General features: G+C 54.4%; 53 protein-coding genes and 2 tRNA genes (2 of these 55 cut by a window edge). 46 read left to right on the top strand and 9 right to left on the bottom strand.

The features are described from left to right. From EZM41_RS12575 to EZM41_RS12590, 4 genes are all read right to left on the bottom strand, one after another. On the bottom strand, nt 1–243 hold the beginning of the coding sequence (locus tag EZM41_RS12575; protein ID WP_198471487.1) for an Ldh family oxidoreductase. The gene continues 822 nt to the left of window position 1, outside the view; 243 of the gene's 1065 nt are visible here — the first part of the coding sequence; it begins with the start codon at nt 241–243; its stop codon lies off the left edge, out of view. A gap of 87 nt (nt 244–330) precedes the next feature. Beyond that, nucleotides 331–1545, bottom strand: a complete 1215-nt coding sequence (locus EZM41_RS12580) for an ABC transporter substrate-binding protein (RefSeq protein ID WP_198471489.1) — start codon at nt 1543–1545, stop codon at nt 331–333. 310 nt (nt 1546–1855) lie between these two features. Next, complete coding sequence (gene rbsK / locus EZM41_RS12585) at nt 1856–2767, bottom strand: ribokinase (RefSeq protein WP_198471491.1); 912 nt, start codon at nt 2765–2767, stop codon at nt 1856–1858. Then, nucleotides 2755–3576 (bottom strand): phosphotransferase, encoded by an 822-nt coding sequence (locus tag EZM41_RS12590; RefSeq protein WP_198471493.1) that lies wholly within the window; start codon nt 3574–3576, stop codon nt 2755–2757. Before EZM41_RS12590 ends, rbsK begins: the two co-directional genes overlap by 13 nt. A 643-nt stretch (nt 3577–4219) precedes the next feature. Here EZM41_RS12590 and EZM41_RS12595 point away from each other — a divergent pair. After that, nucleotides 4220–5239, top strand: a complete 1020-nt coding sequence (locus EZM41_RS12595; protein ID WP_342449336.1) for a glycosyltransferase family 2 protein — start codon at nt 4220–4222, stop codon at nt 5237–5239. Nucleotides 5240–5535: 296 nt separating this feature from the next. Here EZM41_RS12595 and EZM41_RS12600 read toward each other — a convergent pair whose 3' ends face one another. Further along, nucleotides 5536–7626 (bottom strand): YjbH domain-containing protein, encoded by a 2091-nt coding sequence (locus EZM41_RS12600; protein WP_198471497.1) that lies wholly within the window; start codon nt 7624–7626, stop codon nt 5536–5538. Nucleotides 7627–7921: 295 nt separating this feature from the next. Between EZM41_RS12600 and EZM41_RS12605 the strand changes: the two genes are divergently transcribed. Then, entirely contained in the window at nt 7922–9079 is a 1158-nt protein-coding gene (locus tag EZM41_RS12605) for a glycosyltransferase family 4 protein (protein ID WP_232619398.1), read from the top strand. 1 nt (nt 9080) lies between these two features. On the opposite strand, the gene EZM41_RS12610 is transcribed toward EZM41_RS12605, so the two are convergent. Then, nucleotides 9081–10199, bottom strand: coding sequence for an FkbM family methyltransferase (locus EZM41_RS12610; RefSeq protein WP_198471501.1), 1119 nt, complete (start codon nt 10197–10199; stop codon nt 9081–9083). 154 nt (nt 10200–10353) lie between these two features. Here EZM41_RS12610 and murJ point away from each other — a divergent pair, with 154 nt between their 5' ends. From murJ to EZM41_RS12630, 4 genes are all read left to right on the top strand, one after another. Continuing rightward, on the top strand, nt 10354–11868 hold the full coding sequence (murJ, locus tag EZM41_RS12615) for a murein biosynthesis integral membrane protein MurJ (protein ID WP_198471503.1): 1515 nt from the start codon (nt 10354–10356) through the stop codon (nt 11866–11868). Nucleotides 11869–12282: 414 nt separating this feature from the next. Further along, nucleotides 12283–13320, top strand: a complete 1038-nt coding sequence (locus EZM41_RS12620) for a glycosyltransferase family 4 protein (protein WP_198471505.1) — start codon at nt 12283–12285, stop codon at nt 13318–13320. 21 nt (nt 13321–13341) lie between these two features. After that, complete coding sequence (gene gmd, locus EZM41_RS12625; protein WP_198471506.1) at nt 13342–14376, top strand: GDP-mannose 4,6-dehydratase; 1035 nt, start codon at nt 13342–13344, stop codon at nt 14374–14376. A 2-nt stretch (nt 14377–14378) separates the two neighbouring features. Beyond that, on the top strand, nt 14379–15500 hold the full coding sequence (locus EZM41_RS12630; protein ID WP_198471507.1) for a glycosyltransferase family 4 protein: 1122 nt from the start codon (nt 14379–14381) through the stop codon (nt 15498–15500). Here the strand turns inward: EZM41_RS12630 and EZM41_RS12635 are convergent. Together EZM41_RS12635 and wbaP are read right to left on the bottom strand one after the other, a co-directional pair. After that, nucleotides 15481–16887, bottom strand: a complete 1407-nt coding sequence (locus EZM41_RS12635; protein ID WP_198471508.1) for a mannose-1-phosphate guanylyltransferase/mannose-6-phosphate isomerase — start codon at nt 16885–16887, stop codon at nt 15481–15483. The two genes, EZM41_RS12630 and EZM41_RS12635, sit on opposite strands and share 20 nt — an antisense overlap. Nucleotides 16888–16905: 18 nt before the next feature. Further along, complete coding sequence (gene wbaP / locus EZM41_RS12640) at nt 16906–18387, bottom strand: undecaprenyl-phosphate galactose phosphotransferase WbaP (protein WP_342449329.1); 1482 nt, start codon at nt 18385–18387, stop codon at nt 16906–16908. A gap of 416 nt (nt 18388–18803) precedes the next feature. On the opposite strand from wbaP, the gene EZM41_RS14415 reads away from it, so the two are divergent. From EZM41_RS14415 to EZM41_RS14245, 38 genes are all read left to right on the top strand, one after another. Beyond that, nucleotides 18804–20024, top strand: a complete 1221-nt coding sequence (locus EZM41_RS14415) for an O-antigen ligase family protein (RefSeq protein WP_198471509.1) — start codon at nt 18804–18806, stop codon at nt 20022–20024. Between the two features lie 282 nt (nt 20025–20306). Next, nucleotides 20307–20382: transfer RNA gene (locus tag EZM41_RS12650), tRNA-Glu, on the top strand. 4 nt (nt 20383–20386) lie between these two features. Continuing rightward, nucleotides 20387–20462: transfer RNA gene (locus tag EZM41_RS12655), tRNA-Thr, on the top strand. A gap of 97 nt (nt 20463–20559) precedes the next feature. Continuing rightward, nucleotides 20560–21216 carry a histidine phosphatase family protein gene (locus EZM41_RS12660; protein ID WP_198471510.1) on the top strand — a complete coding sequence of 219 codons (657 nt, stop codon included), beginning with the start codon at nt 20560–20562 and terminating at the stop codon, nt 21214–21216. An 88-nt stretch (nt 21217–21304) separates the two neighbouring features. Then, nucleotides 21305–21892 (top strand): sigma-70 family RNA polymerase sigma factor, encoded by a 588-nt coding sequence (locus EZM41_RS12665; RefSeq protein WP_198471511.1) that lies wholly within the window; start codon nt 21305–21307, stop codon nt 21890–21892. Between the two features lie 44 nt (nt 21893–21936). Next, nucleotides 21937–22566 (top strand): hypothetical protein, encoded by a 630-nt coding sequence (locus EZM41_RS12670; RefSeq protein ID WP_198471513.1) that lies wholly within the window; start codon nt 21937–21939, stop codon nt 22564–22566. Between the two features lie 23 nt (nt 22567–22589). Continuing rightward, entirely contained in the window at nt 22590–24401 is a 1812-nt protein-coding gene (locus EZM41_RS12675; RefSeq protein ID WP_342449330.1) for a BamA/OMP85 family outer membrane protein, read from the top strand. A gap of 32 nt (nt 24402–24433) precedes the next feature. Beyond that, nucleotides 24434–25639 (top strand): hypothetical protein, encoded by a 1206-nt coding sequence (locus EZM41_RS12680; protein WP_198471515.1) that lies wholly within the window; start codon nt 24434–24436, stop codon nt 25637–25639. A gap of 11 nt (nt 25640–25650) precedes the next feature. Continuing rightward, nucleotides 25651–26709: a UDP-3-O-(3-hydroxymyristoyl)glucosamine N-acyltransferase gene (lpxD, locus tag EZM41_RS12685; RefSeq protein ID WP_198471517.1), complete on the top strand. Its 1059-nt coding sequence runs from the start codon at nt 25651–25653 to the stop codon at nt 26707–26709. Then, complete coding sequence (lpxC, locus tag EZM41_RS12690) at nt 26699–27538, top strand: UDP-3-O-acyl-N-acetylglucosamine deacetylase (RefSeq protein WP_198471519.1); 840 nt, start codon at nt 26699–26701, stop codon at nt 27536–27538. Before lpxD ends, lpxC begins: the two co-directional genes overlap by 11 nt. After that, complete coding sequence (fabZ, locus tag EZM41_RS12695; protein ID WP_198471521.1) at nt 27535–27975, top strand: 3-hydroxyacyl-ACP dehydratase FabZ; 441 nt, start codon at nt 27535–27537, stop codon at nt 27973–27975. Before lpxC ends, fabZ begins: the two co-directional genes overlap by 4 nt. Nucleotides 27976–27980: 5 nt before the next feature. Then, nucleotides 27981–28784: an acyl-ACP--UDP-N-acetylglucosamine O-acyltransferase gene (gene lpxA / locus EZM41_RS12700; RefSeq protein ID WP_232619377.1), complete on the top strand. Its 804-nt coding sequence runs from the start codon at nt 27981–27983 to the stop codon at nt 28782–28784. After that, nucleotides 28777–29268: a KdsC family phosphatase gene (locus EZM41_RS12705; RefSeq protein WP_198471524.1), complete on the top strand. Its 492-nt coding sequence runs from the start codon at nt 28777–28779 to the stop codon at nt 29266–29268. Before lpxA ends, EZM41_RS12705 begins: the two co-directional genes overlap by 8 nt. 19 nt (nt 29269–29287) lie before the next feature. Next, complete coding sequence (locus EZM41_RS12710) at nt 29288–30355, top strand: LptF/LptG family permease (protein WP_342449337.1); 1068 nt, start codon at nt 29288–29290, stop codon at nt 30353–30355. A gap of 12 nt (nt 30356–30367) precedes the next feature. Continuing rightward, nucleotides 30368–31186 (top strand): LpxI family protein, encoded by an 819-nt coding sequence (locus EZM41_RS12715; protein WP_198471526.1) that lies wholly within the window; start codon nt 30368–30370, stop codon nt 31184–31186. Next, the gene (locus EZM41_RS12720) at nt 31171–32280 is read left to right on the top strand and encodes a lipid-A-disaccharide synthase (RefSeq protein WP_198471528.1); all 1110 of its coding nucleotides are present in this window, start codon (nt 31171–31173) and stop codon (nt 32278–32280) included. Before EZM41_RS12715 ends, EZM41_RS12720 begins: the two co-directional genes overlap by 16 nt. Continuing rightward, nucleotides 32244–33389 (top strand): cdisaccharide synthetase, encoded by a 1146-nt coding sequence (locus EZM41_RS12725; protein WP_198471530.1) that lies wholly within the window; start codon nt 32244–32246, stop codon nt 33387–33389. Before EZM41_RS12720 ends, EZM41_RS12725 begins: the two co-directional genes overlap by 37 nt. Further along, nucleotides 33284–35146: an ABC transporter ATP-binding protein gene (locus tag EZM41_RS12730; RefSeq protein WP_198471532.1), complete on the top strand. Its 1863-nt coding sequence runs from the start codon at nt 33284–33286 to the stop codon at nt 35144–35146. The genes EZM41_RS12725 and EZM41_RS12730 overlap by 106 nt, the downstream gene beginning before the upstream one ends. Further along, the gene (gene lpxK / locus EZM41_RS12735) at nt 35094–37424 is read left to right on the top strand and encodes a tetraacyldisaccharide 4'-kinase (protein ID WP_198471534.1); all 2331 of its coding nucleotides are present in this window, start codon (nt 35094–35096) and stop codon (nt 37422–37424) included. The genes EZM41_RS12730 and lpxK overlap by 53 nt, the downstream gene beginning before the upstream one ends. Continuing rightward, nucleotides 37369–38109: a 3-deoxy-manno-octulosonate cytidylyltransferase gene (gene kdsB / locus EZM41_RS12740; RefSeq protein WP_198471536.1), complete on the top strand. Its 741-nt coding sequence runs from the start codon at nt 37369–37371 to the stop codon at nt 38107–38109. Before lpxK ends, kdsB begins: the two co-directional genes overlap by 56 nt. 29 nt (nt 38110–38138) lie before the next feature. Then, the gene (kdsA, locus tag EZM41_RS12745) at nt 38139–38972 is read left to right on the top strand and encodes a 3-deoxy-8-phosphooctulonate synthase (RefSeq protein ID WP_198471663.1); all 834 of its coding nucleotides are present in this window, start codon (nt 38139–38141) and stop codon (nt 38970–38972) included. Beyond that, entirely contained in the window at nt 38956–39963 is a 1008-nt protein-coding gene (locus tag EZM41_RS12750) for a KpsF/GutQ family sugar-phosphate isomerase (RefSeq protein WP_269778909.1), read from the top strand. The genes kdsA and EZM41_RS12750 overlap by 17 nt, the downstream gene beginning before the upstream one ends. Then, entirely contained in the window at nt 39960–41204 is a 1245-nt protein-coding gene (locus EZM41_RS12755; RefSeq protein ID WP_198471537.1) for a 3-deoxy-D-manno-octulosonic acid transferase, read from the top strand. Before EZM41_RS12750 ends, EZM41_RS12755 begins: the two co-directional genes overlap by 4 nt. 17 nt (nt 41205–41221) lie before the next feature. Beyond that, entirely contained in the window at nt 41222–42382 is a 1161-nt protein-coding gene (locus EZM41_RS12760; protein WP_342449331.1) for an iron-containing alcohol dehydrogenase, read from the top strand. Next, on the top strand, nt 42382–43587 hold the full coding sequence (locus EZM41_RS12765; protein WP_198471538.1) for a DegT/DnrJ/EryC1/StrS family aminotransferase: 1206 nt from the start codon (nt 42382–42384) through the stop codon (nt 43585–43587). Before EZM41_RS12760 ends, EZM41_RS12765 begins: the two co-directional genes overlap by 1 nt. Nucleotides 43588–43589: 2 nt before the next feature. Then, the gene (locus EZM41_RS12770; RefSeq protein ID WP_342449332.1) at nt 43590–44792 is read left to right on the top strand and encodes a mitochondrial fission ELM1 family protein; all 1203 of its coding nucleotides are present in this window, start codon (nt 43590–43592) and stop codon (nt 44790–44792) included. After that, nucleotides 44761–45822, top strand: coding sequence for a glycosyltransferase (locus EZM41_RS12775; RefSeq protein ID WP_232619378.1), 1062 nt, complete (start codon nt 44761–44763; stop codon nt 45820–45822). The genes EZM41_RS12770 and EZM41_RS12775 overlap by 32 nt, the downstream gene beginning before the upstream one ends. A gap of 40 nt (nt 45823–45862) precedes the next feature. Further along, nucleotides 45863–46819, top strand: a complete 957-nt coding sequence (locus tag EZM41_RS12780; protein WP_198471539.1) for a glycosyltransferase family 9 protein — start codon at nt 45863–45865, stop codon at nt 46817–46819. Beyond that, complete coding sequence (locus EZM41_RS12785; RefSeq protein ID WP_198471540.1) at nt 46816–47868, top strand: glycosyltransferase; 1053 nt, start codon at nt 46816–46818, stop codon at nt 47866–47868. Before EZM41_RS12780 ends, EZM41_RS12785 begins: the two co-directional genes overlap by 4 nt. Further along, nucleotides 47862–49040: a glycosyltransferase family 9 protein gene (locus EZM41_RS12790; protein WP_198471541.1), complete on the top strand. Its 1179-nt coding sequence runs from the start codon at nt 47862–47864 to the stop codon at nt 49038–49040. Before EZM41_RS12785 ends, EZM41_RS12790 begins: the two co-directional genes overlap by 7 nt. A gap of 75 nt (nt 49041–49115) precedes the next feature. Further along, the gene (locus tag EZM41_RS12795; RefSeq protein ID WP_198471542.1) at nt 49116–50171 is read left to right on the top strand and encodes a glycosyltransferase family 9 protein; all 1056 of its coding nucleotides are present in this window, start codon (nt 49116–49118) and stop codon (nt 50169–50171) included. Between the two features lie 298 nt (nt 50172–50469). After that, nucleotides 50470–52299: an S-layer homology domain-containing protein gene (locus EZM41_RS12800; RefSeq protein ID WP_198471544.1), complete on the top strand. Its 1830-nt coding sequence runs from the start codon at nt 50470–50472 to the stop codon at nt 52297–52299. A 145-nt stretch (nt 52300–52444) separates the two neighbouring features. After that, nucleotides 52445–52696 (top strand): toxin-antitoxin system protein, encoded by a 252-nt coding sequence (locus EZM41_RS12805; protein ID WP_232619379.1) that lies wholly within the window; start codon nt 52445–52447, stop codon nt 52694–52696. Between the two features lies 1 nt (nt 52697). Beyond that, nucleotides 52698–52889, top strand: coding sequence for a type II toxin-antitoxin system PemK/MazF family toxin (locus EZM41_RS14840; protein ID WP_198471546.1), 192 nt, complete (start codon nt 52698–52700; stop codon nt 52887–52889). After that, nucleotides 52831–53043, top strand: a complete 213-nt coding sequence (locus EZM41_RS14240) for a type II toxin-antitoxin system PemK/MazF family toxin (RefSeq protein ID WP_198471548.1) — start codon at nt 52831–52833, stop codon at nt 53041–53043. The genes EZM41_RS14840 and EZM41_RS14240 overlap by 59 nt, the downstream gene beginning before the upstream one ends. Before the next feature lie 197 nt (nt 53044–53240). Beyond that, nucleotides 53241–54005 (top strand): Rpn family recombination-promoting nuclease/putative transposase, encoded by a 765-nt coding sequence (locus EZM41_RS12820; protein WP_232619380.1) that lies wholly within the window; start codon nt 53241–53243, stop codon nt 54003–54005. Beyond that, on the top strand, nt 53951–54196 hold the full coding sequence (locus tag EZM41_RS14070; RefSeq protein WP_232619381.1) for a DUF4351 domain-containing protein: 246 nt from the start codon (nt 53951–53953) through the stop codon (nt 54194–54196). Before EZM41_RS12820 ends, EZM41_RS14070 begins: the two co-directional genes overlap by 55 nt. 426 nt (nt 54197–54622) lie before the next feature. Beyond that, entirely contained in the window at nt 54623–54745 is a 123-nt protein-coding gene (locus tag EZM41_RS14245) for a hypothetical protein (RefSeq protein ID WP_269778910.1), read from the top strand. A gap of 164 nt (nt 54746–54909) precedes the next feature. On the opposite strand, the gene EZM41_RS12825 is transcribed toward EZM41_RS14245, so the two are convergent. Beyond that, complete coding sequence (locus tag EZM41_RS12825) at nt 54910–55587, bottom strand: sugar transferase (protein WP_198471550.1); 678 nt, start codon at nt 55585–55587, stop codon at nt 54910–54912. 702 nt (nt 55588–56289) lie between these two features. On the opposite strand from EZM41_RS12825, the gene EZM41_RS12830 reads away from it, so the two are divergent. Both EZM41_RS12830 and EZM41_RS12835 read left to right on the top strand, forming a co-directional pair. After that, a complete protein-coding gene (locus tag EZM41_RS12830; RefSeq protein WP_232619382.1) occupies nt 56290–57444 on the top strand; it encodes an ABC transporter substrate-binding protein in 1155 nt (384 codons plus the stop codon). A 40-nt stretch (nt 57445–57484) separates the two neighbouring features. Next, nucleotides 57485–57671 carry the 5' portion of an ABC transporter permease subunit gene (locus EZM41_RS12835; protein ID WP_198471552.1) on the top strand. 686 nt of this gene lie beyond the right edge of the window, so 187 of the gene's 873 nt are visible here — the first part of the coding sequence; its start codon is at nt 57485–57487; its stop codon lies off the right edge, out of view.

The raw sequence follows: 57671 nt of genomic DNA on the forward strand, positions 1-57671 counted from the left end.
ATCTGCATCGCACACGACCTTCACGTCGGGTTGCGCCTTGGCTCCGCCCATGACTATCTGCTTCACATACGGAGAAAGCCTGATTACTCCGTGGGAATCCACGCCTCGTAGGTTGGCCGAAACCAGCGATTCGCTCACCACCGACGCGTCTTTCGGCCTTAATCCTACCTTTACTAAAACTTCCTCGCAAAAAGATTTTAGAGCTGCTGCCTTTACGGTGACAGCCTTTGCACCTTCGGTCAACGCCTTCGCCTCCTATGGTCTATAGGAGGGCTGGCTGCGATAAGCCAGCCCTCTGCTTTGCTATAAGTTTTGATTTGGTCTGTGCGGTTATTCCAGCTCCGGCTCCACGCTCACGACCTTTATGAGTTTGTCCTTCCTGTCGACTATTTGGATGATCGGCATCTCGTGAAGCATGTTGTTCCACTTGTCGCAGGTGTAAGAACCCATGGGGGTTTTGAAATCGCGGACGCCTTTGAGTGCCTGGCGAATCGCCTCTCGCGCCTCTTTTATCGGGAGCATCATAGGCTTGCCGTCGACTACCCGGATGACATTCGCTTTCCTCAAGGCATCCGCCAGCATCAACGTGGAAGAATACGTCCAGGCTGAGTTCTCGTCCGGCAGCTCGCCATACTTGGCCTGAAATTCTTTTACATATTCTTGGACGAGCGGGTCCTCGTTAGCGACGGTGAAGCCGGCGGCGCTGTATATCCCGTTTACGCTGTCCCCTGCTATGTCGCGAATGGGCGTTGAAGAATACGATGCAGAGCCCACAAAATCTACTTCTAACCCAAGCTGGGCTTTCTGTCGCAGTATTATCGCATCATCCTCAAGCCTTGTGCCCCAGGCGAAAACGCAGGTAGCGCCGCTGTTTTTGATGGCCAGGAGCTGAGCGGTATAGTCTTTCGTGCCGGTGGTGTATTTCTGTTCTGTCAACACGTCTATGCCATACATTTCCTTCAGGGCTTTAGCTGTCTCTACGAACCCTCCGGTGCCGAAGGCATCCGAATCGTGCAGGCCCGCTATCTTTTTATGTCCGAGGTCCTCGACCATGAACTTGGCCATTATCTGAGCCACGGTCCTGTCGTCGGTCCTTACGCGGAACATCCACGGGATCTCGAGCTCCGACAGAGACCAGGCGCTCCCGCCGAATATGGCCGGGATCTCGTTTTCCTTGATGATGGGGGCCAGTGCGTGGACCATTGTGCTTCGCACGGTAGCGAAGCTCATTATCACATTATGAGAGAAAAGCAGCTTGTTGAAGGCGCTGATTGCTCCCGGGTTGGTTCCCTTCGTATCTTCGTAAATGAAGCGCAGCGGCACGCCGTTGATGCCGCCTTCGGCGTTGATCTTCTCCAGCGCCATTTCCGTCCCCTTGCGCTGCAGGTCTCCGGTTATGGCTGCGTCTCCAGACATCTCAACGGGAAAGCCGACGTCGAACGTCTTTGGCGCCGGAGCGAGTTCCTGGGCTGCCCCGGGGACCGCCGCCAGTGCAATACAAAGCAATGCAACCGCCAAACTCGATGCCACAAATCTCCTTGTCATCACCCACATACCCCCTCTTTTTCGGTCTGCAAACTCCTTTTGCTTGCAAAAAACGCACCTTGCCCTTTCGCGGTGCCGCCCTGATGTTTTATTTTATGAAACATCGCCCCCTTTCCGTGCAGCGCTCAATTTTTATTATACCTTGAGTGTCTTGAGGATCTATCGAAAAATCAATTTGCTTCGGCGAATGTAGTTGTATGCATGTCTTCACCCCTCATCATCTCTGTTTTTTCATATGAACTACGACGGAGTTTCAGCGGCGGCAAAGCGCTATTTAGCTTCGAGTGAGGTTTGGCTTTTCTCTGTAAAGTTAGCGGGCGGACGAACTCGAAAGCATTCGCAACACGGCGGACCTTTGGGGAAGGGAGCTTCGAGCCCCCAACGCCGTGCAGGTTAACGCCCCCGCAGCGGCACCGAACTTAACGGCCTCTTCGAGCACCTTTCCCTCCGCCAGGGCTACGGCGAGCCCTGCGCGAAAGGCGTCTCCCGCCCCTGTGGTATCCACAACTTCCACAGGGAAGGCTGGCACAGAGAAGGTGCGATCTCGCGTTACAGCCAGCGCGCCTTTGCTCCCGAGGCTTACCACTACGCAGCCGGCCCCTTTTTCCAAAAGCCTTAGGGCAGCCTGAGCCGGTTCGTCAGATCCGCCCAAATCTGCCGCTTCTATCTCGTTAGGGGCCGCCACGTCTACGAGGGGCCAAATCTCGTCAGGCAGAGGTGCTGCTGGGGCTGGATCGAGCACGGTAAGGCAGCCGGCCTCTTTGGCTTTTTTGAGACCCACTATCACGGTGGCGATGGGTATTTCCAGTTGAAATAACGCCACCTGCGCCTCTTTCATGGCGGTTGCGGCTCTTTCTACGTCCTCGCCACAGGCCAGTGCATTTGCGCCAGGGGAGAGTATGATGGCATTTTCTCCCTCTTTGGTGACGGCGATGAGGGCCACTCCCGTGTTTACGCCGGGACAAACCCTCACCGGCGCGCAGTCCATGCCCTCAGAGACGAGGTCTGAGAGGAGCCTCTTTCCGAAGTCGTCGTCTCCGACGCACCCTGCCATGGTCACGCGGGCACCGAGCCGCGCGCAGGCGACAGCCTGGTTTGCCCCTTTGCCGCCTCCGCCCATGGAAAAGCCCTCTCCGCTCATCGTCTCCCCAAGGCGGGGTAGTCTGGAGACACGCACGATCAAGTCCATGTTTATAGACCCCACTACGACTACCTTGACCAAGGCCTTCCCCCCTCGGCAGTTTGTGCTCTCTTATGAATGTGAAGAATTGTGGCATCATAAAGGGATTTGTGAAATAGTATGCCTTCTTTCGAGGTTCGCTTTCTCCTCAAAGAAATGACCTCTTGTAGTGTCTTTTTATAGCTTTCCGCATCTTTACCTCCCTTTTCTTCCGTTTCAAAGAGAAATCTATCTATGTAAAAGAGTAGATTCCAGAAGTCCCATCCCTTTAAAACGGCGTTGTGCGGTATATAACAAGCGCATTCGGCCAAATAGGGTGGTATATGCCATGGGGTTTTTCTAAAAGTGAAATAGGCAGATTTAAAGATGTCATATTCAAACCCCATTCCGTTATGCAGGTTTTCATTATCGATAGAATAGATATAACCATCTTTGTTTCTAACTAAGTTATATGTGCGGATATCAGGGTGGCGAATGCCCTTTGAAAGCGAAGTGGGAGCTTCTTCTTGTAGTATGGAGCACAGACTGTCTACTTCTGCTGTATTCATATCTGAAAGCAAGACAGTTTTCTTCTTTTGGAACAGGTGGATGATTTTTTGAAGATATTGCGAGCTGTCTGCGGGAAAATCGACACGGGCCCCGTGGATATGAGCTTGGTAGCGAGCCATAGTTTTTGCATATCTAAAGGGAAGTTCTTTGCGCAGAGGATGGCCTTCTATCCATTGAGTAAGGAGATACGGCCCGATTTGTTTATAAACCTTAGGGATGGGGACCTCCTTTGTCTCAAGGAGGGATGTTATTTCTGCGATGCTCTGGGCCGATTCTGGGGTCCTAACCCAGTAGAGTTTCATTTTTTCTCCCCTTTTACTGTCAACTATCAAAAGGGGTTTGGAGCTGCACCCTTGCCGTAAACGTATAATGCGTTCTGGAATGTATCCCAGTGCATCGTATAAAATTTCATAGCAAGACTCTCCGCCAGGAAGGCAATATGCCCGAGCGTCTATAATGTATCCTCGCTCAGAGTGGCGCGCAAAAATGTTATCCAAAAAACGAGCTGCTATAGCCATAAGATAAACTCCTTCCGCCTCTCTGTGCAAGCTGTAAAGCAATTTCAGCCCTTAATTGACTTGTCTCTATCTTTCTTTGTTAAGCAAATCCGGTCACTCCGCGTCGCGTTTGGAAGTCTGCCAGCGATGAAATCAGAAACTGCGTAGTTGCAGCCTTCCTTGACAGAGAGTTGCTCCATTCGTGTATGATGGTCCAATTATAACATCGGGAGGTAAATGACGAGGTCATCGTATTACCCGAGGAATGGTTTTATTATCGTCCGACGCGACGGGTCGCTCAAAGCCGCACTCGCGTATAATTAAAAACCGACGGCGTGAGCGAAAGCCGCGTCGTTCGGGTTGCGAAATTAGCAGGGATAGAGCATGGCCAAATCGCCTCGGAACAGATAACTGTGAAGGACAAAAAGGAGCGGTTCAGTTGTCGAATGTGCAGGAGAACAAAAACACAAAAAGTAAGGACCCGACCTCAGGATTACTTTCTTTGGTTGTGCCTGTATACAACGCCTCTTCATTTCTGCAAAAGACGTTGCACTCTTTGGAGGATCAAGATTATGCGCCCATAGAGCTAATTCTCGTAGATGACGGCTCTCAAGATGAGAGCTTGGATATCATGCGCGAATTTGCTAAACAAAGCAAGTGTATTGTAAAAGTGCTTTCCCAGAAAAACATGGGAGTTAGCGTAGCCAGGAATAGGGGGCTTTTAATGGCAGAGGGCGAATACGTTGCTTTTTGCGACAATGATGATCTTTTCGCTCGAGATTGTTTCTCTAAACTCGTTTCCGCGCTCGAAGAATTCAATGCCGATATGGCATTCTGTGGACATGATCTAATAGACGTCAACGACAAAACCGTTAGGAAATATGACGAAAAGTTCGTTTATCCCAAGAAAAATCCGGAAAGCGGGGAAGAGGTATTAACTCAGTATCCGTTAGGAAAAATTAGCATATGGGGAGGAGCTGTTCTTTACCGCAGAGCATATCTTCTTGAAAATGGCATATTTTATACTCAAAATTGCTATTGTGCCGAGGATAACGAGGTCTTTGTAAAAGCCCTTGGCTTGGCCCGAAGGGTTGCCTGCGTGCGGCAGAGCCTTTCTTTTTGGCGAAGACACCCTTTTTCTGCCAGTTATTCGTCCGAACTGTTTAAAACTTACAGCAACCTCCATGAGCTGGCTGCTTATTTGCGCTGCAGGGCTTTTTTAGAGAATAACGGAAAGCAAAATACAAGGGCGTATAAAATACTTTCGTCGCTGATTATACCTGCCGCCTACGCAGGCTATTTACAGAAACTCCTCCTTGCAAAAGGCGACGATTATTTTAAGAAACTGATTCGCAAAGAAAGTTTAAAGAGACAATTGAGGAAAGGTAATAACATCACTCTTTTATCGAGGAGGCCCGATCAATATTTCAAACTGCTTTTGGCGATGCATTTCCCTGCAGTCTGCTAAGTATGGGTCAAAATCACCTGTAGGAGTATAGCGTATAAAAACAAGCATACAAAACGAGCCTGCTGAAAAAACTACATTATAGCTACACTATTAACAATATAACTTGCAAAATAGATAGGAGCCATCTTGATTCTTCTTTGCTATTTAGACAAGCTAAGGACAAATGGAAGCAAATTGAGCGTCTTTTTCAGCTGTCTTAAAACATAGCAACACTGCACTATTGGTAACTAAACTCTAATCGCAAAGCTACTAAAGCACAACACAGTGATGGAGGCCTGCCTCTTTAGTGTTTAGTGCTACTTTTGCCCTTCCATTTCTTTTACAAGCCTTTGCCCCTGCTCCAGCTCCTCATATAAGTTGTAAAGCAGACGGTCCGGGTTAAGCTGCCCCCATAGCAAGTCAGGGTCCTTCCAATGCCACGGTTGTCTACCTGTATAGTAAGGCCAGCCGCCGGTCATAATAATGTCTTGGTTCCATATATGGTTGCTCTCGCCTCCCCAGAATATGTTCATCGGTATCTCGAGCTCTACGCCTACGAACGAGTAGTCTTCTCCTGCTCGAGTAGTGCCAGCACGGGTGACGTAAAAGCCGATGCCCACATCATCCCAATGCCTCATCGCCGAAAGTTTTATGCCACTGTCGGAGTCCACAAAGACGCCGGCTTCCGCCGTGAGGTCCAGATCATAGCGTGGTTCGTGATAACCGGCTTGAAGCCAGCCTGCGCCCATCCAACCTTCATTGTCATGGTCTCTGCTTCCGCAGCCGTCATGGTAGAGACAAATGAATTCATCAGCCAGATTTGCGAAACTCTCTGGGTCACGCTCATGAACTAAACCAAGCCTTATACCCATGAAGTAACGGCCGTTGTTGAAATAGGTTCGCCTCCAGTAATTACCACCGAACCATGCGGCATCAAGCCAGCCTACCTCGTATAGTTGAAAAGTATTAGTATCTATACGTTCCATGTTGCTGTATACGGCCTGCCAAATACGGACCTTTTCGTTGGTCCAGGGTTCATAAGCGAAATCTTCCTCCTTGCCGTGCCTATGAATGGGGATGCGAACATCGAAGACCCCAGCCTTTCCCTCTGTGGAATTCCATTCATATACGGCGTCTATGCTCCATCGGGCATCATAGTCTTCATAATCAGACCTTAAGATGCGAGGCTCGTAAGCAATGTAAGCTTTATATAAGTGTTCGCCCTTTTCTTCTTCCGATGGTCCCTCTTCTAAGGCCCACTGTCCACTCTCTCGTTCCTTAAGATTAGGGTCTGTCCAATAGGCGGTGGCTTCTTGAGCGTATTCCTTGCGTAGTTCGTTCAGTCGCAGCAAAGCACAGTGTTCGCCTGGGATGTTTACGCGCATGATAGCGGTACCTCGGACTTGTGCCTCTAAGATAACAGCTTCCGTATCCCAGGGGATGAGGTGTGAAACCAAATAGAGCACTCTGGCCATAGCTTCTGCTTCAGAGCTATAGCCTATGTTTTCATAGCTGATCAGAAGGTTTCTTTCCTTGGGGTTGATTCTGACCTTCACATTGCGCACGCCGATGCGCTTGGGTATAACCGAGGTAAGCTCGATTATTAGGTTTGATGGGTCCGTTTCAGACCAGGAAAGCAATGTATTGATTTGGGCACCTTTCATAGAGCGTTTCTTGCCGCCGAAGATGGGAAGATCTCGCAGGTCAAAAGGGCGAAACGCCGCTATGGACAGTTCGTCTCCCCGCTGATAGCTCACGCTTATGTCAGCCCATGAGGTTTTGATCACAGCTCCGTAGTTATAGTCCGATTTAACATCGGTAGCCTTAATAGGATGTTGTCCGCTAAAAATATCGTTTGAATAGTCCATGGAGCCATACTCACCTTTTAGTTCAAGCCAATCATAAGGTTGCCACGATACTCCTCCAAAAGCTCCACCGAGTCGATCCGAACCCCATCCAGCGGTGAATGTCCAGTCGCCTATTGCCAACGTCCCGACGATATACTCAGATCTAAAATGCTCGGTAGTGCTTAGATCCAAGATGCCTACTGCAATAGCAGGCCTCAAACCCTCTTGGGGTAAAATTTGATACTTAGCGTCGAACTCGTGGTCTTTATAACTACCGAAACGTGGGTATTTCCCCCGGTCGAGAGGAACATTAGTGACATGGGTGATTCGGAAATTGAGCTCAAATTTGGGTAGGTACCCCAGCGCAAGATAATATGTTATATAAGGATTTGCGTCGGTATACCCAAACCAACCCTTGCCGTCTTCCAAAACTTCAGCAGTAGGATATTCCCACAGTCCCGTATAGCCACCATTTGCGGGAGACCCTCCCCAAGCTGGTGCTGATAATAAATGGAACATCAAAAATAACTGGAGCAAAAGAATTTCTCTTTTTATGCACAATCCCTCCAGCCCAGCAAGAACAGTATAGCTTTCACGAGGAATGATAGATATAGATATATTATCATGGGTTGTCGTATATCGTATAGGCTAAATTTGAGGTGGACTGCAAGGTTGCAACAGAAAGTTCTAAAGAGGCCGACAACGTAGACACCACCAAGAGATTGAAATGGGTTGCCAAATATTGCTCTTGTCTGGCGAAAATTGATCCACTTCGCTTGAAGAAACAGCTTGATTTATTTATATTTTTTGTAGGGTTTATTGAGATCCGGATGAAATACGAGGTGTATGCTTGTTGATGAAGATTGCTTTTGAGTGCTCTCCCTTGGTTAAACAAAAAACCGGCGTAGGATGGTATTGCTATAATCTTTTAGAGCAGTTCCTAAACTTTGCGGAAGAAGAGTTTGTACTCTTTTCCTTCAGCTTGAAATTGCGTAAGCCCGACCTCCCCGAGGAGTGGTTTACTCGACCGATGACTCGCTATCGTTTTTACGCTCCGTTATCGCGGCTGTCGGTTATGTTTATGTCAAAGTTCTTGGGCGAGAAGGTTTCTCGATTACTGCTACCTGCCGCAGATGTTGCTCACTTTCCAAATTTTATCGGCTTCCCTATTAAAGGAGCCAAGATTGTGTTGACTGTTCATGATCTTGGCTTTGTGCGCTATCCTGAGACTATTGAAAGGCGGAATTTGTTTCTTCTTCGCTCTCTTTTTAAAAGATCCCTCGACATTGCCACTGTCGTTATTACCCACTCAATCTCCACAAAAGAGGACCTCATGTCCTTCTTCGATTACCCTCAAGAAAAAATAGTTGTAGTGCCTCTTGGTGTGGACCATAGCACCTATAGACCTATGTTTAATATGTGCGCGCTGGAGTCTTTTAAGCAAAGGCATTCTCTTGGACAGTATATTTTGTTCTTAGGGACTCTCGAGCCTCGAAAAAACCCGGCGGGCTTGCTTAAGGCTTATGTTGTCCTATGCCAAGAGATAGGCTTGGATTGTGTCCCGGATTTGGTGTTTGGGGGGGGCAGGGGATGGGTAAATGACTCATTTAATATGCTGTATTCTCAGCTTGACGAAGATATCAAAAAGAAGATTCATTTCTTAGGATATCTGTCTAAGGAAGAGCTGCCTTTTTTATACTCTGGTGCCCAGGCCTTCATCTTTCCCTCTCTGTGGGAAGGCTTTGGACTTCCTCTCCTTGAGGCAATGGCCTGTGGCGTTCCTGTGGTAACTTCTACTGCCTCATCGCTTCCTGAGGTTGCAGGTGATGCCGCTTTATTAGTAGATCCATACTCGCCGGAGCAGATAGCCGAAGCTGTCTATAGAATTTTAACTGACAAATCTTTGGCGTCGAGATTAAAGAGTGCTGGCATACGGCAAGCTGCCAAGTTTACATGGGAAAAGACAGCCTTGCAGACTTTTGAGGTTTATAAAATAGCTGCTAAGGAGCGATAAACTAGGGCACCGCATATAATATGGTGTCTACCCAGGAGTTCGAGCGATGACGCAAATAGAACCTGTAGCTTGGTTCGATGGATTTTATCAATTCTGGAATTGTTACGATATCGGAGCCATTATGGTAAACTGATATCGCCAAGCGCGGTAGAAATTTCTTTATTGTATTAGTGGCCCCCTCAAGAGCTGGGACTTCCGCTCCCTCGATATCCATCTTTATGAAGTCTATACGTGGACAACCATGTAATTGCGTAAATTCATCTATCGTCAACGCTTTTATGGCGACCGTCTCGTTTTCGACCAACGAGGCCCCCTGGCCCCTACCTATCATAGCAAAAGCCCCCACCTTATTGTAAAGTGCCTGTTGAATTAGGATAACGTTCTTTATATCATTCCTGCAAATATTTTCCATGAGGACTTCATAATTTTCATGAAACGGTTCAAAAGCGTAAACTTTTCCTTCAGGGCCAATGTGGTTTGAAAACCATAACGTTGTATCACCTTGAAATGCACCTCCATCGATGATCAAATCCCCTTTCCTTGGCTCGCATATATCCTTCAGTCTATAAGCCTCTTCTGACCATGAGCTTAATAATGCAATGGGGTCAGCACAACGAATCACATATGAGCCAACTTTGTATAAGTCCTTTTCTACCTTAGCAGCCTCTATATCTTTTAAATACCTCTCCCAGAGGGAGAAATCTATCGGAGGAGGATAAAGCATGCTTGCTCTATTGCCTATACAAACATAAGCCACCCTATATTTTATGAACCACTTGAAAGTATCTTTGGACTCGTCGTCTTGTAAAAGGTTGTAAATTGTTTCGAATCGCTCAGGTGATCTAATGAGTTCTTTGAGCAATTGAGATGACGAAGCCAAAGCGTATGGATCTCGGCTAAAGTATCGTTGCAAATCGTAGAATCCTTTAGAAGACATGATATGAAGTCCCATCTTTTCGAGCGCTTGGTTTATGTGTTTTCTCAGCTTCCAGTAGCACCAGGCTTTTCGGGTATGTGGCATGTTTATGGCATTTTCATTTTTTTCCTTAACAAGCAGCGACTCGATTTCTTCAAAGGTTTTCAGTAATGTTTCTATCACAGTCCCTTTTTCTGTTGGCATAGAACTGATCTCTCCTCTGTCAGAAAAGCAAAGCTTCTGGAAGTTATTATTACATAACATAGCAGGTTTTGGGGCCATGGTTAGGGCAGTTCTATCCACTCAATGGTGTTCTGTTAAAATACAGTTAGTTATGGCATTTTTAGGGGGAAGAAATTTGTTTAAGGCCTTTTTGATGCTTTCTTCTGGTAGTGTGGTGGGTAAGGTAATTGGTTTTTTAAGAGAGGTGCTCATGGCAGCTTTGTTTGGCACCAGCGTTTGTGTAGGAGCTTATCGTGTAGCGCAGACTGCGATGCTTATGCCGGTGGAGTTATTCCTGACAAATAGCATAGAGGCAGGTTTTGTTCCCCTTTATGCTAGGTATATAAAAGATGACTCAAAAAAAGCAGAGCTATTTTTAAGTAGCATTGTGATGCTTTTTTTATTACTTGCAGCAGTCGTCTTTCTGTTTCTTTATTTGGGATCTTCTTGGTGGGTTAAAATCTTGGCTCCAGGTATGGATACTGCAAGTAAAGCTTTAACTGCTTCTATGCTTCGTATTATGACCTTGGCTGTCCCTTTGTATATATTGGGAATGCTTCTTTCGTATTTAGAAATGATACATGGGAAATACATAGCTGCCTCTTTTCGTTCTACTCTGCAAAGCATTGGTTTGATTTCAGGTGCGTTGCTTGCCTTTTATTTTAAGGGCCCGCTATTTTTAGCTTGGGGATTTACGGGGGCTTATGGCATTTATTTACTATGGGTTCTAAGTCGTCTGCGTGGTATTAGAATACTACATCGCCCAACAGGTTTATCGTGGGACTTGACCAAAGAAACTTTATGGACCTTTTGGCGATGCGTGCGGCCTGTGCTATTTGTACCTATATTGATCCAGGGAAGTATAGCTGTCGAAAGAATTGTGGCATCCCTGCTTGGAATTAGAGCAATCGCAGCTCTCGATTATGCCAAATTTATCACAGAAACTGGCGTAATTATTGTCGCCGCACCTTTGGGCATGGTTGGATTGTCTACCTTGAGTGGATTAGATCCGGATTTAATGCGCCAAAAAGTAGGGCAAATAGCCAATATTGTTTTAATCTTGACAATACCAATTTCAACCTTCATCTTATATTATCATACTAGCATCATTAATGTGATATATGCAAGAGGTGCTTTTGATCAGGAGTCTGTGGCCATTACTGCTAAAATACTATTCGGTTTTTCGATAGGTCTATGGGCACAGTTATTATCGTACTATTTTATAAGAATATTGAATGCCCAACTACGCAATGCAGAAGTATTATTGTATATTAGTATATCAATGCTTTTAGATATCTTAATTAAGTTTTTGTTGTATAAAAACTTAGGGCCGATAGTATTAGGACTAAGTTTTAGTATAAATTCTATAGTGTTATTTTTACTTACAACTAATGCTTTAAAACTGGGTAAAATATTGCGTCTTAGCTTATTATGGATGGCTATAGGGACTATTTTTTATGTTATAGTGTGTTTCATTGTATCGCATTATATTAGTATTATATCCCATTCATTTTATTTAATTTTGGCATCTGGAGTATTTTGTTTGTTTTGGCTTCTTTATATGTTTTTAATTCCACATTTACGGATAAATATTTATCCATTAGTTGGTAAATTGCATGATTTGATTAAAGTTGGTTTAAATAATCATTAAAAAATTTTTGACTAACCTTATTAAAAATACGAAGTATGATTTTTATGTGACTGGTAGCAGCTAAAATTGGCACTACTAATGTTTTTATCAACTTATAGATTGAATATTGATTATGATTCCGATCATTCTTAAGATTTTATCACTATGTTTTTAAGCATGATCAATTTAATAGAGGTTTCATTATATATTGTGATAGTTTCTTGATTATAGTTAAATTTGTTAAGATTTACATCTTAGAATATGCACAACTTCATGTTTTATAGTTTTTAACTCTAATAGTAGCTCATAATATGGCTATGTTTGACATAAATTTCTCCATGACGTAGGCTTTTCAGTTTTAATCATAATTATATTGTATTATTACTACAATAAAAACAAACAATTACGAAAACAAATTAAAGAAGCGTGATTTCTTTGAACAAAGTAGTTATCAATACTCGCGTTCTTTCTTCAGGGTTAACCGGGGTGCAAAGGTATACGCTGGAGCTTTTAGCGAGGCTCCCAGATAAGCTTCAACCCGTTGCCCCGAAAACGTCTTTGCATGGAGTTCTGGGTCATGCCTGGGAGCAGTTCGTTTTGCCTGCAAGGTTAAAAGGAAGGTTGCTTTTTAGTCCTTCTAATACCGGTCCGCTTTTGGTGGAAAAACAAGTCGTTACGATTCATGATATTACACCGTTAGACCATCCTGAGTGGTTGAATCCGAAATTTGCTAAATGGTATCAATTTTTAACCCCTCGTTTGGCATGTCGAGTGCGAAGGGTTATTGTTGATTCTGAGTTTACAAAAGATAGAATTTGTGAAGCTACATCTGTAGAATCAGATAAGGTCATTGTCATTCCTCTCGGGATTGATTTGCGTTTTAGCCCAAAACTAGAGGAGGATGTTAATCGAGCTAAAAAAACTCTCGGCATTCCGAATATGGAATATGTGCTTACCGTGGCAACTATCGAGCCGCGAAAGAACCTGCAGAGGTTGCTTGAGGCATGGCATGATGCTTGCCAGAAGTTACCTAAAAACGTTTGGTTAGTGGTAGCAGGAGCGAAAGGGCAAAGATCGATTTTCCGGGACGCATCGTTTAATGGTCTGCCTCCCAATGTTTACATGGCTGGGCATATCCCTGATGAACATTTACCGGCTTTATATTCTGGAGCGCTGTTCTTTGTGTATGTATCTCTATATGAAGGCTTTGGCCTTCCTCCCCTTGAAGCGATGGCCTGCGGCACGCCGGTTTTAACATCCAATGTAACTTCCATTCCTGAGGTGGTGGGGGATGCTGCGCTCACGGTGAACCCTTACGATGTCGAGGCCATCGCCCACGGCATAAAGCGCCTGGTAGAAGATGGCGAGTTGCGGGCAAAACTATCGCGAAGGGGCATTGCTCGTGCTAAGATGTTTACCTGGGACAAAACGGCTGAACTTACATGGAGGGTGCTCGAAGAGGTGGCCAATTAATGCAAAAGGAGGATGAAGAAAATGGCTAAAGTTGCGTTGATTACGGGCATAACAGGGCAGGATGGGGCATATCTGGCCAAGCTGTTGTTAGATAAGGGCTATAAAGTCTTCGGCGCTCACCGGCGCACTGCGTCTCTCAATTTATGGAGGATGAAGGAGTTGGGCATAGCTGACGAGGTCGGCCTTGTGCCTGTGGATCTCTTGGAGTACAGCAATATCCAACGCACACTGGATAAGGTGCAACCCGATGAGGTATATAACCTTGCCGCCCAGAGTTTTGTAGCCCTTTCTTTCGAGCAGCCTATTTATACCGGAGATGTAGATGGCCTCGGAGTAGTCCGCTTATTAGATGCCATACGAATGGTCAACCCTGAGATGCGTTTTTATCAGGCATCAACATCGGAGATGTTCGGTAAGGTTCAAGCGGTTCCTCAGAGTGAAAATACCCCCTTTTATCCGAGGAGCCCTTATGGAGCAGCTAAGCTTTATGCCCATTGGATTACGATCAATTATCGTGAGGCTTACGATATGCACAATTCCTGTGGGATATTATTTAACCACGAGTCGCCTTTAAGGGGGCTTGAATTTGTGACGCGCAAGATTACTGCCGGTCTGGCCCAGATCAAGCATGGACGAAAAGGCCCATTAGAACTTGGCAACCTTGATGCAAAGCGCGATTGGGGTTTTGCCGGCGATTACGTTGAGGGAATGTGGATGATGCTCCAGCAGTCCCACGGTGATGATTATATATTGGCCACTGGGGAAGCCCATTCGGTTAGGGAGTTCGTCGAAGTGGCAGCGGGCGCCGCAGGGCTTGATATTGCGTGGAAAGGAGAAGGAGAAAAGGCCCAAGGGATTGATAGCAAGACCGGACAGGTGATCGTGAAGGTCAATCCGGGGTTCTACAGGCCCTCTGAGGTGGAATTTCTGTTGGGTGATGCGACGAAAGCGCGCAGTGAACTGGGTTGGATACCCAAAGTGACTTTCTCCCAATTGGTGGAGATGATGATGGAAGCTGATCTTCGTCGTGCTGCTTCCGGCAAATTGTTGTTTTAGCCATGCGGGTTGCTATTGTCCACGATTGGCTTGTTACATACGCTGGGGCGGAGCGGGTATTAGAGCAGATCATAGCGTGTTTTCCAGAGGCAGATCTGTTTGCCGTTGTGGATTTCATCCCAGATGGTGAGCGAAGGTTTTTAAAAAATAAGCCGGTTGGGACTTCTTTCATACAAAAGCTTCCCTTCGCGAAGAAGAAATACAGGATCTATCTACCCTTTATGCCCTTAGCGGTTGAGCAGTTTGACCTCTCTAACTATGATCTCGTCATTTCGAGCTCTCACGCCGTTGCAAAAGGAGTTGTTACCGGCCCTGACCAGCTTCATATAAGCTACGTTTACTCGCCGATGCGGTATGCCTGGGACTTGCAGCATCAATATTTGAGAGAAACAGGTATGGATCGCGGAATCAAGGGATGGCTCGTAAGGCGTGAGCTGCACAAGCTCCGCATGTGGGATTTAAGAACTGCTAACGGTGTTGACCATTTTATCGCCGACTCCCGCTTTGTAGCCAGGAGAATTTGGAAGATCTACAGAAGAGAGGCAGTTGTTATATACCCCCCAGTGGATGTAAATTTGTTTACGTTAGCTGAGCAGAAAGAGGACTTTTACCTCACCGCTTCGCGCATGGTGCCATACAAGCGCATCGACCTCATCGTCGAGGCGTTTTCGCACATGCCCTGTAAGCGCCTCGTCGTAATAGGCACGGGGCCTGAGTGGGATAAGGTAAAGGCTAAGTCGGGGGCAAACGTGGAGCTTTTGGGTTACCAGTCATCTGAGGTGCTCCGGAGCTATATGCAGCGGGCCAAAGCCTTCATCTTTGCCGCGGAGGAGGACTTCGGTATCGTCCCAGTGGAAGCTCAAGCATGCGGCACGCCCGTCGTAGCCTATGGCAAGGGCGGGGCACTTGAGACGGTCGTAGATGGGATAACGGGGCTTTTCTTCAAAGAGCAGACGGTTAGAAGCCTCATTGAGGCCATAGAGAGATTCGAAGGGACAGTAGATAATTTTGACCCCGTGAGGATAAGGGAAAACGCCGAGCACTTCGCAGTCGAGCGCTTCAGAAGCGAGTTTTCGGGGTTTGTGAATAAGGCGTGGAGCGAATTTATCGCTCGTTCCTCTTAAAATCATCCTCTATCCTTACGATGTCGTCTTCGCCCACATATTCGCCGTTTTGCACCTCTATGATTTCAAGTGGAAGTTTGCCGGGGTTCGACAGGCGATGCAGCGTGCTTTTGGATACGAAGATACTTTCGCCTTCGTGGACGAACCTCTCCTCGTCGCCCACTTTAGCGAGGGCAGTGCCTCGAACGACCACCCAGTGCTCGCTCCTGTGATGGTGATACTGAAGGCTCAAGCGCGCGCCAGGTTCTATCACGATGCGCTTTATCTTGAAGCGCTCCCCCTGATATAGTATTTGATACATTCCCCAAGGGCGGACGTTGATAGAAGCCTCCGTGGCCTCGCGCCTTTTTTCTTCCTTTAGTTTAGACACAATTTTACGCACCTCTTGAGAGCTTCCCCTTTTTGCCACAAGCAGCGCATCCGGGGTGTCGGCTATGATGAGGTCGCTTATGTTTAATCCCACGATCAACCTGTTGTTACCAAAGACCAAATTGCCTTCACTTGAAGCGAGTTCCACATCGCCCCTCGTCACGTTTTTGTCTTCATCTTTGTCCAAAGTCTCATAAAGGGCATCCCAAGAACCTATGTCAGACCACCCAGCTTCAAGTGGAACAGCTACTACATCTTTTGCCTTTTCCATCACGGCGTAGTCTATGGATATAGAAGGGAGCTTTTCAAAGCACGAGCACAATTTTTCGTAACCTTCGCTTGCGAGTCTTCCCACTTCCGGCATGTATTCCTTTAAGGCCTCAAGCATTTTCTTTATCTTAAAAAGGAAAAACCCGCCGTTCCAAAGATACCTTCCGCTTTCAAGGTAAGCTCTAGCAGTATGCTCGTCTGGCTTTTCGACAAAGCGAAGAGCCTTAAAATAACCATTGCCTTTTAGCGTTTCAGGTTCTACCTCGATGTAGCCAAAGCCCGTATCTGGCCTCGTGGGAGGAATGCCAAAGGTCACTAAATACCCTTCTTTTGAAGCTTCGTAGCCTCGCTTTAATGCCTCCGCAAAAGCGTCTTCGTCTTTTATCACGTGGTCGCTTGGGCTTACAAAGACCGAATCTTCTGGACTTGCTCCATGCTCTAATATATACGTTAGCCCCAAGGCTATGGCTGCGCAGGTATTGCGGGCGGTCGGTTCTGTTATTACAGGGTCATGAGGAAATTCCAACAGTTTACGCATCTGGTGTCGAAGCAATGCCCCCCATTGAGACGAAGCCGCGATATAGAGATGCGACGGTGAAACGAGCAAACTAAGGCGCCTTACAGTCTGCTGAAAGAGGCTCTCTTTTCCTGCGAGGGCGAGGAACTGCTTTGGTAGCTCCTCCCTCGACCAGGGCCAAAGGCGGGTGCCACTACCTCCAGCGAGGATTAAGGCGTAAAGGTTATTCATAATAGATCGCCTCCAACGTTAATAGGCACCTTTGCCGAACAGGGCAACGGGGACGGTGCGCGCAAGGATATATATATCGAGCCACACAGACCAGTTGCGCACATAATAGGAATCCAGCGCTACGCGCTCTTCGTATGAGAGATCATTACGCCCCGAGACTTGCCACAGGCCGGTTATGCCTGGCTTTACCTTCGTGTAGAGGGCGTAAGATTTCCCGTATTTTTCTATTTCGCTCTGGACAATAGGCCTGGGGCCTACCGTACTCATCTCGCCCTTTAAGACGTTCCAAATTTGTGGTAGCTCATCCAGGCTCGTCTTGCGCAATATCTTGCCAACTCGGGTTATGCGTGGGTCGTTGCGCAACTTTTGATCTTTTTCCCATTCCACTTTGAGCTCAGGGTGCTTTGTTAAATATTCGTTGAGTATCTTATCGGCGCTTACTACCATAGTCCGAAACTTCCAGGCTTTAAACGGCTGACCGTCGCGGCCGTATCGCAATTGACCATAAAAAACAGGGCCTGGAGAATCGAGCTTTATGGCTATGGCTATTAGTGGTATCAAAATTAGCGCAAATATCAAAACGAAGACGGCCAGCACGAAGTCGAGAACGCTCTTTACCACCCTCGGTCCCGTGCGCAGGAGTTGCTGGCGTACCTCAAGGCAGAGTATGCCATTTAGGTCTTTAGGGTAAACCCACAGGCTTGCAAAACCGAAGAGATCAGGAATTAAGAGCAGGTGAGGGAAAAAAGATGCATGATGTTCTATTAAATAGAGCAATCTTTCCCTCGGCACGCCGGGCATGGCGAGGATTGCATATCGGAGCTTTAGCTTCTTTGCTAAGTGGGGGGCGACTTCCACCCCACCAATGACGGGAACGCCTTCGATATCGCCACGCTTTTGAGGGTCGTCATCCAGCACCGCCACTGGGTTTAGACCGAGTCCCGGCGTTTTTGACAGCGTTTTAACCACCATGTACCCGGTTTTTCCAGCGCCTAAGACGACCACTGGAACTCCCCACCATTTTTTGCGGGCGCAGATGTGGCGTGTCACTGCTCTGCCCAAGGGAACTAAAATGATGGCGAAACCCCATGAGAGCATGAATATTATGCGGGAGTATACGAATCCTAAACGAGAGAGAAAGATCCACGCCGCCAACATAGTGAAGACTATGGTCGTAGCGATCGTAGTCCGCCGTATCTCCTCGACCGAAGGTACGCCCACGGCGGGGTAGAGGCCCGTCGCTGCGTATGCCAGCAGAAACAGGAAGACGAAGGGCCAGAGCTCTATGTATAGCTCGGGCAGCAGCACTCCTCCTGCCAGGTCTCTCAAAAAATACGCCAATACCCATGAGAGGAAGACAGCCGCAGTATCGCTTCCAAGATAAAGGCCGGACATAATCCACGGCCGAACTTGCGCCGACGAGGCTATATCTGTCAGGTTTTTCTTGCTGTTTGTGGCTATTATTGAGTCGATTGCCCTCTCAAAATTGATCTTGTCCACGAGGTTCACCTCGGTCAAGTCTCATTTTTCACTGGTACGACGACTCCTCAGGCTAAAGCCAGACATTTTCGCATCGATCTTGCAAAACCAGCTCTTCTTTAGGTGATGTAAAACGACAATCACAATGCTATTATACCAGCGACTGCTGACAAATGGCGGTCTTGTGCCGCTGACTCTTTGTATGGCAGTAGAGCTGTGGCAGCAACGGAAAGGCCAAGCCATTTGTGGTTGGCGATTCTTATAGAGCCTAACGCTGTCACATAGGCGATAAAGATCAGCCTTGCCATCGATGTCGCCAAAGCTATAGAATCCCTTTTATGAACCACTCCTTGGCGATGCATCATGGGTCATGCAAGGGCTATTATGGCAATATGGCTATATCTATATAAAGCGAAGCGTTGGAAGGGGTAGCATAAGTGTCGAAGGAAATAGAGTGCGAGAACGTGTCCAAAGTTAGCATGGGACAAAACCTTCTGGAGTATGGGTTTTTATGGGCTATATTTTTTGCCCCGTGGGGACCTGTGCCTCGATATTTCGGGTGGCTTTTGGCCTTCATCGGCCTGATCGTTATCAAGGTTAGGGGCGAAAACCTTAATCGATTATCCTTGGCCCCTCTGGACAAGGCGCTTTTTGCGTTCTTTCTCGCCTGGTCTTTCGTTGCAACCGTTGCCTTTCAAGGGGATCCGTATCTGTTTGGAAAGGGTTTCTCGCTTCCTTTGGAATTTGCCTTCGGCGTGTGGCTCGCTTTTTTCCTGCTCCAAGAGCCCAAAATTTTGAGGCGTTTCAGGACGACCGTTTGGGCTACCGCAATCGTCACCTTTGCTTGGACCATTCTGTGCTTTGCACTGACAGGTAATATGGAGGGCCCCTTTTCTCATCACAATACTATGGGAGCCCATGCGCTCTTCCTTCTATCGCCGACCTTGGCGTATTTTTTAGACGATGGGCTCTCTCCGCGGGAGATAACGCTGGCGTTTTTTGCCCTCTTGAGTTCGTGCGTAATGCTATTTTTAAGCTTCAGCTCGGGCGCTTGGGTTGGAGGGGCTGTGGTGCTGCTTTTTTCGTTTTTTCTTCTGCGTCGCGACGTACGCCTATGTTGGAGGCGGTTTTGTCTTTTGCTTTTATGTGGGGTGTCGTTGGTAAGCGTGTCTGTCCTGGTCGACAAAACGCTGGTGCAGCTTCTCTTTAGGGAATTGTCACAGCTTGCCTCTGCGGGCGACGTAGAAGCTTTTTCCAACAATAGATCTCTCCTGTGGCAGGCCGCATGGAATATGACGCAAGACAGCCCTATCTTGGGGCACGGCTGGAAAAGCTTTAAAGAGCTCTTCCCTGCCTTTGCCCCTGAAGGGTGGAAAGAAGGCGTGCCTTCAGCTCCGCATAATGGTTATTTCACCCTCCTCGTGAGCGGCGGTTTTCCCCTCTTGTTATCTTACCTTGCGCTTCAATGGCGGATGATAAAAAGCGCCTATCGTGCCTTTAAAAGCGGCATGCACAGGCATCATGCTGTTGCAGCCTTAAGCCTTGTTGTGGGGCAACTCGTGTATTCCATGGGGGGGAGCCACTTCGATGCCCGTCAGACCGTGGGCTGCATCGCCTGGGCCTTTATGGGGCTTGCCCTTGCCTTAGGCAGAAAATAACCCGGGTTCTACCATTTACAAAATCATGCAGGTGGTAATCCTTAGATTAAGGTTTGCCACAACCTAACCTGAGGCAAGTTAGGAACTAAGTGAGGGAATAATTGTATGATGAAGTTATTGTGAATATCCAAAAAGTTGAAGGCAAGAAGGGGATAAGGAAAGGAGTTATGGTAAATTTCAAAACCTGGGGACTTGCATTGATGACCGTTTGTGTTATCATAATGCGGCTGATGTGCGTATATACACGAAATCGGTTGCGCGCATCAGGCACTCGTCATAAGGGGTCCCATCGTCTAGTGGCCTAGGACACCGCCCTTTCAAGGCGGCGGCACGGGTTCGAATCCCGTTGGGACCGCCACTGTGCCGGTGTAGCTCAATCGGCAGAGCAGCGCACTCGTAATGCGCAGGTTGGCGGTTCAAGTCCGCCCGCCGGCTCCATAATGCGGTAAGGAGGCCACCATAGGTGGCCTTTTGTCATGTTTGGTCATGTATACAGCAGAATACGGTAGAATGTGCTTGGAGGTGTTTCATCAAATTGACAAAACCACGGCGCATCTTGTTTGCCAGACATGCCCAGACGGATTGGAACGACTTATCCCGCTATCAGGGGCGCACAGATGTCCCTTTGAACGTCGGAGGTCGTCGCCAAGCTGAGAATCTCGCCAGAAGGCTTGCCTATTGGAAGGCCGACCGAGTCTTTTCGAGCACACTGGTCCGCGCCAGGGAGACTGCCGAAATTGTTATGGAGAAGATGCCCGACCCTCCAGCTTTGGAGCTATTCGAAGACCTCGTGGAGCTCGATTTCGGCGAGTGGGAAGGCCTGTCCGTTTCTGAAGTGAGGCAGCGCTATGGGGAGCTTTACGAGCGGTGGAGAGACGACCCCGCCTCCGTCGATCCTCCCAAGGGAGAGTCCTTCGATGACATGATAAGGCGGGTGAATCGGGCCATATCTCCCATCCTGTCGTCCGACGCGGAGCGGGTGCTCGTGATCTGTCACGGCGGCACGATAAGGGCTGCCGTGGTGTCGCTGCTCGGCGCTCCTTCATCAATAGCCTGGCGCATTCGCATAGACAATTGTGCCCTCTTCGCCGTCGATATATTAGACGGCAGGCGCTCCTTGGCCTTTGCGAACGACGCATTGCATCTCTTCGTGGGCGATGCGCAAGCGGAGCAGATCCCGCTACTTCCGTAAAATGACTGAGTTTGTGCGCTTTCCCTGTTGTGGTATCATTACGGGGTTAAAATGGAAGAATTTCCGGACTTGCGAGAGGAGCGGCATTATGGCAAGAAATAGCTCCTCCCAGGGATTAGATCCGCAGGAGGAAGCAGAACTTTGGAGGCTTTGCCGGCAGGGCGACGAGGAGGCGAGGGAAGCCTTGATAGTCGCCTATCGTCCGCTCGTCTTTTGGTTGGCAAGGCGTTTTTCTTTGGACGACGGCACCGCTAAAGATTTGCTCCAAGAGGGTATGCTCGCCCTCATTAAAGCTGTCGATGCCTATGACGTCTCGCGCGGCAATAAGTTCACCACTTATGCCTTCTATCGCATCCGCGGGCATATGATAAACTTCCTCGAGAGGAGCGAAAAAAGAGCGCCGTGTCCTGTCGATGTGGAAGGGGAAATTGCTCAGCCTGGCGAGCAGGGCGCCGTCGAGTGGCATCTCCTATTGGAAGAGGCGATGGGTGTCCTCACCCTTAAGGAAAGGGACGTCATTCAGGCCCTGGTGGTAGAGGGCAAAAGAGCTGGCGATGTGGCAAGAGATGCTGCGATAGACGTCAGTCACGTATATCGCATACGACGCAAAGCGCTGGCCAGGTTGAGGACAGCTTTGGGTTTGTCCGCGCCACCGGGCGGGCAAAAGCGGGGATAAAAGCAAGAGAGGCATATTAATCGGTAAGCGGGGCGGGGGTAATCGTGGAAGGGCGCTTAAAGCGGATAGAACGGTGGGTAGAGCGGTGCATAGCTGCCTGGCGTGCCGGCAAGCCGGAGGCGGCTATGGCGGAGCTCGCGTGCGCTAAGGCAGAGCTCGACATGGCCGGCGAAGAGATGTGGCGCTTTTGCGCCTCGAAAGGTCACCACAGGAAGACTATTTCGCCATGGCGGCTCCTTCGACCGGCGGGAGTCCTCCTCGGCGTGGTTATCGTTTTAGCCACGGCTCTTCCGCTCTCCAACCTTCCACTTTCCAAAGATCAGGGAGGGCGCATCCAGCGCCTTGGCTTCGATGCTCCCGACCTTCGCTTGGAATTCGTGACCGAGGATGAAGGCAGGCTGTTAAACCTCCTCAGGGAGAGCCTTACTTCGACAAGAGAAGAGCAATTTGCCGATTTTCAAGTATCCGGATCTACTCTATCTCGGGACAAAAAGGCAGAAATGATGATGCCTTCGAGACCGGAAGCGTCATCGCGATCTGCCTCCGGTAACGGCGAGGCTCCCCTTTCTGCCGAAGCGTCCTCTGTGCCTTTAGAGGAGTTTCTCACCCTCGTGCAGATCGGTGAACGGGCACTGAGGGGTGAGGACTCGCCCATTATCTTTGAAAAACCTTGATCCTTCGGGAGAGTGATTGAGCGGTGAGGCACTTCGTTGTTATGATAGTTTTAGCGGTATTTTTGACCGTAGCAATTTGCGGAAGCTCAGCGGCGCAGCAGCCTGTGGTTGTAGAGCTTGCCGCGGAGGGAAACAAAGAGATAGCCTCGCAGTACGTCCTCGGTGTTGTCGGGACCAAGGTGGGGGATCGATTGAGCAGGGAGCAGATCGACAGGGACATAGAGGCTATCTACAACTTGGGTTTTTTTTCATACGTAGATGTCAGGTTGGAGACCAGGCCCGACGGCGTGAAGGTCGTCTATGTGGTGCAGGAAAATCCTCCGGTGAAGGAGATCAGGTTTGAGGGCAATTCGATATACAGCGACGAAGAGCTGATGAAAGAGGTCTTCACCGTCCCTGGAAGCATCTTCAATCGCGTCTTCTTCCGGCACGACTTGGAGCGCATTCAGAATAAATACAGGGAAGCTGGCTATGTCCTCGTGAGGATGCAGGATGTGCGCTTTGAAAACGGGATCGTCGAAGTGCAGATAGTGGAGCCCCGTGTGGGAGAGATCATAATACAGGGCAACACGAGGACCAAAACCAATGTGATCCGCAGGGAGATACCGATAAAGGAAGGCGATGTCTTCAACGCCACGTATATGCGCCACTCCCTCAACAAGCTCCAGAGGCTCGGGTATTTCGAAGACGTAAGTGTGGGTTTTGAGCCCACCGATAAGCCAGAAGTGATGAATATAGTCATAACCGTTACAGAGCAGAGAACAGGCCGCATAGGCGTCTCTATGGGCCACGGCTCGAGTAGCGGCTGGAGCGGCGGTCTTGTGTATGAAGACACAAACTGGCAGGGAAAAGGACACAAGGCTACCGTGGGCTTCGAGACGGGCGACCGCGAACAATATTGGATCTCCTACGAGGAGCCTTTTATGGACGAGCAGTATTATTCTTGGAAAGTCGGCGTTTACAAACATCAGTGGGAAGATATCAACTATGTCGACGACAGAGGCGACACGATCTTCGAATACGATGAGGACAGGACCGGCTATTACATCGGCGCCGGCAGAAAGTTCAAGCACGACCCCCGCATGAACTGGTATGTGACGCTCGATTGGCACGACTCTTCGGTAGACCCCACCTGGTGGCACTCCGAAGGGCCCGTAGACTATGAGGCTGTCAGGAACCTTTTGAGCAGCGGTAAGACTTTTTCCGTCTTGGGGACGGTTCAAAGGACAAACACGGACAGGTATCTGAGCTATCCCAAAGGCGACGTGGAAATTCTCAACATACAGCAGGCCATGAGCATAATGGGAAGCGACTGGGACTATACCAAATACTGGATAGAGGGGCGATATTATACACCACTTACCTTTCTGCAGGATATGTTCGGGGCGGAGCTCGGCACGAAGGATAACCCGGCGATACTGGCAGCTCGTGTGAGGGCTGGCTTTTCAAGCGGCACCCTTCCCTGGGCCGACCAGTATTTCTTGGGCGGGAACAAAGACCTGCGCGGCTACGAGGAAGATCAGTTCGAGGGGAGCGAGATGTTTCTGGCGAACGTGGAACTCAGAATCCCCATACAGGAGGCCGTTGGCTTCGTCATCTTCTACGATGTGGGCAACGCCTGGGGAGGCGTAAAATGGAAGCCGGAGAGCTATCAGGATGGAGTCCTAGTCCCTCCCCATATCGAAAGAGACAGCAGCAGTTTCAGCCTTTCTGACCTGCACGATGCTTGGGGCTTCGGTGTGCGCGTCAAAACTCCTTTGGGCAACATCCGCCTTGACGTCGCAGAGGGCGATTACGAGACCTTTACCCACTTCGGCTTCGGCGAGCTCTTCTGAATGAGATGCCGTATCGGAGATGCGCTGCCCTGTTGATCCTTTGCTTTTTTTTGGGCAAGGCAGAGGCCGCTTGTGAGCCCGTAGCGGTGGTTGGTCCGCCCGAGTGGTTGGCCAGTGCTGCTAAAGAAGCTCTTTCCGCCGTCTGGCGTGAGATGTCGCCTCGTTATTCCGAAGAGCAAAAGGTCAGGATGCTCTCCCTCGTGGCAGGGAGGCTTTTCGAAGGGTATGAGGCTTCCTCCGTCGAGGTTCAAGCGGGGGGGGTGCTCCTTTTCCTCACCCCCAGGGCGGCGTCCGATTGGCGGGTGCGCATCGTCCCGCCGCAGATGTCGCAAAGCCTTTCTCCCTGGTTTGAGGGAGACATAAAGGGGGTTGATTCCTCCATCTTAACTCTCCTCGAAGGCGTGCCCGTGGAAGCTTTGAGATGGGGCGATAGGGCCCTCCACGGGGAAGTGGCGCGCCTCTTGGGAGAGCGCCTTCCGGGATGGGAGCCGCACCTCTTGGTCAAGGCCGAAGAGAAGGCGGTGACCTTGGAAGTCTCCTTCTCTCCCCGCCCCCCGCTGGTCTTATTCGTGGAGCCGCGTATATTTTCTCGTTCCCTCCCCGTGTTTTTGATCTCAAACGTGAGGGAGGACGTCATCGAGACGCTCTCTCCTATCGTGGGGATGCCGCTGGAGTGGGTCTCCCTCCACGCCGCGGAGGTGGAGTCTTGGGCCAAGGAGACGCTCGAGGGGGAGAGAATCATCTCAGAGGCGCGGGGCGTCGCCGACGTGCGCTTTAAGCCGGAGCGCCTGAGCCGGCTCGAGGCGGATGTTGAAAGTAGCCGATATACGGCCTGGGTTTGGGCCGCCGCTTATGCCGGCACCGACGATCGTTATCCCGAAATCGGCCTTCACTTGGGGCGCAAGGCGCAACCCCTTTCCGGTTGGGATGTCGAACTATACGGCGAGTGGGTGCTTGAAGTTAACGATGCCGACCTCGAGAGTCGCTGGGGGCTGCGCTGGTCTCCATGGCTCAGGATATGGCTGGGCTACGAGGTGGCCTATCCGGGCGAAAAAGGGTGGGCGCGGTTATGGCTCGAGGGCGGCGTTAAAAGGCCCTATTTTTGGTGGCGTCGCAATGACGACGGTCAAGATAATTGGGGGTTAGGATATCGTATCACCGAGCATATAGCAATAGAGCTTCATTATGACGAAAGAGATAACGATTCCCTGAGCCTTAGGGCGTTGGGAAATCTGTAGGTGAGGCACCAATGACACTAATGAGCGATGAAGCAGTTTTTTCGCTGGAAGATATAGCTAAAGAAGTGGGCGGCTCTGTCAGGGGCAACCCAAGGCGGCTCGTTTCGGGCGTGACGTCTCCGTGGAGCGCCGACGCGAGCCGTATAACTCCAGTTTGGGAGAAGAAAGTGCTCGAGGGGCTTCCTGAAGACGTGCCGCTTTTGGCGCCTCCCGGATGGATAGAACCTGGCCGAGACGGGGTAGAGGTCCAAAACCCGAGGGGTGCCCTGGCGAAGCTGCTTACCCTCTTCTGTAAACCGAGGAGCTTTCCGCCGGGCATTCATCCCTCTGCGGTCGTTCATCCCGAAGCCTCGGTAGACCCTTATGTCCATATCGGGCCGCTCTGCGTAGTGGAATCCGGCGCGCATTTGTCTTCCGGTGCGGTCCTGGAGGCCCACGTCTTCGTGGGTGAAAACGTCAAAGTAGGAGAGGGAACGCGCATAGAGCCCATGGTCGTGATATATCGCGACACCGTAATAGGCAGGCGCTGCCTGATTCACGGCGGCAGCGTTATAGGGTGTGATGGGTTCGGATTTGAGAGCTTGAGCGAGGGCGGCCTCGCGAAGATCCCGCAGATCGGCAGGGTGGTCGTGGAGGACGATGTGGAGATAGGAGCTGCCGTCACCATAGACAGGGCTACGATGGGTGAGACGCTGATAGGCGCCGGCACAAAAATAGACGACCACGTGCACGTAGGGCACAACGCCAGGATCGGGCGCAACTGCGTGCTGGTGGCCATGACAGGGATCGGAGGCAGCGCCCATCTCGAAGACGGGGTAGTTATGGCAGCTCAAAGCGGCGTGAGGGATCATGCGCGCATCGGAAGGGATGCCAAAGTGGCTGCCAGGGCAGGCGTGACCAAAGATATTCCTCCCGGGAAGATCGTCTCTGGCTTCCCTGCCCGCGACCACAGAGAAGAGCTGAAAGTTCAGGCCATCCTTCACCGTTTGCCGGACCTCGTGAGCCTGCTCGACGATCTTAAAAAACGGGTCGATAAATTGTCGGAACAGGTGAAGGGCAATGACTCGTAGGGGTTTATCCCGCCCCGCAGAACTTTCCGGAGTTGGCCTGCACACGGGACGATTCTCCCGGTTGCGCCTCCTCCCTGCGGGCAAAAAAGGGCTTTGCTTTACCTTCGGAGACGAGAGCTTCCCCTTGGCGCAGGCGAAAGGTGAAAGCTCTGGCAGAGGGACAGACCTTCGCTTTCCCGGCGGTAAGGTCCTTCGCACGGCGGAACACCTGATGGCCGCCGTTTTCGGCATGGCCTTGGATGACCTCGAGATAGCCGTGGATGGAGAAGAGGTGCCGGCTGCGGACGGCAGTGCCCTCCCCTTCGTGGAGGCGATAGAATCCGCAGGCATAGTCGAAAGCGACGAGATCAGCGAGGCCTTTGCGATCTCCTTCCCTATAGGTGTGGATGATCCGCCTAAAGAGCGGTCGATCTGTGTCCTGCCGGGTGCAGCGCTGTTTTTGACCTATATCATCTCTTTCAACCATCCATCGGTGGGCGCGCAATACCTATCACTTGAGATCGACCCCGAGCGTTTCAAGCGCGAGATAGCGCCTGCGCGCACCTTCGCCTTCCTCGACGAAGTCGAGGGCTTGCGAAGGAGTGGTTTGGCCCGCGGCGGCTCGCTCGAAAACGCCGTAGTGATAGGTGATGATGGCATATTGAACAGAGGCGGCCTGCGCTTCCCCGACGAGTTCGTCCGCCACAAACTCCTCGACCTTTTGGGAGATTTGGCCACATTGGGGTGCCGCCTCGCAGGTCATGTGGTGGCATGCCGTGCTGGTCATGACCTTCATCTCGCCCTTGCAGACAGGATAGACCGAATCCGCCCGAGGGGGGATCTAACGTGATCGATATTCACAAAATCCTGGAGTCATTGCCGCACAGATATCCCTTTTTGCTCGTAGATCGCATATTAGACCTTCAGGAGGGCAAGATAATCGGGCTCAAAAACGTCACCATAGATGAGCCGTTCTTTCAAGGCCACTTCCCCGATGACCCGGTTATGCCGGGTGTGCTCGTGCTGGAGTCAATGGGGCAGGTGGCGGCGATGATGATAGTCCTGCGGCCCGAAATGGTGGGCAAGGTGACGTTTTTGACCGGTGTCGACGACGCGCGCTTCCGCAAGCCGGTCCGTCCCGGCGATCAGTTGATCACCGAAGCCGAGGTTTTGAAAATGCGCGGCAAGGTTGGCAAAGTAGCTGCCGTCGCCAAGGTTAACGGCGAGGTGGTGGCTGAAACCGTGTTCACGTTTGTGGTGGCGAAGAAGCTCGGTGAGCCGGAGTGAAGCGGATGATTCATCCTACGGCGATCGTTTCGCCCAAGGCCGAAATCGACGACGACGTATCCATCGGCCCCTACAGCATCGTGGGTGATCGCGTCCGCATAGGTGCGGGCTCCGTCATAGGGGCATATGTGCACATATCGGATTACGTCTCCTTGGGCCGGGGGTGCAGGTGTTTCGACCACGTGGTCTTGGGGATGGAGCCGCAGGATCTCGGTTTTCGCGGCGAGGAGAGCTGGGTGTGCGTGGACGACGACGCTACGTTGAGAGAGAACGTCACCGTCCACCGAGCCAGCGGCGAGGGAAATTGCACGCGCATCGGTTCAGGCGCTTATCTTATGGAAGGGGTCCACATCGGCCACAACGTCAAGGTGGGTCCTGGCGTGGTGGTGGCCAACAAAACCGGGTTCTCCGGCTATGTGGAGGTGGGGGAGAAGGCCGTCGTGAGCGGCCTTGTAGGCGTTCATCAGTTCGTCCGCATAGGCAGGTTCTGCATGGTGGGCGGCCTCGCCAAGGTCATAAAGGATATCCCACCTTACTCACTCGCTGACGGGCACCCGGCCCGCATCTACGGCATAAACGTCGTTGGATTGAAGCGAAACGGCTTTGACAGGGAAACTCGAAGCCACATAGCAGGTCTTTACCGCATCCTGTATCGCTCCGGCCTCGCGATGAAAGAGGCATTGCGCGAGCTCGCCGCTCGATACCCCGGCGACGAATTCCAAGAGGAGCTCACCCGTTTTATAACTTCATCGAAAAGGGGAGTGACGCCGTGGGGCGCCTCCTGTGAAAGGGATCGAGAGGATGATTAAACTCTTTGCTATGGACGTGGATGGGACGCTGACCGATGGCGGCGTCTACATGGACGGTCAGGGTGGCGAGTGGAAACGCTTCGACATCCAGGACGGCATGGGCATAGCGCGCCTGAAAGCAAGCGGCGTCGTCATAGCCTTCGTGAGCGGGCGCCCCTCGCCGGCCACGGACCAGAGGGCGAAGGACCTCGGCGTGGATCGCGTTTACAACGGCGTAGGCGAGAAACTCTCCATTTTGCAGAAACTCGCCCGCGAGCTCGATCTTTCGAAGGAAGAGGTGGCGTATATGGGTGACGACGTGAACGACTTGCCCCCTATAGAATGGGCCGGTTTGGGCATAGCTCCTGCCAACGCCATGCCCGAGGTCAAAGCCGTGTCGGATTGGGTGACGAACTCCTGCGGCGGTCATGGGGCCGTTCGCGAGGCTGCCGAGAGGATCTTGGAACTCAATGCATCAGTAGCGAAAGGGGAGTCGTCGCATTAAGATCCTGGACCGCTTCATCATAAACGAGCTGAAACCTCCCTTTTTTTTCGGCATCTTCGCCTTTTCGCTCCTCTTGGTGGCCGGAGACCTCCTTTTCGACCTGGCCGATCTCATCGTGGAGCGCGGCGTCCCTTTGTGGATCGTGACCAAGCTCTTCATTTACAGGTTGCCCAGCGTGGTAGTGCTCACCTTACCGATGGCCATGCTTCTGGCATCCATCTACTGCTTCTCGAAGCTGTCTTCCCAATCGGAGCTGGTGGCACTCAAGGCCTCCGGCGTGGCCTTCCAGCGCATCGTGCGCCCCCTCTTGATGGTCGCGCTAGTCGTAGGGTGCGCCGCCCTCCTTTTGAACGAGACGATAGTCCCGTTGGCCGATAGGGCTGCGGAGCACGTTTTGAGGTATGAAATTGCGCGCGAGCGCCCGTCCTTGCTGAGGGAAAGGTTGTTTTTGAGGGAAGAAAAAGCGGGAAGGCTCTCGCGGGTCATATACATAGAAAAACTCCTGCCTCGCAGTGGCCTTATGGAGGGCGTCTTGGTCCAGGAGTTCAACGAGGGTTCGCTGAAGCGCATCGTGCTGGCAGAAAAGGGGAGTTGGCAGGGCGGGGAGTGGTGGCTCGAAGGCGGCAGGGCCTTTGAGGTTTCATCCGACGGTCAAGTCTCGGGGTCTGCACAATTTGCGCGTCAGCGCCTTCCCTTGCCCCTTTCCCCGGCACAGGTCGAGCGCGCTGCTGCAGATCCCAAGAGGATGGGCGCTTTCGAGCTGCACAAATATATTGCCCTCGTAGAGGCGCAGGGTGCCGATGTGCGGCCCTTGCAGATGCTGCTTTACCTTCGCCTGGCGGTGCCCTGGGCCAGCGTGGTGTTGGCCATGGTGGGTTCGAGCATGGGAGTGCGCTCGCGGCGCGCCACCTCAGGGGTTGGTCTGGGAGTGAGCGTCATAGTCATCTTCTTCTATTACGTATTGATGTCGCTGTGTAAAGCCATGGGAGAGAGCGGGTATATGCCGCCACTTTTCGCCGCGTGGCTTCCCAATCTTCTTTTCTTTTTGATCGGCGGAGCGCTTATCAGGCGCGCCAATACGGCCTAAGGAGGCAATGGCATGGATGGCGGATCTGTGGCTCTCGTAGCCGGAGGCGGCCTGCTTCCGCTTGAGATAGCGAGGCGGCTTCATAGCCGCGGTGAGGCCCCTTTCGTCTATTCTATAGGTCCCGCGCATGACGAACTCTTTGAGCATGCCAGAAGTCTCGTCGTGCTTTCGCGCTTGGAGCTCGAAGCGCTTCTCGCCGACATGGAGGCGAAGGGTGTTAGGGACGTGATTTTAGCAGGTCTCGTCTCCAAGACGTTCATGTACGAGCCGGCGATGCTCGACTCCGCCATGAAGAAGCTCCTCGCGGAGCTTTCCTCCAGAGACGATCACTCACTGTTGGGAGCGATAGTTAAGGTTATGGAAGAGCGCGGGTTTGCGGTCCTCAAATACCGGCACATCATAGAAGATTGGATGGCGCCCCTCGGGCATATCGCCGGCAGAAAGCCCTCTCAAGAAGAGGCGGAAGACATAAGTTACGGTGTGGGGGTAGCCTCGCACATCCTGCCCTTGTCCTTCGGCCAGACTGTGGTCGTGAAGGGCAGAGCCGTCGTAGCCGTTGAGGCCATGGAGGGGACAGATTTAACGCTGCGCCGTGCCGGAAGGGTGTGCAGGGGCGGCGTGGTCGTGAAGATGATGCGGCAAGATCAGGACGAGCGTTACGATCTTCCCGTTATAGGCAAAAAGACCATCGAAAACATGGCCGCCTCGGGGCTGACATGCCTTGCCGTGGAAGCCGGGCGCACTATAATCCTCGACCCAGATCGTTTTAAGAGGGCGGCTTCAAAGAGAGACATAGCTGTGGTGGGGGTAGCACCTTGTCGATCTTCATAAGCTGTGGGGAGGCCTCCGGCGACGCCTACGGCGCTGGTTTGCTGAAAGCCCTGCGCGATCTCGGCTTTGGCGACCGAGTGTGGGGCATGCTCGGCCCTAAGTCGCAAGAAGCCGGAGGTGAAGCCCTTTGGCCTTCCTCCGAGCTCTCGATCGTCGGTGCCGTAGAGGCCGTTGCGGCGCTCCCTCGCTTGCTGCGCCTCAGGGGCGAGATCGCTAAAGCCGCCTTGGCAGAAAAACCTCGTGCGGTCGTCGTCATAGACAGTCCGGACTTCCACATCCCTCTCCTGAAGCGCCTCAGAAAATCGGGCTTCGATGTCCCCGTTTTTTATATAGCACCTCCTACCGTCTGGGCTTGGAGGTCCGGCCGCGCAGATGTCTTGAAGGCGCTCGATGCCTGCTGTTTTCCTCTCTTCGAATTCGAACACGATAATCTGCGCTCCCACGGCTTAAAAAGCCTTTGGGTCGGTCATCCGCTGCTCGATGATTTTGCTGATTATAAACCGCCGCAGGATCTGATATCAAATGTCCAGGGCAAAGATATGGTGGCCTTGCTCCCCGGAAGCCGTAAAAGCGAGGTAAAGCGGCTCCTTCCCGTGCTCGAGGCCCTCGTAGAGCCTCTCGAAGATCTCGGTTATTTTCCGGTTTTTTCCGTAGCGCCCGGCCTCGAAGAGGGGAATAAATCCTATCTCCGGCGTAAGCTTGCAGGGTGCTGCCTTTACGAAGGACAGGGGAGGGATCTGATCGCCGCGTCGTCCTGCGTCGTGGGGGCGAGCGGCACGGCCGCCGTGGAGGCGATGCTCTTGGATCGTTTTATGGTAGTATTATATAAAAGCTCTTGGATGAATTACGCGCTCTTCAAGCTCCTTGTCGATATCAGGTGGCTCTCCATACCCAACATATTGGCTTGGGAGGAGATATATCCGGAGTTCCTGCAAGCTCGCGCGCGCCGGGAGCTCATAATTTCCGCGCTCAAGCGTTATAGAAATGATGCCAAGGCCGTGCACGAGAAGCTCGCCCGCGTCCGCAGCCTCTTGGGAGAACGGGGAGCTTATCGCATGTGGGCCAGGGTGGTCGCGGAGAGCGCGTCGCCATGAGGCGGGTCTGCCTTTTGGTCAACGGGCCGGGCGAGCTGTGGGGCTGGGCGCGCCCGCTCGTGCGCGAGCTGTCGAATCGCGGCTTAGCTGTTACGGTGTGGCTGCTCTCCTGTCCCTTTGCCACGGGTTTAGAAGAGCTTTTGGCCGGCTCCTGGAACGTGGAAGTGGTCGGCCCCAGCGGCGCCTTCAGGGAGTTTTGGGAGATGCGGCGGGGCGGGAGGGGTATAGATTTGGTGCTTCAGCTCGGCGGCGATCTCTTTTTCGGGCGGACGCTGGCGCGCGCGGAGGGCTCCCCCTTGGCCTGCTATACTTATGGCTATAAACCTGGGCTTTCCCGATGCGCGGCCGCGTGGACGGCCTTCGAGAACATGGCTGAGGGTTTGAGGAGAAAAGGAATACGGGCCGAGCCCATAGGAGACCTCGTCGCTGATGCCCTGATGGTTGACGATGGGGTTTCGCCTTGGAAGCTGAAAGAGAGCAAAAAGATCGCGCTCTTTCCGGGGAGCAGGCCGGCCATACGCAAAAGGGCGCTATCGTATCTCGGCGAAGTCGTCAAGATCTTAAGAGAGCTCGACGATAGGGTCGAATTTGCAGCGCTCCTCTCGCCCTTTTGCACGCGCGAGGAGAGGGAAATGTGGTCCGAGGCGGGGTTGAATCCGACTACCTCCGGCACTCGCCAGGTCCTTGCGGATGCTGACATGGCTTTGACACAGCCCGGCACGAATACGCTCGAGCTGCTTCACATGGCCGTGCCGGCCCTCGTCGTCGTGCCTTTCGCCTTTCTGCGGGATATCCCGGTATCGGGCGTCAAGGGCTGGGCATCTGGGCTCCCCGTGATAGGCGGCACGTTTAAGGAGTTCGTCCTGCGCGTGGCGGCCAAACATAGAGGCTACCTGAGTTGGCCTAATCGCATAGCTGGGCGTGAGGTGTTGCCGGAGATCGTGGGAGTCGTCAAACCTCAGGCGCTGGCCCAGTTGATATTCGAGCGCTTGAGTGACCGCGAATGGCAGTCCTCCTGCAGGGAGGAGCTCAGGCGCATCTCTGCGGAATCGGCGTCGCGGGGCGCATCTGCTCGCCTCTGCGCCCGCCTGAAGGAGCTGATCTCGTGAGGGCCGTTTTGAGCAAGCGGGGCACGTATTTCAGGCTGATCGCTTATCTCAAGCCGTATAAAAGCCGTTTAATAGCCGGCGTGGCCTGCATGCTTTTGGCTTCGCTCTTTTCCGTCGCTCCGCCGTGGCTGTTGAAGAACATGGTCGACGACGTCTTGATAGCGAAAAGGACCGGCCTGCTGAACTTATTGGCTGCCGGCATAGTGCTGCTCTTTTTGGGCAAGGCCGTCGCCACTTACGGACATCAATACCTCATGAGCTGGGTGGGGCAGAAGGCGGTCATGGACATAAGGATCGCCTTCTACGACCACATGCAGCGCATGTCGTTGCGCTATCTCTACGGCAAGCGCGTTGGCGAGCTCGTTTCCCGCCTCACCAACGACTCGAGGGCGGTCCAGGAGCTCCTGACGAACGTCCTCGTCGATTTGGTCGTCCACGGCACGACATTCGTGGCCGTGGTCATATTCCTCTTCTTCTTGAACTGGCGGCTTATGCTGGTGACCTCCGCAGTGTTGCCCTTCACCGCATGGATGCTGGATAAGGCCTCCAAGAAGCTGCGAGCGGTGGGGCACGAGATTCAGGAGCAGATGGCCCGCCTTTCGGCGGTGGCGCAGGAGGCCCTTTCGGCGGTGCGCATAGTGCGCTCTTTCGCCACGGAGGACGAGGAGTTGGAGCGGTTTCGCAAGCAGAACCGCAGCCACTTCAGCGCAATGCTGCGAGGGACTCAGATACGGGCAGTCCTCTCGGGAGCTGTGGAGGTGACGCTCATCGCCGCCCTTGCTCTGATCCTGTGGCTCGGCGGGCGCGACGTTGTGCGTGGCCAAAGCACGCCGGGAGAGCTCATCGCCTTCCTGGGCTATTTGGGATTGCTGGTACAGCCTGTGAGGGTTTTGAGCCACATAGTGTCTCAAATTCAGCAGGGCCTTGCGGCGGCGGAGCGCATATTTGAGGTTACAGACCGTGCCACCGACGTGCCGCCCCCGGCCTTTCCCGTGGTCATAGAGCGCCTCGAGGGGCGCATCGACTTTGAAGACGTGAGCTTCGCCTACGAGGACGAGCGCTGGGTGCTCTTGGACGTTAACCTCGCCGTCGAGCCGGGAGAGAAGGTCGCCATAGTTGGTCCCACCGGGGCGGGGAAGTCGACGATAGCGGACCTGATCCTCCGCTTCTACGATGTCCAAAAGGGGCGCATCCTCATAGACGGGCACGATGTGCGCGAGCTCGACCTTAAAACCTTGCGCAGGCAGATAGGTGTGGTGCCGCAAGACCCGATCCTGCTCAAAGGCAGTATAGCCTTCAACATAGCTTACGGCTGTCCGCAGGCCTCCATGGAAGATATCCGCAAGGCTGCCTCTGTGGCCGGCGTCCACGACTTCATACTTTCTCTTCCTAAGGGTTACGATACGGAGATCGGAGAGCGGGGCGTGACGCTTTCCGGAGGGCAGAGGCAGCGCATAGCCATAGCGAGGGCCATAGTTCGCGATCCGAGGATAATCATCATGGACGAGGCCACCTCATCCTTAGATGCCGCCGTGGAACAGAAGATTCAGGAGTCGATGGCCAAGGCGATGGAGGGGCGCACGGCCTTGGTCATCGCTCACCGCCTCTCGACGGTGCGCCATGCGGACAGGATAGTGGTTTTGGAGGACGGTCGTATAATCGAAATGGGAGACCACGCCGCGCTCATGGCGAGGCACGGCCTGTATGAAAGGCTCTACAGCCTGCAGTTCGGTGATAGACGTGCAGTGCATCGTTGACAGTTACCTGTCCTTTGCGAGGGAGAAAAAGGCACTTTCGCCTTGGCAGGTGCTTTCGCCGTTGGGCTACGTCGCCCAGATGGGCGTGGCCTTCAGAAACTGGACCTACGACCACGGCATCGCATCTGTCTGGGATCCGCCTCTGCCCGTTATCAGCGTAGGCAACATCACCATGGGCGGCACGAACAAGACCCCCTTCGTCGAGATGCTCGCCTCCCGCTTTTGTGACATGGGCCTTTCCGTAGGAATCGTAACGCGCGGCTACGGCGGCCGCAACGCCGACGACCTCGCCTTCCCCGGCTTTGGTGAAAGAGATGCGGTGGGGGATGAGCCGCTCCTGCTCTCGTCGCGCCTCCCTGACGTTCCGATAGCCGTGTGCAAGCGGAGGCGGCGCGGCGTGGAGGCCTTGAAGCGCGCCGGCGTCGAAATCGTCGTGGCGGACGACGCCTTTCAGCACAGGCACTTGGGGCGCGACGTGAACATAGTCTTGATCGATGCGACGTGCCCTTTCGGAAACGGCAAGCTCTTCCCCGCCGGGCTTCTGCGCGAACCGGCTGCGTCCCTTTCGAGGGCCCACATCGCGGTGATCACGAAGGCCGACCGAGCCCCTCGGGAGAAGGTGGAGACGTTGTTGGAGACTATATCGCGCCACGTCCCTGAAGAGGCGATATTCCTATCGACTCTCGTCGTGGAGAAGTGGTCCTCTTGGCGCGGCTCCTTCGTCGATCTGCCCTTCGAAGAGGTAGAGGGCATGAGCGTTATGGCCTTTTCGGCCATAGGCGACCCGGAGAGCTTCCGCGATTCTTTGGAAAAGTGCGGCGTCCGCGTGGTCGGTGAGGCCCGTTTCCGCGATCACCACCGCTACAGTCTGCGCGACATGGAGCGCATATGCCGTGCGGCCGACGAGGCAGGCACCGAATGTTTAAGCTGCACCGAGAAAGACATCTACAACCTGCCGGAAGGATGGCGAGCGCGGTCTCTCCTCATACCCAGGGTGGCGGTAAAAATAGACGACGAAGGGCGCTTCTGGCGGGCACTGCTTTCCAATCTGCTCCCAAAGGTGGTCGTGGCTTCAAACGGCCACGGGGAGGACTCCATAGGTGCTCTCCTCGCCCAGAGGTTGCAAAAAGCGGCGCCCGGCGTCGCCGTAGAGGCCTTTCCTCTGGTCGGCAGGGGGGAGTCTTACAGGGATTGCGGCGTTAGGGTCGTCTCTTCTCCGGTGGAAACGCCGAGCGGCGGCATTATAAAGTACAATCTGAGGGACTTTTTGGCGGACCTGCGGGCCGGTCTCTTGAGGCAGATAATAAAGCAGCTTGGCGCATGGAAAGATCTTCGCGGGAAGTGCCGCACGCCCATCTGCGTCGGCGACGTGTACCTCCTGCTCCATGCCCTATTCGGCCAGGGCCTGCCGCCGCTCCTCCTGGCGACGGCGAAGAGCGAGCGCATCAGGGGACATTGGCATATAGAGCATTGCATCCTCCGCAAGCGCGCCCTCGTCGTGTGGACGCGCGACCCCGAAACTGCGCTGGAGCTGAAAAAAGTTGGCGTTAACGCCGTCTATGCTGGGAACCCCATTGTAGATCTTCTCGGTGATAATGAAGAGGGAGGGAGGCATTGGCCGGCCGATGTCTCTGCAAAGGTCTTATTGCTTCCGGGCAGTCGCAAGCGCGCATACCGCGATGTGGCGCTGCTCCTCGAGGCTTCGCTCCTGCTTTCCCGTCGCATGGATTGCGCCTTCCTCATGGTGCTCGCTCCGACGCTCGACCTTGAAAAGTTGGTCGCCGCCTCGAGCGGCTTCTCCTGGGATCCGCCCTTTCTGAAGAGTGAAGGGCTATGCGTGGCGGTGACGGACATGCCGGTGGGAGATGCTGCCCGCGGCGCAGACATCGTCATCGGCCTCGGCGGGACGGCAAACCAGCTCTGTGCCGCCTTGGGCGTGCCGGTGCTTTCTATCATAGAAAAGGGCAAGCTCGTGCAGAAAAAGCTTTTGGGAGATGCCGAGCTGCTCGTAGCTCCTGAGGCCGGTTCCTTAGCTGAGGCGGCATACGGGATATTGACGGATAGTGATCTGAAGGCGAGGATGTCCGAGGCCGGCCGCAGGAACATGGGCGGCGGTGGGGCCGTCGAAGACGTCGTTCGCTACGTCGCGAACGAGATGGGATTGGCGCTTCGTTGCGCCGTATGGCGAAAGATTGCTGAAAGTTTGGGGGGAGATGCAGGTCATGAAGAGCATAGCGATCATCCCGGCGCGCTTCGGCAGCACGCGCCTGCCGGGTAAGCCGCTTTTGCCGGTAGGGGGAGTGCCCCTGGTGGTGCGCGTGGCCAAAGGGGTGAGCCGCTCATCTAAGGTGGAGCGCATCGTCGTCGCCACCGACGACGAGAGGATTGCGGCGGTGGCCAAGTTGGGGGGTTTTGAGGCGATCATCACGCCGAAGGATCTGCACAGCGGCAGCGATCGCGTTGCCTATGTGGCAAAGGAGCTTCAGGGGTGGGATATAGTCCTCAACGTGCAAGTCGACGACGCGCTGGTGGGCCCCGACATGATAGACCCGCTCGTAGACGTCCTGAAATCTGACAGTTCGGTTCAGGTTGCGCTGCTCGTCAAGGAGATCGAAAAGAAGCGCGAGGTGGAAAACCCCAACGTCGTGAAAGTCGTCTTCCGCAGAGACGGAAGGGCCCTCTACTTCAGTCGCTCTCCCGTGCCCTACGAGCGAAATCCCAAGGCGCCTTATTACAAACACATCGGCCCCTACGCCTACAGGCGGGATTTCCTCTTAGAGCTCGCCAAGTGCCCGCCGACACCACTCGAGCACGCCGAGAGCTTGGAGATGCTGCGCATACTCGAAATGGGCTATGAGATACGCTGCGTCGAAACGCAGCGCGACACAATAGAGGTCGATACGCCCGAAGACATAGCCGCCTTGGAAAACTACCTGGCCGGACGGGGAGATGAGGCGCGGTGAGGGCGAGAGTTGACATCGGCCCCTTCTGCATGGGCGACGGTCCCGTCGTCATCGTGGCCGGCCCCTGCGTGCTCGAAAGCCTCGACTTAGCGCTGCGCGTTGCCGCGCAGGTGAAGGGGATCTGCGACGATTTGGGCTTGCCCTACATCTTTAAGTCCTCCTTCGACAAGGCGAACCGCACCTCTATAAAGAGCTTCCGCGGGCCGGGCTTGGAGAAGGGCCTCCAGTGGCTGGCGAGGGTGAAAGAGGACCTCGGCGTGCCCGTGCTCACCGACATCCACCTGCCAGATCAGGCCGAGGTCGCGGCCGACGTCGTGGACGTCCTGCAGATACCGGCATTCTTGTGCCGTCAGACAGACCTGGTGGTGGCCGCGGCGAAAACCGGCAAGCCCGTGAACATAAAGAAGGCCCAGTTCCTCTCGCCCTACGATATGGCACCGGTGGTGGAGAAGTGCCGCGCCGTGGGCAACGAGGAGGTCATATTGTGCGAGCGCGGCTCCGCCTTCGGCTACAGAGAGCTCGTCGTCGACATGCGCTCCATACCCATAATGCGCTCTCTCGGCTGTCCCGTGATGTTCGACGCCACGCACAGCGTCCAGATGCCCGGAGGGCGCGGGTCTTCGAGCGGCGGCGACCGCAGATTCGTCCGCCCCCTCGCCAGGGCGGCGCTTTCGATCGGCATAGACTCCCTCTTTTTGGAAGTCCATCCCGACCCCTACAGCGCCCTGAGCGACGGTCCCAACATGATCCCTTTGGGCGAGCTGCGCGCCTTTTTGAGAGAGGTAAAAGAGATAGACGAGCTAATCAAGGGCTCGATCGGCCCGTGCCTTTTGGAGGGAGAAAGCCATGGTTTGTCTTCCTAAAGAGCGGGAGGGAATGGAGCTTTCCGACGACGAACTCGTCGCCGCGGCCAAGCGCGTCATAGAGAGCGAAGCGCGGGAGCTCCTGAAGGCCGCAAGTCGGATCGGTTATGAAATGGCGAAGGCTGCACGCCTGATATGCGGCTGCAAGGGGAGGGTGGTCGTCGTCGGCCTCGGAAAATCCGGCCATGTGGCCAGGAAGATCGCCGCCACCTTCTCTTCGCTCGGCACGCCCGCCTTCTTCCTGCACGCCGCCGAGGGCGCCCACGGCGACCTCGGGATGGTCTGCAGGGAAGACGTGGGGCTTTTTTTGAGCAACAGCGGTCACACCCAAGAAGTGCTCGAGCTCTTGCCTTTTTTTAAGAGGTTAGGCGCCCCCGTCATCTCCATCACTGGCGATCTCTCCTCTCCGTTGGCGGAGGCCTCCGACCTGGCGTTGGATTCGAGCGTTGAACGGGAGGCCGATCCGTTGGGCCTCGCCCCCACGTCGAGCACGGCGCTGCAGATGGCCATCGGCGACGCCCTCGCCGCCATGGTTACGGAGCTGAGGGGGCTTGATCGCGACGACTTCGCCCTCTTTCACCCCGGCGGAAAGCTCGGCAGAAGGCTCCTCCTGCGCGTCTGCGACGTCATGGGGAGGGGCGAGCGGATGCCCCTTGTGCGTGAGGACGTCAGGGTCTGCGACGCCATATACGAGATATCGAGTAAAGGTTACGGTGCTACGGTCGTAGTCGACGGTTCGGGCGCACTTTGCGGCATATTTACCGACGGCGACCTGCGCCGCTTGCTTGAGAGATCCGGCCTGAAAGGGCTCGAGCAGCCCCTAAATTCCGTCATGACGAAGGCGCCCAAGACCATCGCCCCCGACGAACTGGCAGCCAAAGCCGTCCTCCTCATGGAGGAAAACGAGATCTCGGTCCTCGTTGTCGTCGAGGGGGATCGTCCTGTCGGCATAATCCACCTCCACGAACTCTTGAAGGCGGGGGTGGCATGAAATTAAGCCTCCGTGCCTATTCGGCCATAGTCTCGTCGCTCTACTGCGCGGGCTATCCATACCTCGCTTGGCGCTACAGGGAAGGTTTCGCCCAGCGGCGCGGTGTCTATGAGCCGTCTTTGGCCGGAAGCTTGAAGGGTGCGCGCCCGATTTGGGTGCACGCCGCCTCCGTGGGCGAGGTGCAGGCGGCCTTCCCTCTGATTAAAGCGATGCGCTCCGCTCTCATCGGCCCGATAATCCTCTCCACGGTGACTCCCACCGGTAAGGCCATGGCGCAGAGGCTTTGCGGCGGCATGATAGACGCACATATCTACTACCCCTGGGACGTGCCTTGGATCGTCAGACGCTCCCTTAGTGCCCTTCGCCCCAAGGCCTACGTGGCCGTGGAGGCCGAGATATGGCCCCTCTTTTTGTCGGAGCTGGCCGAGCGCGAGGTCCCCGCCTTCCTGGTCAACGGGCGCTTCTCCGACCGCTCTTTTGAAAAAGCCCGAAAAAGCCCGGCCTTCTGGCTTAAAGTGCTCGGGTCTTTTAGGTTTCTCATGGTGAGGGGGGAAACCGACAGAGAGCGCCTCCTTTCGCTCGGCGTGGACGGAAAGAAGGTGATAGCCCTCGGAGACTGCAAAATCGACGCCCTCGTCGAAAGGCAAAAGGAAGTCGATCTGCCCTCTTTGAGGCGAAGGCTCTTTTTGGGCCCCGACGACATCTGCCTGGTGGCCGGGAGCACCCACGAGGGAGAAGAAGAGGTCGTCTTTAGGGCCTGGGAGGAGGTGAGGCGCCGCTTCCCGTGCCGCCTCATCGTGGTGCCCCGTCACCCGGAGCGTTCGCCGAAGGTCTTAAAAGAAGCGGAACGTTTCGGCAAGGCGCTCTTATTGACGCAAATCTCCCCCGGTTGGGATATACTGGTAGTCGATGCCGTCGGATATCTCTTCGACCTCTACGGCCTTGCCCGTGCGGCCTTCGTGGGGGGGAGCCTCGTCCCCAGGGGAGGACAAAACGTCTTGGAGCCTGCCTGTTGGGGCATCCCCGTTTTTTGCGGACCTCACATGGAGGATTTTGCCGCGCCCGTTGATGAGCTTTCGCGCCTGGGCGCGCTGAAAGTGATTTCAAACGAAAGCGAGCTGGCTCAAGGGTGGGTCGGCTCTCTCGCCGCTCCTGACGGCGATTTTAAAAGAAGCGTAGAGCGATATTTCACCCCTGGCGCCGCAGTCAGGGCGTGGGAGATCATAAGATCGAGCCTCTGAAAAAGGAAGTGATGACTGTGCAAAGCTTTTCCATGCGCCTCTCGGGTCGCGTCCTATTCGGTCCCGGGACCGTGGCCCGGTTGGGCGACATTGCGCGCACCTTCGGCGCCGAAAAAGCGCTCGTCGTCTCCGACCCAAACGTCGAGCGGCTCGGGCACGTGAATCGCGTCTGCGAGCTGCTGCAAAAAGCCGGGATAAAGGTGCGCGCCTTCGCGGAGGTGGAGCCAGACCCGTCTGTCGAGACGGCTGACAAAGCCGCCGACGTCGCTAAGGATTTCGGCGCCAGCCTCATCGTCGGCATAGGCGGAGGCAGCTCGCTCGATATAGCTAAGGCCGCGAGCGTCCTCGTCACCAACCCTGGGGGCGCCGCCTCCTATCAAGGCCTCGGCCTGGTCAAAAATGCGGGCCTGCCCAAGGTTTTGATCCCCACCACCGCCGGAACGGGGAGCGAGGTCACGTTTACGGCCGTGCTCATCAGGAAAAAAGAGGGTATAAAGGCCGGCATCAACGACGAAAAGCTCTATGCCGACTATGCCATCCTGGACCCGGAGCTCACCCTGTCCCTCCCTCCCCGCGCCACCGCCTCCACGGGCATGGACGCTTTCATCCACGCCTTCGAGGCGTATGTGGGCAAGAGCGCCACGCCTTTCAGCGACATCTTCGCCGAGTCCGCAATAAAGAGGGTGGGCAGGTGGCTTCGCGTGGCCACGTGGGATGGAAGAAACTTGGAGGCCAGGTGCGAGATGGTGCTCGCTTCCTACTACGGCGGTGCCGCGCTGGCGAACGCCGGGGTAGGGGCCTGCCACGCACTCTCTTATCCCTTAGGGGGTATTTTCGGCGTCCCTCACGGCCTCGCCAATGCCCTGCTGATATCGTATGTGACGCGCCACAGCGTCATGGCAAACCCCGAGCGCTATGCTAAAGCGGCCATTCTGTTGGGAAGAGAGTGCGGTGCGTCTCTGAGGGACGCGGCTCTGTCGTGCGTCGAGGCCCTCGAAGAGCTCGTCTCGGACCTCGGTCTGCCTCGCACTTTGAAAGATTTGGGGATAAAGATAGAAGAAGGGCGCCTTCGGGAGATGGTCAAGGGAGCCATGGCTGTGGATCGTCCCATGGCCAACAACCCGAGGCCTTTCGACGAAGAGCTCTGCGCAAAAGTATATAAGGAGGCGATAGGGTAATGCCGGCATATGAGCTTTACGGGCAGGAGGAGATCGACGCAGTCGTAGATGTGCTGCAGCGCAAGATAGTACATCGCTACTCGTCTCACGAAGCGAGGGGTGGCATTTACAGGGCGAAGGAGTTTGAGGATGTCGTGGCCCGCGCGGTGGGCGCCAAATACTGTCAGGCCGTGAGTAGCGGCAGCGCAGCGCTCTACGTGGCGCTCAAGGCCTTGGGGGTCGGGCCGGGCGACGAAGTGATAACGTCGGCCTTCACCTTCATAGCGAGCATCGAAGCGATATTGGAGTGCGGTGCAGTCCCCGTCCTGGCGGACATAGACGAAAGCCTTAACTTAGACCCCGAGTCCGCCGAGGACGCCATCAGCGAAAAGACCAAGGTGATCATGCCGGTTCACATGTATGGCGCGGCCGCCGACATGGAGCGCTTCCGCGAGCTATGCGACCTCTACGGCCTCTACCTCTTGGAGGACGCGTGTCAGGCCCTCGGCGCCACGTATAAGGGCAAAGGATGCGGCACCCTTGGCGATTGCGGCACCTACAGCCTCGACCCGAATAAGGTTATCTCCGTCGGCGAGGGCGGGCTCATCGTCACCGACGACGAGGAGCTGTATCGCAGGATGGAGTATTATCACGACCACGGCCACATCCACGACGAAAGTATAGACAGGGGCGCCGAAGGCAAGGCTTGCCTCGGCTTCAACTTCCGCATAAGCGAGATCCAGGGCGCCCTCGGCCTGGCTCAAATTAAAAAGCTCCCTCGCGCCATAGAGAGCTTGCGCTCTAACAAAAAGAGGATTTTGGAAGCCGTGGGCGACTTGGACCTTGTGACTTTGAGGGACCTTCCCGATAGGGACGGTGAAATCGCGACTCAATTGGTTCTGCTGCTGCCCGACGAGGGGAGCGCCCGTGCCTTTCAAAAGGCTTCCAAGGAAGCGGGCGCGGGTTGCAGCGTCTTAGCCGACAACACGTGGCACTACGCCAAGCATTGGAAGACTCTCAGGGAGGGAACAACTTACAGCCGCTTGAGGTGCCCCTTCGACTGCGTATATGCGGAAGACCTCCCCTCCTATCGCCCGATAGAGTGGGTGCAGACCGACGACATACTGAGCCGCGCCGTTATGTACGGCCTCAACATCGTCATGGGCGACGAAGACGTCGAGCGCATGGCGAAGGCTATAAAAGCGGGGCTAAAGGTGGCCTATTAGGGGTGCGATCGAGCGCTGTGGCGCCTGGCGTCGTGTTCGTCTTGAGTGACGGCATAAAAGGGCATATCGCCCAAGTCAGAGGCTTGGCGCGATCTTTAAGCGAGCGGTGCGGCGTACCGGTTGAGGAAGCCGCCGTGCCGCGCTTGAGCGGCCTGCGCCGCTTCGAGTTGCTGAAGGTGAGGTCTCGCTTCCTGCCGCGGCTTTCTCGCAGGAAGGTCGAGGCGTGGCTTAAAGACGCCGGAGGAGTGAAGCTGCTGCAGCAATTCGCAGGCGCCGTCGAGCGGGCCGGCTGCACGGCTGAAGCGGCTCTGATACTTTCTTGCGGAAGCGGCGCCGCTCCTTTCGCCCTGGCGCTCGCGCGCCTCTGTGGGGCTAAGAGCTGCACCGTCATGACGCCCTCCATCGGGCTGTCGCATTTCGACTTCGCCATCGTGCCGGGGCACGATGCCCCGCCGGCGCGGCGTAATGTCTTTGTAACCCTGGGCGCGCTCAACGACGTAGACAGAAACCGCATCGAAGAGGAAGGGAAAGCTTTGTCTGAGGCCTTCCCTCCTGAAAGCGAAAAGAGGTGGGCTCTCCTCATCGGCGGGGACGACGCCAATTACCGGGTCTCTCCTGCCTGGGCGAGGGAGATGCTTTCCTTCCTCCTCGAATTGGCGGCGAAGCGCGGCGCCGACCTTTACATCACCACGTCCCGCCGCACGCTTCGTGAGACCGAGGCGGCCATAGAGGAGCTTTGTGCCGCTTCGCGTTGGGTGAGGATGCTCTGTCTCGCCTCTAAGGGCGAAAGGAACCCCGTTTACGGCATGCTGGGCCTCGCGACGAACGTCCTCTGCACCGAGGATTCGGTCTCCATGATCTCCGAGGCCGCGACGGCCGGTTTTCGCGTCGGCGTTTTATCCGTCGAGCACGCGCTCGGCGTCGGCACATCGCTCCAGAGGCTTGCACTCGTTCTGGCGAGGAGAGGTTTTTTAAGCGAGGGAAGGCTTTGGGGCCTGCCGCGCTTTGATAAAATGATAGACTCCTTTTGCTCAAGAAGCCTCGCCATGCGCCTCGACGACGAGTCGGCGCTCGCTGCGTTTCTTGAAACGCCGCAGCTTCACGGCGCGGATTTCGACGAGACGGGGCGAGCGGCGCGCTGGCTGCTCGAAAATTTAAATTGGCAGGTGAAAAATGGCATTGCGCGTGCTTCACTATGTGGATGAAAACAGCTTATCCTGGGCTGAGCCGTGGCTTCAACTCCTCGAAGAGTTGAAGAGGCTCGGCGTGGAAAACGTCGTCCTCTGCAGGCCGGGCGGCACCTTGGGCGACAAGGCCGAATCGAGGGGCTTTCCCGTCCGGCGCTACCGCCCGCCTTTTCCCTGGGCGCCCGCCCTCTGCCGCGGCGTGCCTTCTGTCCTGAAGGCCGTAAAGCCCGATCTGATCCACACGCGCCTCTCCACGGCCGCCGCGTTGGGCGGCTATTGGGGGCAAAAGCTTGGCATACCCGTCCTTTCGACGATAGACAAGTACCCAAAGGGCAAGTATTACAGGTGGTCGTCGCACGTAGTCGGGTGCTCGACGGCCGTCTCTGAGCACATGAAAGGCCTGGGCTTCCCTTCCTGTAAAGTTTCGACGATCCATAACCCGATAAAGGTGGAGCGCTACGCCCGTGACGTGGAGGCGCGAAAATCCCTCCGCGCCAGCGCCGGCGTGGGGGAAGACGAGCTTGTCTTTTTGGGCTGCGGGCGCTTTGTGGGGTGGAAGGCCTTCGACGTGTTGCTTTTGGCCTACGACAGGCTCTCGGCGTTGCGGCCCCACAGGCTCTGGATAGCGGGAAGCGGTGCCATGGAGCAGGAGTGGCAAGCCCTCTCTCGCTCCCTTTCCTCGCACGACAGGGTGTCGTTTTTCGGCTTTGTCGAAGACATAAGGCTGCTGCTGTGGGCTGCCGACGTCTTCGTCCAGCCTTCCAAGGAGCCGGAGGGATTCAGCCTGATGTTGCTTGAAGCTGCTGCTGCGGGCCTTCCCCTCATAGCCACGGCCATAGGGGGGACTCTCGACATAGCCGACGAGCGATGTGGCTGGCTCGTCCCGCCCGACGACGCAGACGCCTTGGCGCGCGCCATGTCTATGGCCCTGAACGAGGACTTGACCGAAAAGGCTCTGCTGGCTGCAGACAAGGCGAGGCAGTTTGACGTGTCTGTCATCGCCCGTCGCTACGCCGACGAGTACGAACGGGTGATGAGTGAAGAGTGATGAGTGATGAGTGATGAGTGATGAGTGAAGGGATTTGGCGATGAAGATAGACCCAAAAGCGATTAAGCGCGTCCTCGTGATAGGCCTCTCATGTCTTGGCGACATGCTCTTGGCCTCTGCGGCGCTGTGGAACCTCAGGCTTTATCTTAAAGAAGCACACTTTACGCTCTGGGTCGGCCCTCGCGCCCTTGGGGCGGTGGAGGGCGACCCCTTGTGGGATGAGGTCGTGCTCTACGACCGCCAGGGGGAATACGCTGGCCTGCGGGGCAGGGCTAAGGCCATTCGATGGATGAGGAGAGGCCTCTACGACCTCATCGTGGACCTCAGATCCACGCTGATGCCGCTTCTGAGCGGCGCCCGCTTCGCCCCTCTGTGGGGCTTCAGGGGCGTTTTAGCTCCCAAGGGCATCCACGAGGCGGAGCGCAACATTGCCGCTGTCGCTTCTTTGGGCGTTCCCATAGCCGTAAGGCGCCTGCGCTTCTACGTGCCGCAGTCGGCCCGCGATGCCGCAGACCGGCTCATCGGGCCGGCCTTGAAGGGCAGACCTTTGGTAGTTCTTAACCCCTCCGGCAGCATCCCCGAAAAGAGGTGGCCCGTCGAGCGCTTCTCCGGCCTGGGCCTGTGCCTGGCGGAGCGCTACGGGGCTGCCGTCGGCGTCTTGGGGTATTTGGAGCGTGAAATCGAGCTCGCCAAAGCGGTACTCGAAGCCTTGGGGGGAAACGGCCTCGACCTCACAGGCAGGCACAGCCTCCCCCTCGTGGGCGCGTTCCTCGAAAGAAGTGCCCTCTTCGTGACAAACGACACGGGCACGCTCCACGTGGCGAGCGCCTTGATGACGCCGACGGTGGGCATATATCTTCTTAGGAACGCCGCACGCTTCGGCCCCTGGGGAGGACCGCATGTCGTTGTCGCTTCTTTGGTGGACGACGTGCGGGAGATCCCGCTGGAGCAGGTCGCCGAGGCTTGCGATTTTCTGTTGGGAGAGTCGGGCACATGAAGTTTATAGAGATTTTGCCCGAGTTGGAAGAGGGGGGCGTCGAGCGCCACGTCCTTTGGCTTTCCAACGGGCTCGCCCGATGGGGGCACGAGGTGCTCGTCGTTTCGGCCGGGGGAAAGCTCGAACACGCGCTCGTCGTCGGCACTCAATCCTGGCACCTGCCCGTGCATTACAAAAACCCGCTGACCGTGCTCTATTCCGCCGCGAGGATAGCGGCGGTGGCCAGGCGCAATGGTTACGACCTGATACACGCCCACTCCCGCGTCCCGGCCTGGGTTGCCCTGTTGGCCTCGAAGATGGCCGGCGTGCCCTTCGTCGTGACGCTCCACGTGAGGTTCGGCAACCGCTCACCGCTTGTTTACAAGCCTTACAGGCTTGCCTCGCGCGTCATCTGCGTGAGTGAGTCGGCACGAAGCGCCATGGGAGACCTCGTGGGCGATAGGACGGTCGTCATAAGGAACGGCTTGCCCGATGCGCGGGGCAAGTGGAGGGGCAAATACCCCCCCTGGAAGCTGCTATTCGTGGGGCGCCTTTCGCCCGTCAAGGGGATAGACGTGGCCCTCCGCGCGCTCTGTCGCCTTAAAAGTTACGATTGGACGCTCGACGTGGTGGGAGACGGCCCCTTGAGGAAGGAGCTTGAGTCCTTCGTGGCAGAGGAGGGTTTAGAAGGCCGCGTCTTTTTTCACGGCTTCTGCCCCCACGTGGAGCCGTGGATGATGGGCGCCTCGCTTTTGCTCTTTCCCTCGCTCTACGAGGGCTTGCCCCTAACGCTCGCCCAGAGCATCCAGATCGGCCTTCCTGCCTTGGCGAGCGACATCCCGGAGGTGAGGGAGATGACGGTCGAACCTTACTCCTTGGTGCCTGCCGGCGACGCGAAGGCCTGGGAGGAAGCCCTGAGAGGCATCTTTTCCGGCGACACCGAACCGCCTCGCCTGAAGGCCGGCTACGACTTGGCCTTGGACAAGATGGTAGACAAAACCCTCGCCCTTTACGAGGAGGTAGTTTTTGCCGTCCGCGCGGCCAGGAGCGGGAGGTCGTCGTCTTGTTAGAGCCCGTCAGTAAATGGCCCTTTAGCGTTGAGGATATGCGTGCGAATGTCGTGCTTTACCGGGTTGCTCCTGATGATTACCCGAAAGAACTTTACCTCCCCTGGTACAGCGACCCGATTTATAAAAAGATAACCGTTAAAAGCCTCCTTTTTTATATAGGCGGCATGGCGCTTGGCGACTGCGTCATGATAAACCCGACCCTCGCAGCCTTCAGGGGCGCCTTCCCCGGCGCGCGCATTTACATCGTGGGCCACCCGGCGCCGCCCGTGGTGCGCCTGCTCGAAGAGGCCGGACTCATGGACGAGCTGCTCTGGTCTTACATACCGAAGCACCGCTTAAACTCATTCCCCAAATATGTGGAGCTGTGGCGCTACGGCAGGCGCATCGGAGAGCTCGACCTCCTCGTGGACACGCAGAGGCAGTTCATGCCTTCTTTTGTTCTCTCTTTCGTCTTTCGATACCGCCACCGCCTGGGGTATTCCTGCAAGGGATTTTTTAGCGACTGGCGCTTTCCCGAGCCGGGCCGCGAGTGTGTCCACGATTCGTATCAGTCGCTAATGCTCGCCCGCCGCCTTGGCATACCGCCCGCTGATCCCTTTCACAGGCTTGTCGTTCCTCCCCGCGTTGAGGAGCTCTCCGATCGACTCGTCGCCTCGAGAGGTTGGAGCGAGGCCGTCGCCCTATTTCCGCTCACTGCAAAGCTTGATGCGTCGAAGTGTATGCCGCGGCGCTTTTATGTGGACCTGGCTAAGACGGTCGCGCGCAACCGCCCCGTCCTCCTTTTTGGTTCCCCCTCGCAGGTGGCGCACCTTAAAGAGATGGCCGACGAGATCGGCGGACGCGCCTATATTCCTTACCTCGAATCCGGCGTGAACGCTGAGGACGAGCTCTTCCTCTGCATGGCCCTGCTGAAGCGCGTATCAGCCGCCGTGTCGAACGACAGCGGCGGCGCACACCTCGCCGCAGCCCTGGGGGCGCGCACGCTCGTCGTAGGGCCCATGGCTCGCCTTGCGCGTTTTGGCCCTTGCGGAGAGCGCGCCTGGGCCATGCAGACGGACCTGCCCTGTTTCCCCTGCCCCAGGACCGACGGCAGCGCCTGCAAGGGTGCCCGATGGTGCCTGCGGGCCATTTCTCCCTTTATGGTAGTGGAGGCGCTGGAGAAGTGGATTTGAATGTGAATGTGAATGTGAGTGTGAAAGTGAAAGTGAGGGTGAGAGTGGGTGTGGGTGTGAAGGGAAGAGCTAAGATTGAATGATACGTTAAAGGTCGGTTCTGTCTTTAAGAGCCGGGCACAAATCTTAAATGAGACACAGCCTGAAGGCAGGCTGCTCTTCGTCAAATACAGCGCCCTGGGCGACATAGCGCTGGCCACGGCGGCGGCCTCGTGCATAAAGGCGCACTTTCCCGGTCTTTCGCTCTTTTGGCTGGCCTCCAGGCCTTATGACGAGCTCCTTAAGCTTCAGCCCTTTGTGGACGAGGTCTTGCCCTGGGACCGCTCCCGCGACCCGCGGGCTTTTTTCGGCCTCGTCCGTAGGGTTAGAAGCCTGCGCTTCGACTGGCTCGTAGACATGCAGTGGGTCCAAAGGAGCGCGCTCCTGTCCGCGCTTTCGGGGGCAAGGTGCAGGCTCGGCTTTTTCAAAGGGCACAAGTTTCCCTATTACGACTGGACGCCTGAAAATTGGCGCTACGAAGACCCGATACTTGAAAGACAGTCCGCGATACTTGAGGGCTTGGGCATATCCGACGGCCTGTCCTATCTGCCGCGCCTTTGCGTGAGCGGCGAAGAGTCGCGCACGGCAGAATCCGCCCTAAGCGTACCCGAGCCTCGATGCGCCGCCCTCATCGGGGCGAGTAAGCCCGTAAAGCGCTGGCCGGCCGAAAACTGGGTCTCCTTCCTGCGGATGATGATGGACCGCGGCTGGAGCGCCGTCCTCGTCGGCCACGGTCCGGAGGAAGAGGAGATGGCGCGCAAAATTGCCCTTCAGTTGCCCGAGGGCCGCACGGCAAACCTCGTCGGCGCCTTGGACCTCAAGGGGATGGCGGCCCTGTTCTCACGCGTGCGGCTGGCCGTGGGGGGAGACACGGGCCCGCTCTACCTCGCCATAGCCGCAGGCGTGCCCTCCGTCGGCCTTTTTGGCCCCACGAGCCCCTATACTCACTTCCCCGATCTTGCCTTTACCGTTTCTCTGTCTGCCCCCTGCCCGCGCTCTGGGTGCGGCGACTGGAACTGTCCCAATGCCGACTGCCTTTCTGCCATTTCGCCCCGCGAAGTCCTCGAGGCGATCCAAAAATTAGGTCTTTAGTCCTATTGCAAAGTTGCCCCTTACATATACAATGTTTAGCGGATGTGCCAGAAGTGCACCTTGAAAATCTGGCCTTGGTAACGTTGCTTCTACTGCGGCTTTAGAAACCCTGATGGCGAAGGAAGGAGGTGCGACGACCCCCGACCAAAAAGGGCGAGGCCGCGTGGGAAGGCGGACCGTATCGCAGGCAGTCCTTGGGGCTTTTAGGGCAAAGGAAACGAGGAAACTTTCTCCGAGAAAGCCCCTGTTGGTGATGCGCGAGAAGGCCGCAATATAAAACCAAGGGGGTTGTGATGCAATGAAAAAGTTCTTTGCACTGCTGGCAGTTGCTGTGCTGGTAGCCTTCGCGGCGCCGGCCTTCGCTGCCAATCCGTTCGTCGATGTTCCGATGAACCACTGGTCCTACGACGCGCTCTCTCAGCTCGCCGCTAAGGGCATAATCCAGGGCTATCCCGACGGGTCGTTCAAGGGCAATCAGCCGATGACCCGCTACGAGATGGCCACCGCTGTGGCCAGGGCTTTGGCCACCGTGGATATGGATAAGGCCAGCAAAGAAGATGTGGAGATGCTGAAGAGGCTCGTCGTCGAGTTCAAAGACGAGCTCGATGCCTTGGGCGTTAAGGTCGATGAGCTCGACGAGCGCGTGGCCGTCCTCGAAAAGAACCTGGGCGGCTGGAGGTTCTACGGAGAATTGCGCTTCACGGGCGAGTGGGCCGACGAGGAAGGCCAGTATAGCAATGTAGTAGGCGACACCGAGTTCGACCTCGACCGCTATCGTCTGTGGATGACCCGCAAGGTTGACGATAAACTCACGATGATCATGCGCCTTGGCGACGACAGCCGTTCGAGCGACGGCACGGCCTGGGAGCGCTACTACGCCGAAGTGATGTTCCCCTGGGACTTCAAGGTGTGGATAGGCAAGTGGAACTTCGACTGGGAAGCCGACGATAAGATCATCTACGCTCAGGAGTCTTGGTTCACCGACCAGACCTACAAAGGTTTCCACGCCAAGAAGAGCTGGGGCAACGGCTATTTCGCAGCCTTCGTAGCCCACCAAGAGAAAGACGAGAACAGGTACTACCACAAGAACGGCGAGAACTGGGAATGGGACACGAGTCGTTGGCCTGCACCTGTATATCTTCCTGGTTCTATTACCGTTCCCGGAGGGTTCCTCACTCCTGATGGCACCGGAAACTATACGACACCATCAATTTCGCTTCCCACGAGTATTCCCTCGATTACTATTCCTGGAGATCTTGTTACCCCAGTTGGTAGCAACTACGAAATTGACATCTCTGGATTGTCGGATCCAGTTAATGCAGCGTTGAGAGATGCGCTCCATGGTAACATGGGGAGGTACTACGACTCTAGGCTCGGCGATGCGTATATCTACGGCGCTCGGTTCAACTTCAACTTCAACGACCGTTTCCGTTTCGCCCTCTCCGGGATCATGAAGAGCCCTGACGAGGACTACTTCGTGGCAAGCTTGGATGGCATGCAGAATGTAGAGCAGTTAGTTTATTGGGCCGACTTCACACTCAAATTTACGCCGGGCTTTTCGCTCATCGGCGCCTACTACTGGGAAGACCTCGATGAGGTGCCAGCCGCAAACACGATTAAGGTTCCAGGTAGAGGAGGGTCAATTCCTGTCACGAAGACGGAAGATTCTCCTAACGCCTACAAGGTCGTCCTTAACGTTGACCAAAGCGTGCTCAAGTTCACGAGCATTTGGGCGGAGTATGCCCATTTCGACGAGGGTTGGCAGTTCTTCACATTTGACGACAGCTATGGCACCACGCCGCACAGCGCCTACGACTACCACTTCGACTACTCGGGCGTCTATCTGCCTCTTACCTTCTACGTCGGTGCTTTCGAGGCTGATGTCTTCCGTGCTTATCTCTACCAGAAGTGGAGCGACAAGTGGGGTTCCTTCATCTCCTACACTGACGTATCCTACGACGGCACGGGCGCATATCAGTTAGACACCGAGCACTGGGCTGTCGGCTTCGACTACTGGTACACGCCGGCCGTCAAGTTCACGCTCTCCTATGAAGACGCCAGCTTCGACGACGATCACAAGTACAAAGACGACTCGCTGCTCCGCTTCCGCACCTGGATCTTCTTCTAAACGCTGCCGCAAAAACCACAAAAGCAGGGGAGGTTTCCTCCCCTGCTTTTTCATTTCTTCTCTTCTCTTCTCTTCTCTTCTCTTCTTTCACCTCCACTCCCACTCCCACTCTCACATTCACTTTTGTATACTCCGTGTGGAGGCGATGGAGATGGCAAGTGCTACTGTGCGGATCAGCCTGAAGGCTCAAGAAGTTGTGCGACATCTTTCGGCCCAAACTGGCCGCAAGATGCAGGATATACTTGACGAAGCGGTTGAGCTATACCGCCGTCAACTCTTCTTGGAGAAGGCCAACGCCGCCTTTGCCACCTTGAGGATGCAACCGGAGGCGTGGGCTGTTGAGGAGGAAGAGCGAGCCTCCTGGGACGCCGCTCTCACCGACGGGCTAAGGGACTGATATGTCTGAGCCATCCCGCGGGGAGATTTGGCTGGTGGATCTAAATCCTCTGCGTGGTCACGAACAGGCTGGTAGACGGCCCAGCCTCGTGATATCGGTTAACGGCTTTAACTACGGTCCAGCAGGCAGGACTTGTGGTTATAATTCCCATGACCACGAAGGCCAAAGGTATACCGTTTCATGTGGAAGTTGATCCACCCGAGGGCGGCGTGGACTGCCCCAGCTTCATCAAGTGTGAGGACGTCCGTTCCATCGCTAAAGAGCGCCTCGTGGAGCGCTTTGGAAGGATTGGCGATACGACGCTGGCGGAGGTTGAGGATCGACTACGCATCCTTCTGGGATTGTAGGGTCTGCCTCTTAGGGGTCAGATCTTTATTTTTTTAATGTTTTCCCCCTCGTATGTACAGATGCAGACGACACTACCATTGCCCGTAGCGCTGCAATCTGTTATAACGTGATGGCAGGTATTCCTGTGTTTCCATGGGTCTGTGTTGTGCAAAAAACGCCCAAAGCATAAAGCCCTTGCGAGGAGGAATTTGCGGTTATGGATGGACTGCGCCCCAAAGACCCTCACGACAAGTTCTTCAAAACCATCATGGCGGACGAAAACAACGTAAGGCTGTTCGTAAAAGAATTCCTGCCCCATGATATATCCAAAGAAATTGCCTTAGAAAAGATGAAACTCTTGCCCACAGAGAAGCTGAGGCGGTATAGGAAATACCACATGGACCTGGCTGTCGAATGCGAGATAGGCCAAAAGAAAGGGCAGCTCTATTTCATATTCGAGCACAAGTCATACCCAAACAGAAAAGTCCTCCTGCAGATATTGGGCTACATGTATGCCCTATGGGACGAACAGGAAAGGACATCTAAACCTTTAACCCCCATAATACCCGTTGTGATATACCACGGAATGCACCCTTGGAATATTCCCACTGCATTTTTGAGCCAATTTGAAGGACTAAAGGAACCCATAAAGCGATACATGCCCGAATTCGAGTATGCATTGGTAGACTTAACAACGCTGAGCGACGAAGAGATAAGAAGGAGAGCCAAAGACAACGCCTTCCTCGCAGAAAGCCTGCGCGTCATGAAATATGCTCCTGTCCAGAATATCGAAAGGATCAAGGCTACGGCTGGTATAATAATATCACCGGAACAGAAGATGATAATAATTGAATACCTCTTTCAGGTGCTGGACGTGGAAGAAGAGGCTATGTACGAGATAGCGCAAAAATCGGAGGTGAAGAAGTTATGCCATCTTTGGCGGAGAAGCTGGAAAAAAGAGGCGAAAAAAGGGGTGAGCTAAAAGGCAAGGAGATAGGCAAAATAGAAGCTAAACGCTCGACATTAATAAGGCAGCTCAAGCGCAAGTTCGGCCTCACTCCCGCGGAAGAAGAGAAAGTGCGCTCCGTTACGGATGAAGCTAAGCTCGAAACTGCGCTGGATGCTATTTTAGATGCAAAAGACAAATCTGAGGTTTTAAGGACGTTGGGGTGAGAACATTAGGAACCCCCTGGGGGTGAGATACTGCGTTGCCTTTCTCAGCCTTTACTAATTTTTTGTCTTGCTTCTCGTATTTTGCACTCTTCACTCATCACTCTTCACTCATCACTGATCACTCACTTTCACATCCACCCTCACCGCTCTTGGGGGTCAGGCCTTTGTTTTTGGCGTTTCTTAGTCTTTGTTAACTTTATTCGTCTTGTCTCTTACATTTCACTTCTTTTTTGCTTTACAACCAACGCCTCACGCTTCACTCATCACTCATCACTTATCACTGATTTGCGCTGATTAAAGAAAGCTTAGAGGTGTTTTTAAAGCGTAGGCTGAAGGTCGTTGAAGCTGAGTTATTCCTTTTGGCCAAGAAATATGGTGTGCCTGATGTTCAGGAGTTTGACAAGATGATCCAGGAGGGAAGGCTTCATGAACAAGAAGCCTTCGAGGACTACTTTAAGTTCGATAATCTTGAGGCGGGGACCTTCTTTTAGAGCATTTGAAGAGCTTAAAATGATTTCCTTAGAGGATTTGGCGAGGATCGCCGAATAGGACACTTGTGCCTGAAAATGCCTCTTCAAGTTTAAAATTCTTCTAAAGCTTCTTCTCGTCTCCGATAAACATTATAATATCAAGTGTAGAGCTTGCAGCATGGCCTTTATTTTTTTTATGTTTTTTCGCCTCTGCTCCCTCTTTTGTAATGGTAAATTCCGGGGTTATTTGGGTTTTGCATGGCTTTGGCGCTCCTGCCACTTTCCCGCGAAGGTAATGGCGAAGGACTTGGCTATGAGCTTTATATCGGTCCATAGCGTGGCCTCTCGCATGTATTTTAGGTCGAAGGCGAGCTTCTCCTCGGGCGGGCTTTCGTAGTGTCCGAAGATCTGGGCTAAACCTGTGAGGCCGGGGCGTATAGCGTGGCGCTTTTCGTACTCGGGGTGTCTTTGGACGAATTCCCTTACGAATTCTGGTCGCTCGGGGCGTGGACCTACGAAGCTCAAGTCCCCAAGGAATATGTTTAGAAGCTGCGGCAGCTCGTCCAAAGCGGTCCTGCGCAGGAAACGCCCCACGCGCGTGACCCTGGGATCGTCTGAATTGGCCAAGACCGGTCCGGTGAGCCCTTCGGCGTTGCGCACCATAGAGCGGAACTTGTACAGCTTGAAGATACGCCCGTTTAAGCCAACTCTCTCTTGAGTGTAAAGCACCGGCAGTCCGTCGTCTAATATTATGGCGATGGCTATAATCAACCACAGCGGCGAGGATATGATAAGGCCCGCTGTTGCGAGGAGTATATCCATCGCCCTCTTTGTCAGCGATAGCGCATACGGTGCAACATCTGGTTCTCGTTGCGCCGCGCCTTGTGCCATCAAAGTTCGGTCTTCTCTTTGTTTTTCCATCGCAACCTCCGCTCCGGTTCGAGGGTCGAAGTCCTGTTTTCGGCTTATCGTGTGATACCACACAGACGGGTTTGAAAGAAACCATATTTATTATAATATAAACGAGGCGGAAGATGTTGTTCTTATATCCGACTTCCGGTGCAGACCCGTATGCCGAGATCGCGCGAAGCGCCACTTTCTGCCTGTTTCCCACGTTGTGATATTCTACGTTAAATACAAGAGCAAGGCCTGCTCTTGGCGGTTAACCTTCACTTTTGATATCCTGTTGTCTGTTTTTGCCAGCAGCACTCCCGCCGCAACTTGAGAAATCTAAAACAACCCCTTTGGGGTGCCGAACGTTTGCAGAAAAAATACGACCGCCGTTAGGCCCCCGGGGAAACCCCAAAAAGCGGTATACTGCGGTATACTATTGAGCACCGACAAATTCGTCGAGGCCGTAAAGCCTATTATAGAGGAGCGGGATAGAAGGCTTAAGAGGTACGAGAGCGCGAAAGGCAGGCCGTCTGTCTTGCTTCGGGAAGGCTTTTGGCGGAGGAGGCGATAACAAGGCCGGAAACTAAAAATATCCGTTACACTGTTTGCGTTTGTGGTTATACCTTGGCAGATGTGTAAGTGACATTCCAGACGTGTTGCCGAACAGGCGCTGAATAAGTGAAGAAGAAAAACACAAAAAGTAAAGACCTGACCCCAGGGGGAGTGAAGATGATGAGAAGAGCGTTAGCGGTTTTGTCGTGTATTGCGTTATTGGCGACGGCTGCGCAGGCCGCAGAGGATGTCATCAAGGTGGGACATACGGTCTCCCTCACCGGCGGTGCTTCCATGTGGGGGCAATCGGAAAAGAATGCACTGGAGCTTCTGATAGGTAAGATAAACAAAGACGGCGGTGTGCTCGGCAAGAAAATCGTGCTCGTCAGTTACGATAACAGGAACGATCCCGTGGAGTCCGTCAACGTGGCGCGCCGCCTCGTCAACGATGGCGTCGTGGCCGTTATAGGGCCGGCTCAGAGCGGAAACTCCATAGCCACAGCTCCGATCTTAGAGAGGGCGAAGATTCCCATGATCGTAACCACCGCCACGAATCCCTATGTGACCATAGACAAAGACACAGGGAAGGTTCGCCCCTTCGCCTTCAGGCCATGCTTTATAGACCCATTCCAGGGGACTGTGGCGGCCCAATTTGCTTACACAGACTTGGGGGCTAAGAAGGCTGCCGTGCTCTACGATGTGGGGTCCGACTACGGTCAGTGGCTTGCCAAGTATTTCGAGGAGGCCTTCACCGCCAAAGGGGGAGAGGTCGTAGCCAAGGAAGCCTTCCGAAGCGAGGAGCTCGATTACAGAGCACAGCTCGGGAAGATAAAGGGGCTTTCTCCCGATGTGCTATTTTTGCCCACCACGCAGAAGGAAGCCGCCATGGCGGCCCGCCAGGCGCGCGATCTGGGGATAACGGCCACGCTTTTGGGCACCGATAACTGGGGAAGCCCAGACCTCATAGACCTGGGTGGAAGCGCCATAGACGGAGGCTACTTCGTCAACTTAACTGACCTTTCAGACCCCGACATCCAGGGCTTTGTGGCTGAATATCGCGCCGCTTACGGTGAGGACCCGGTCCTTCCCAACCCTGTCATGGCGGGGGACGCCATATATATGCTCGTCGACGCCATAAAGAGGGCCGGCTCCACCGACGGAACGGCGATAGCGAAGGCTTTGGAAGAAACGCGGGACCTACCCGTGGTGAGCGGCAAGATCACGGTGAACCCTGAGGATCACAACCCGTTGAACAAACCCGCTGTGATCCAAAAGGTGGACACCAAGGCCCATGCCTTCGTCTTCGTTAAAAAATACGAGCCCGGAGATTAGCGGGACACTTTGAACTTTTGACGGAGGGGTAGGGGCGAGGGTGTTCCTTCAAACGCTTTTCACCGGGCTTTCTGTAGGCGGTATATACGCGCTCATGGCCGTGGGCTATTCGCTCATATTCAGCATCCTGAACTTCAGCAACTTTGCCCATGGCTCCGTCATAATGTTAGGGGCTTACATGGGCTTGGGCCTGGCGTCGAAGTTCGGCCTGAAGTTGGGCTTTGTCG

The sequence above is a fragment of the Acetomicrobium sp. S15 = DSM 107314 genome (genome assembly GCF_016125955.1).
GTDB lineage: Bacteria > Synergistota > Synergistia > Synergistales > Thermosynergistaceae > Thermosynergistes > Thermosynergistes pyruvativorans.

Coding starts and splice junctions, on each gene's coding strand:
- lpxK (WP_198471534.1), top strand. CDS start 35,094: ATGAAAGGCTCTACAGCCTGCAGTTCGGTGATAGACGTGCAGTGCATC.
- EZM41_RS14840 (WP_198471546.1), top strand. CDS start 52,698: ATGTCTGAGCCATCCCGCGGGGAGATTTGGCTGGTGGATCTAAATCCT.
- EZM41_RS12590 (WP_198471493.1), bottom strand. CDS start 3,576: ATGAAACTCTACTGGGTTAGGACCCCAGAATCGGCCCAGAGCATCGCA.
- EZM41_RS12715 (WP_198471526.1), top strand. CDS start 30,368: ATGGATGGCGGATCTGTGGCTCTCGTAGCCGGAGGCGGCCTGCTTCCG.
- EZM41_RS12605 (WP_232619398.1), top strand. CDS start 7,922: ATGAAGATTGCTTTTGAGTGCTCTCCCTTGGTTAAACAAAAAACCGGC.
- gmd (WP_198471506.1), top strand. CDS start 13,342: ATGGCTAAAGTTGCGTTGATTACGGGCATAACAGGGCAGGATGGGGCA.
- EZM41_RS12820 (WP_232619380.1), top strand. CDS start 53,241: ATGGATGGACTGCGCCCCAAAGACCCTCACGACAAGTTCTTCAAAACC.
- EZM41_RS12665 (WP_198471511.1), top strand. CDS start 21,305: ATGGCAAGAAATAGCTCCTCCCAGGGATTAGATCCGCAGGAGGAAGCA.
- lpxA (WP_232619377.1), top strand. CDS start 27,981: ATGATTCATCCTACGGCGATCGTTTCGCCCAAGGCCGAAATCGACGAC.
- EZM41_RS12635 (WP_198471508.1), bottom strand. CDS start 16,887: ATGAATAACCTTTACGCCTTAATCCTCGCTGGAGGTAGTGGCACCCGC.
- EZM41_RS12750 (WP_269778909.1), top strand. CDS start 38,956: ATGGTTTGTCTTCCTAAAGAGCGGGAGGGAATGGAGCTTTCCGACGAC.
- EZM41_RS12730 (WP_198471532.1), top strand. CDS start 33,284: ATGGCAGTCCTCCTGCAGGGAGGAGCTCAGGCGCATCTCTGCGGAATC.
- lpxC (WP_198471519.1), top strand. CDS start 26,699: ATGACTCGTAGGGGTTTATCCCGCCCCGCAGAACTTTCCGGAGTTGGC.
- EZM41_RS12825 (WP_198471550.1), bottom strand. CDS start 55,587: ATGGAAAAACAAAGAGAAGACCGAACTTTGATGGCACAAGGCGCGGCG.
- EZM41_RS12630 (WP_198471507.1), top strand. CDS start 14,379: ATGCGGGTTGCTATTGTCCACGATTGGCTTGTTACATACGCTGGGGCG.
- EZM41_RS12765 (WP_198471538.1), top strand. CDS start 42,382: ATGCCGGCATATGAGCTTTACGGGCAGGAGGAGATCGACGCAGTCGTA.
- EZM41_RS12775 (WP_232619378.1), top strand. CDS start 44,761: ATGGCATTGCGCGTGCTTCACTATGTGGATGAAAACAGCTTATCCTGG.
- kdsB (WP_198471536.1), top strand. CDS start 37,369: ATGAAGAGCATAGCGATCATCCCGGCGCGCTTCGGCAGCACGCGCCTG.
- EZM41_RS12805 (WP_232619379.1), top strand. CDS start 52,445: ATGGAGATGGCAAGTGCTACTGTGCGGATCAGCCTGAAGGCTCAAGAA.
- EZM41_RS12830 (WP_232619382.1), top strand. CDS start 56,290: ATGATGAGAAGAGCGTTAGCGGTTTTGTCGTGTATTGCGTTATTGGCG.
- EZM41_RS12610 (WP_198471501.1), bottom strand. CDS start 10,199: ATGCCAACAGAAAAAGGGACTGTGATAGAAACATTACTGAAAACCTTT.
- EZM41_RS12755 (WP_198471537.1), top strand. CDS start 39,960: ATGAAATTAAGCCTCCGTGCCTATTCGGCCATAGTCTCGTCGCTCTAC.
- kdsA (WP_198471663.1), top strand. CDS start 38,139: ATGGGCGACGGTCCCGTCGTCATCGTGGCCGGCCCCTGCGTGCTCGAA.
- EZM41_RS14245 (WP_269778910.1), top strand. CDS start 54,623: ATGAACAAGAAGCCTTCGAGGACTACTTTAAGTTCGATAATCTTGAGG.
- EZM41_RS12580 (WP_198471489.1), bottom strand. CDS start 1,545: ATGACAAGGAGATTTGTGGCATCGAGTTTGGCGGTTGCATTGCTTTGT.
- EZM41_RS12705 (WP_198471524.1), top strand. CDS start 28,777: ATGATTAAACTCTTTGCTATGGACGTGGATGGGACGCTGACCGATGGC.
- EZM41_RS14070 (WP_232619381.1), top strand. CDS start 53,951: ATGCCATCTTTGGCGGAGAAGCTGGAAAAAAGAGGCGAAAAAAGGGGT.
- EZM41_RS12780 (WP_198471539.1), top strand. CDS start 45,863: ATGAAGATAGACCCAAAAGCGATTAAGCGCGTCCTCGTGATAGGCCTC.
- lpxD (WP_198471517.1), top strand. CDS start 25,651: ATGACACTAATGAGCGATGAAGCAGTTTTTTCGCTGGAAGATATAGCT.
- EZM41_RS12785 (WP_198471540.1), top strand. CDS start 46,816: ATGAAGTTTATAGAGATTTTGCCCGAGTTGGAAGAGGGGGGCGTCGAG.
- EZM41_RS12800 (WP_198471544.1), top strand. CDS start 50,470: ATGAAAAAGTTCTTTGCACTGCTGGCAGTTGCTGTGCTGGTAGCCTTC.